We start from the raw sequence: 57671 nt of genomic DNA on the forward strand, positions 1-57671 counted from the left end.
GCCGGGCGCTGACTGCCGGGTCGCGTTCGGTGCGCGGACCGATGACCTTCAGCTCGATTCCAGCCGTGGCCAGCGCCTCCAGGATGGAGAGGTCCAGGCGTTCGTTGAGCTGGCCCAGCAGCACTGCTGTTTTGCGGCGGGGGCCGTCCGGCGGGGCTGGAAGCGGCACGCACCCGTTGGGCAGGTGGAGTACCCGCAGCCCGGGCTGCAACTGCTGCAACCGTTCTGCCAGGTCCGGGGTGACCGCCGCTACCAGGTCCGCATCGCGGAGGTTCCGACGCATGCAGCGGTCGATCCGGGCGGCGGAGAACCCCATCAGGGGCGCTCCGGCCACCCAGTCATCCGTCACGAAGAAAACCTTCACACCTGGTATGCCCCGGGGAAACCGTGCGAGGGGGCCGGCAACAATGACCGCCGCGGGTGTCCTTCCCTCCCGCAGCCGGGAGTTCAGGGCACGCTGCAGCATCATTTCCGCGACAGGTTTGATCACCGGCCGTGATGCACCCGGAGGAACAGGCACGATGACCCGGGAGATCCGGTGTGCCACCTTCTCCGCGGAAGGCAGCACGCCCCTGGCCCGCCCGCCGAAGACCGGCGCAGGGGGATCCACCCACGCGACTTCGCGGTACTCGGCCAGGGCGCTCGCCAGCTGTTTCTCGGTGCCGGCAATCTCATTCCACGGCGTTCCCGCTATCCACCACAGCGGTCCATTGGCACTCATGAGGGGGTCCTCTCCGCCTGCGGAACCGGACGGCCGCCCGGCTGCCGGGTCGCGGCGCTCCTGCGGCCCGTACGGCCCAGCAGTACATGGCCGCGGAGCGGATCGTGGGCCAGGAGGACCAGGTCGCTCCCCGCGCTCAATTCGCCCAGCAGCTGGTATCCGGCTGCGGTGGTTGTGCCGCGCAGAATGACCAGGGTGCAGCCTGAAAGATACTCCGCGGCTCCCGCTGCCGCCGCTGGGTCCGCCACGTAGGCAACTACCCGTGCCTCTCGGGTGGCCGGCGGTTCACCGCCGCTTCCGGGAATCATGGTCAACCGCGGCAGGGAGGGATTCAGGCTGAGTCCACGGTGCAGCGCCCGCAGCCCGCGGTCCCGGCCGGGTTCACCGTAGAGGACTGCCTGGTCGAGACCTTCACGCCTCACCACGTCCGTGATCGTTCTGGAAAAATCGTCGGTGAGCAGCTTCTGCTTCAGCGGGGAAAGCCTCAGCCGGATCTGCTTGGCGGCTCCCGTGCGCAGCCGCCAGCGGAGCCGGCGGCTTGCCCGCTCCCGGGCGCGGCGCACATCGTGCCGGACGTGGGCCGCCAGCTGGCGCCCGTCGCCCGGCGCAGCCGCGGATGCCCCGGCGGAGGTGCGGGCCGCAGAAGGGAGCTGCCCGCAGGCCTGCAGGTGATGGTTCAGTTCGCGGAGCCAGTCTTCGTCCGAACGGAACGGAACCGGACAGATCGAGGCACGGGCCGGGCCTTCGGCTGTCCCCAGCTCCAGGCTCCGCCGGATGCGGTCCAGCTCGCGGTGCCTCAGGTCCGGGAAGCGCGACGCGGCAGCTGCAGCCTGGTCCCGTTCCCCGCCGCACAGCAGGGCGCGGATGTGGGTCGCCCACAGGACCGGGTCCGGATCAGGGGCGGACCGGTCCGTGAAGGTGTCCACGAGTGCCTGGGTTGTCCAGTCCCTGGCCGCCTGCGCATTGCCGGCTGACAGCTCGCAGAACGCCAACCCGAGCACCGCCTCCGGAATGAAGTAGAAATTCAGGCATTTCAGGAACTCCTGCCGGGCGCCTTCCACGTCGCGGCATTCCAGCAGATGCCAGCCGGTAGCCAGCAGGCCGCGGTCCCGCCCGCCTGCGCGGAACGGGTCCGGGCCCTGGCCGGCCGGTGCCAGGAAGAGGTTTCCGGCCGGTCCGGCCTGCACAATGTGCTCCCCGGGACCGCGCTTCTCCTGCAGGTCCAGCCATTCCCTGATCTGGCTCCGGTGCGCCTGGGTGTGCCTGGAGTGCACCAGGTCGTGGCCGGCCGCAACGACCGCTTCCAGCCGTTCCGGGTCCGCCAGAAGGGCATCCAGTTTGTCCGGGATCCCGGCAGCCTCGCCGAGGACACAGTTTTCCATGTCCATGAATCCAAAGGCCGCGAGCGCGGGGGTGTCCTCCGCCACCAGGCAGGCGCCTGCGGCCGGGATTTCCAAGTGCTTGCGGACCAGGTCGCGGGACATGCTCCCGCACGCGGGCACAAAGACGCTGGCGCTGAGAAGCCGCGCGTACTGCTCGCCGTACACCGTCCGGCCGCCGCCCTTCCCCCATCCGTAGTGCGGCATGGTCATGGTGGCAAAGCTGCGGGAAAGCACGCGCCCGACGGCGTTGCGCCACGGATAGTGGCGCTCCTGGCTGCCGGTAAAGAGAACCGGAATGTTTTTCTCTACGGGATAGCGTCGGAAAATGGCGGGGTCGACGGCGTTTGGCCAGACAAAGAGCCGGTCCGCGATCTCGGGCGTGTACTCGGCCATCGCCACGGAGGTGGTGAAGAACTCCTCCACCCCCCAGCGGTCCATGTCTGAAAGGAAGACAGCGCGGGCAAGATCGTAGGCATCTGAATGCAGGAAACCCAGCTTCGGGATGTCCGGCCGACTGCCGGTGTTCCTGATGTTCCGCTCTCCGGCGTAGACACCGGATTCAAAAATGCTCAGGGCCGGCTGGAAGGAATCGCACTCAGCGGCATAGTCGCAGTCGCGGTCAATGACCTTGACCTCGAAAAAGTGCTGCAGGATCTGGACATGTTCGTCCAGATGCCCTTTAAGGAACGCAGGCAGTCCCGGCTTGGCCCAACGGAAAAAGAGCAGCCGCGGCCGGTCCTGCAAGGGGCTGGTCATACGGTCTCCTTGTGTCGCCGCAGCCCTGCCAGCAGCGGGAGTTCGATTCGGTCGTAGGCGGCCAGCAGGGTGCCTATCCGGCCGCGGGTGATGGCGGGCAGGCTCCGTCGGAGCATTGGTGCGCTCAGGAGCGCGTACGCCGCGCAGCCGGAGAACCCGCCCAGCAGGAGCCGGGACAGGTCGCTGTTCCCGGCCGCCGCTGCGCCCAGCGAGACCATGGCTGCGGCCGCGGCTGCTGCGGCAGGAGCGGCCGCAGCCCGGCCCAGGAGCCGGGCTGCCCCGGGAACCGTGCCGCGGACAGCGCGCAGGTAGAGGGGCATGACGGCGAGCGCGATGACGCCAACATGGACCCAGGCGGCACCCGGCAGCCCGAAGGGCCCCAGGCTCAGTCCGACCGCAGGGATCAGGACTATCAGCCACGCGGCTTGGACGCCGAACACGGAGCCGGCACGTCCCTGCCCCACCAGCAGGTTGGAGAGAAGCAGGGACACGGCGAAGATTCCGCCGTAGAGTGCCAGGACCTGCAGTACCGGTGCGGCAGCGGCCCAGGGCTCCCCGTACAGGACAGCCACCAGCTCACCTGCCAGCGCAATGGTCAGCGCGGTAATCGGGAACGCTATCAGCGCCACCAGCCGGGAGGTCTTGGCCAGGAAACCGTGCAGCTCCGCTGACCCTGCCCGCATCGCGGAGAAGGCGGGCATCGCCACGGAGTTGATTGTGGACTGCATGACTGAGGTGGACCAGGACGCCACCGTGAACGCCAGGGTGTAGATGCCCAACTCCACAGGTCCCAGGAACGCCCCGATAATCGCATAGTCGGCGTTCAGCAGGCTGTAGCCCAGCAGGTTGGCCCCGGCCAGCGGCAGCCCGAAGCGCAGCACCGGACCTGCCTCGGCGCGGCGCAGGCGGGGCCAGTAGGTACGGTCCACGCTGAGCGCCATCACGACGCCGCTGACCAGCTGGCTGACCACGCGCGACCAGGCGAAAGCCATGGCGCCGTCGCCGTTCAGTGCCAGCAGGATCAGCACCAGGTTGGTCGGCACAAACGCCACGGCCGAAGCGAGGAAGACCTTGCCCTGGCGGAACTCACGCACCAGCAGGGCTCCGGGAACCGTGAAGACTCCGCCCAGGACGACGGCGATCGCCAGGACCCGGATGGGCCCGGCGGCTTCCGGAGCGCCGAGCACCGCGGCGAGCGGGTCTGCGGCCAGTGCCATGACCCCTGCCAGGAGCAAGGAGCTGGCCAGGGCCAGCAGGGCCACCGTGGAAGCTACCCTTTCCGGGTCCAGGTCGCGGCGGGCAATGCAGGAGGAGAGACCGAGTTCCCCGAAACTGGAAACAATGGCGTGGACCACCAGCGCCGCGGCGAAGACCCCAAAGTCATGGGGCGTCACCAGCCGGACCACGACCACCATCACGGCGATCCCGGCCAGTTTCATCATGAGCGCATTCGCCCCGCTCCACAGGGCACCGCGGGCAGCCCGCGCGCCGATGTGCTGGAGACCGGAGGAAGCGGCCGGGTCTGTCACCGCAAAGCCTCCGCAAGGGTCGCAGCCACGTACTCCTGCTGGTCCCGTTCCAGGTGCGGGTAGATGGGCAGGGAGATTAATCGTGCGGCGGCGTCTTCGCTGACCGGGAAGTCGCCGGGACCGTAACCGAGGTGCGCATACGCGGCGGTCAGATGGACAGGGACCGGGTAGTGGATGGCGGCAGCGATGCCAGCGCCGGTGAGGGCTTCCAGCACCCGGTTGCGTTCGGCTGCAGGCACCCGGACCGCATAAATGTGCCAGACATCGGTGTTGCCTTCGGCGGTGGCCGGAAGCACCAGCCCAGCTATCCCGGAAAGCAGTTCGCCGTAGTAGGAAGCAGCGGCCCGGCGGCGTTCGTTCCAGGCGTCGAGCCTGGCCAGCTTGGCGCTGAGGACAACCGCCTGCACGGCGTCCAGGCGGGAGTTCATTCCGGGAACCTCGTGCAGGTACTTAACCTTGCTGCCGTGGTCCGACAGGAGACGAACCCGGTCGGCTATGACGGCGCTGGAGGTCAGGACCGCTCCGGCGTCACCGGCTGCGCCCAGGTTCTTGCCCGGATAGAAGCTGGTCCCGGCAGCGTCCCCGAGGGTACCGGCGCGGCGGCCGAACCGCTCGGCGCCCTGGGATTGGGCGGCGTCTTCAATGATTACGGAGCCGAAGCGGCGGGCCGTCGCTTCGAGCTGCTCTACCGGGGCCGTCTGGCCGAACAGGTGCACGGGCATCAGGGCCTGGGTGTTTGGCCCTGCCGCCTGCTGCACGCTCTGCGGATCGATCAAGAGGTGCTTCGGGTCTACGTCGGCCAGCACCGGACGGCCGCCCATGCGGGAAACGACTTCGGCGGTGGCAATGAACGTGTTGGCCGGCAGGATGACTTCCGAGCCCGGTTCCACACCGCAGGCACGCAGTGCCAGTTCCAGGGCGTCGGTGCCGTTGCCGACGCCGATGCAGTGCCGGCTTCCCAGCCACTGTGCGTACGATTCTTCGAATTCGTCGACGTGGGTGCCGCCGATGAAAGCGGTCCGGGCGAAGACGTCCTTCAGGCCGGCCTGGATTTCCTCGTCAACTTCTGCGTGCTGGGCGGCCAGGTCCACAAGCGGTACCCGCATGGCTGGGGTGGTTTTCATTCCGGGTCAGTCCTGTCGTCGTCGGGCAAGCCGGCCATCACTGAGGCGAGGGTGTTCTCTGGGGGCTGCAGTTCCCTGGCCGGAACCCCGGCCCAGGTTTGGCCCGCGGGGAGGTCCTGCAGCACCACAGCGCCCATGCCGACCACGGCACCGGCTCCGATGTGCACACCCTGCCGGACTGTTGCACCCATTCCTACGTAGGCGCCGGTGCCGACCCGAACGCCGCCTCCCAGGCAGATTCCCGCAGTCAGGGTCGCGTAGTCCTCGATGATGTCGTCGTGCGTGAGCGTGCAGTTCGGCATCACCGCAACGTGCCTGCCCACGGACACACTGGCTGTCAGGACCGTTCCGGCCAGCAGGATGCTGCCCCTTCCCACGGTGCAGCTCTCGGGAAGGTGCACTGCGGGATCCACGAAGGTGGCGAACCGTTCCTCACCGATTCCTGCTTTGGCCAGGGTCTCGACGATCTGCCGCCGGGCCGCACCGGAGCCTGCGCAGATGATGAACCGGCAGCGCGGATAGCTGACGGCGTCTTCAATTGCGCCGAGTACCGGAACCCCTTCGACCAGGGTCCCGTGCAGGGCCTGGTTGTCATCCAGGAACCCGAAGATCCGGTAATCCCCGGTCAGCCGCAGCGAGGCCAGGACTTCCCGGGCCAATCCCCCGGCAGCCAGGATCAGCAGCGCGGGCATGTTCATGGCTTCCGGCTGCCGGCAACGGCCTCGATGACCCGTGCCTGCTCTGACTCGGTCATCTCGTGGAACAGCGGCAGGATCAAGGTGCTGGCGCTGAGCCGTTCGGTGACTTCCAGGGAAGCAGCGCCGGTATCGCGGTCCCGGTAGGCCGGTTCCAGGTGGGAGGCCATGATGCCGCGGCGGGCCGAAATGCCCTCACCGGCCAGCGCCTCCAACACGCCGTTGCGGTCTGTGCCGAAATCCGGCAGGACCTCGATCCAGTACGACTGGAAGTTCGATTCTCCCCACGGCGGATCGGTGACAGCGCGCAGTCCCTCGATCTCAGCGAACGCCTTGGCATAACCGGCAGCCAGTTCCCGGCGCCTCCGCACCACTGCGTCGAGCCGGTCCAGCTGGACCAGTCCCACAGCGGCCTGCAGGTCGGTCATGCGGTAGTTGTAGCCAACTTCCGTGTAGGACTCGGCGGGAGCCAGGATGCTGGCGCTGCGTTCGGCAGCGGAGAGGCTCATCGCGTGTTCACGAAGGGTCCGGGCGCGCGCTGCCCACTCAGGCCGCGACGTGGTGACCATGCCGCCCTCGCCGGTAGTGAGGATTTTCCGCGGGTGGAATGACCAGGCCGCGATTTCGGCTCCCGCCCCGGCCGGCGCACCGGCGTAACGGGTTCCGGCGGCGCAGGCAGCGTCTTCCAGGACCGTGATGCCCAGCGGATCGCACAGTGCCCGCAGCGGGACGAGGTCCACCGGCACGCCGCCCTGGTCAACCGCGATGACCGCACGGGTTGCCGGGGTAAGCGCAGCCCGGACTGTTTCCTCGGTCAGGTTGCCGGTCACCGGGTCCACATCGGCAAATACCGGCCGGGCGCCCACATACGTGGGTGCGTTAGCCGTGGCGATGAAGGAAAAGGAAGGCACGACGACGTCGTCCCCGGGTCCAATGTCCGCCACCACCAGGGCCAGGTGCAGCGCCGTCGTGCAGCTGGACGCAGCGACCGCATGGCCCGCCTCCATCCGCGCGGCAAAGGCTGCCTCAAACTGTGCGGTACGCGGTCCCTGCGCGATCCAGCCGGAGGAAATGACCTCGCTCACCGCAGCGATTTCCTCCGGACCGAGCCACGGTTTCATGACGTTTATTCTGTTCATACTCCTGTGCTCCCCCGTCCGGCCGCGATCTCCGAGCGCAGCGGAAGCCACCACTCCACAAGCTCAGCCAGGCCTTTGGCCAGGGGCACTTCCGCTGTGAAGCCCAGCTCGGCCTGCGCAGCCGTTGTGTCAGCCAGCCGCCTGCTGACGCCGTTGACCTCACGTTCAGGGCCGAACTCGACGTCGAGGTCTGAATGCATGACCTCCAGCAGCTGCCGGGCCAGCTGCAGCAAACTGGTTTCCGTTCCGCTGGCAACGTTGTAGATCGCCCCGGGGACTCCCTGTTGTGCGGCCAGCACGTTGGCCCGCGCGATGTCGGTGGTGTAGACGAAGTCCATCGTCTGCGATCCGCTGCCGAAAATCAGCGGCGGCTTCCCGTCTGCGATCCTCTCCATCCACCGCACCAGGACCTCGGTATAGACCCCGTGGACGTCCATGCGCGGCCCGTAGACGTTGAAGTACCGCAACCCCGTGTACCGAAGTCCGTACATGGCGTGGAAGCTGCGCAGCATGCCTTCGTTGAACGCCTTGGCAGCCCCGTAGAAAGTGTCGTTGCTGTGCAGGTGATGGCTCTCGGGGGTGGGAAATTGCTCGGCGAGCCCGTAGACGGAGGCGCTGGAGGCTGCCACGACCCTTCCCACGTTGTGCGCAGCGGCTGCTTCCAGCACGTTGAAGGTTCCATCGGCCAGCACTTCAAGCGCCAGCCGGGGGTCTTCGGCGCACTGGGTAATACGGATTGCCGCCTGGTGGAAGACCAGATCCGCTCCGGCCGTGAGGTCGTGGACCAGGTCACGGTTGCGGATGTCGCCTTCGTAGAGGCTGACCCGCGGATCTTCCAGGGCATCGGCAAGGTTTGCGCGGCGGCCGCGGACCAGGTTGTCCAGAACGCGCACCTCTCCGGCGCCGGCCGCCAGGAGCTGGTCAACGATGGCGGAGCCAATGGTTCCGGCACCGCCGGTAACGAGCGCTGCCGCGCCCTGCAGGGATGGGGACTGTGTCATGAGGCGGATTCCAGTTCGCGAGTGGGGAGGAGCCGGACGGGGGTACCGGTTTTCTGGCTCTGGGTAGCGGCTTCGAGCACCGATAGGACGCGGACGCCGGCTGAACCGCTGGTCAGGGAAGGCCTTCCAGTCCGGATGCTGGCTGCGAATTCGGTGACCATCGCTGCCAGGGCTTCGTGTTCGGGCAAGGCCGGTGACCAGGTGTCGCCCAGCCGGTAGGAGATGTTGGACGCGGAACGTTCGTCCTCCCCCGTGTCGCGGCTCAGGTTTACGCCGCGGTCATAGATGCTCAGCCTCTGCTGGGGGTTGAGGTCGTCCCAGACCAGGGTGCGGCGGCTTCCGCCGATGACCAGCTGCCGGATCTTGGTAGGGCTGAGCCAGTTCACGTGGATGTGTGCCATGGCGCCGGTCTCGAGTTCCAGGACCAGGTGTCCCACGCAGGCCGTACCGGCGCCCACAGGATCGGATCCGTGCGCGGAGACCCGTGCCGGCTTCAGGCCGCCCGGCAGGATGAAGTCCAGAATGGAGAGGTCATGCGGTGCAAGGTCCCAGAAGACGTCGACGTCGGGCTGGATCAGTCCCAGGTTGATGCGCACCGAATCGATGAAGAGGATTTCGCCAAGTTCACCGGCAGCCACGAGTTCCCGGATTTTCAGCACGGCCGGGGTGTAGCAGTATGTGTGGTCCGCCATCAGGATCAGGCCGGCGTCCTCGGCCATCTGCACCATCTGTTCACCCAGGACCAGGGCATCGGCCAGGGGCTTCTCCACCAGGACGTGTTTGCCTGCGGCGAGCGCGGCAGTAGCGATCAAGTGGTGGGTGCGGGCCGGCGTGGCGATGGCCACGGCGTCGAGCTCCGGGTCCAGGAGCAGTTCCTCAACTGAGGAAAGCACCGGCACCCCTCCCGCTGAGGCTGCCAGGCGCCCGGCCCGCTCGGTGTCGAGATCGCAGATGGCCCTCAGACGCCAATCTGTGCTGCCGTGGAAGTTCCGTGCCAGGTTGGGCCCCCAGTAGCCGGCACCGATGACTGCGACGTTCAGGGGGGTTTCGGGCAAGGCCGAAGCAAGGGCGGGTGATGGGTGCACTTTTGAGACCAACTGTTCTGTCCGCAGCCATGGGGGCTGAGCTTGATACTGCGGAACACCCTACGAACAGCGGGCAACGGGTCGGATGAGTACCGTATACCGGTCGTCACCGGTTTCTACCCGGACAGATTCCTTCCCTACCGAGTAGAGACAGTCGGCGCGCTACTCCCCCATCAGCTCGGCGGTCAGCTCGTCACGTTTGCTGATGCCGAGCTTCTCGAAGATCCGGTAGATATGTCCTTCCACGGTCCGGACCGACAAGTACAGCCGCTCCGCCACTTCAGCGTTCCGGTATCCCTTGATGACCAATGCCGCAACGTCCTTCTCGCGGCGGGTGAGAACCGGCGGTCCCGAGGCATTGCGGCGGGCAGCAGAAGCGTCGGTGCCCTTGCCGATGCTCCGTTGGACTCTCTGTACCTGGGTACGGTCACCACTGGTCTTTGCCAGCCTCAGTGCTTCCTGGAGTGCCAGCGGCCGCAGCCCCTCACTGTCGGCGTCGACGGGCTCCGCGGCGATATGCAACAGGGCCGTAACGTCCTGGTCCAGGACAGCCCTGGCGAAGACACTCATGGCACGTCCGCGCGGCCCTTGGACGTCTTCGCTCAACTTCAGGAGGCGGTTCATGCTCGTGGAATCGCCGAGATTCATGCTGAGTGCCCGCAGCTCGAATTCGGCCGCCACGAGTCCTTGCTCTTCGGCCTGCGCTGCCGCTTCGCGGAGCTCCTCGAGAAAGGCAGGATCATTCGTCCGGGCGTATTCCGCGGCGAGGCGGTTACCTGCCGCTATGACGCGCGTCGTCAGGGTCCCGCGGGGTGTCAGCTCTCCGGCGTCGGCCAGGAGTTCGTCTGCCCTTCCGGTATCGCCCTGCCGTGCGGAGATCTGCGCGGCAATCGCGAGGGCCAGGGGAAGGCTTCCCTCAGGATCGTGTGCCCGCAGGCCCTCGATGGCCGCCGCAAGCTTGGGCAGTGCAGCACGCAGCTCACCCCGGCGCAGGTCCATTACGGCGAGGCACAGGTCCACAGAGCCCCCGATCCGGATGAAGCTCCGAGAGGAGGCGACAAGATCCTGGTGCACCGAGTTCTGTGCTTCGTCCCAGTAACCGGCCCAAAGCAGGGCTGAGAGATGGCGGTGCAGGACGAATTGGTAGTAAGCCAGGAAACGGTGGTCGTTTCGCAGCACGATCCCCAGTGCTTCACGGGTGAAGTTGACCGCTGTCTCTGCCCGCCCGGTACAGGTGTGGATGTCACCGAGCAGGGCCGAGGCAACCAGTACCGCTTCCAGGTCGCCTGCTGCACGCGCCTCGGTGAGCAGATCCGTTAGCTTGGCGGCGGTGGTGCGGTAACTCCCCGCTGCGACATCAATGAGGGCCCCGAGCAGCGCTGCGCCACGCCGTGAGGAGGCGATGTCGGACAGCATTTCGGCGTCTGCCGGGCCCTCGGCGGATGCGCTGGACTCAATGCGGTCGATGGCGGCCTCCCAGGCGCGGCGGACACCGTGGACTTCCTCCGCGTTGGATTCCCCGTGCTGTCTTAGCTGCACCTCCAGCAGGGTTCCCAGTTTGGCGGTCGTGAGGTCCGTGGAAGCATCGACCGTGCCGGCGACGAGCTCCCGGGCTGCCCGGTGATTTCCGCTTTGGTAGTGTGCCCGGGCAATCTGGACGCTGGCCGCCGGCAGCAGCTGCGGATCCTGGATCTCCCGGGCCGCTCGCAGGGCGAAGTTGCTGTCGAAGAAATTGTTGGCCATGAAGGCTGCCCGGAGCAGCTGGTCGTCGGGAACCTTTGCGCCGCAGTCCAGGGACCAGGCAACGCTGCGCAGCAGCCCGTCCATGGAATCGGTATGCTCCGGCAGGACCTCGAGCACCCTCTGCCGCAGGCGCGCGCTGCGCGCCGCAGGAACCATGTGCCGCACCAGCTCCCCGTACAGCGGGTGCCTGGGACGCAGCAATCGAGGCCCTTCGTGTTCCACGCTGACCAGGTTCGAGGCCGTCAGGGAGTCCACGGACCGGTGCAGGCCCAGCTGGAACGCCACCCCGACGGGCACCGGTTCCGCCAGCGCAATAATCTCCATGGCTTCCCGCTCTTCGTTCGAAAGCCCGGAGAGCTGGGCTTTCAGGAGGTCCCCAAGGCGCCCCTGGGGCGGGCGGACGTTTTCTCCCAGCAGCCACACGCCGTGGCGGGACACCAGGTTCCCGGTCCGCCGTGTCTCGGCGAGCAGAGCCAGGACAAACATCGGGTTTCCACCGCTCTTCCGGGCCAGCTCGGCACTCGTGGTGCTGAGGACCGGTCCCCCAAGGACCTGGCTGCACAGTTCGTGGACCTGGGCGTCAGTGAGGGGCAGCAGGTGGTGCCGCGAAATCACTCCGCTCCAAACCAGTGCGGGTATCCCGGCCGGGATGTCCGTAATGCTCCGGGTAAGCAGCAGCATCCGCACGGTGCCGGAGACCATGAGCTGCGAGAGCAGGTCGGCACTTGCCTCATCCAGTGCGTGGGCGTCATCCACCACTACCAGCGGCAGCACCCGCCCTTCGCGGTCTGCGGGCCGCAGGCGTTCAAGCAGGGCCCGCATTACGGCAAGGGGTGAATCCGTGTCATGGGCTGAGAGGACGGGAAGCAGGGGCGCCAGTGCCCCGAAAGGGATTCCGGTCAATGCGGAGCTGGCATGAACCCGGTGCACGGGCATTTCCCTGCCCAGCGTCGCAGCCACGACGTTAGCCACGGCGCTCTTGCCCAGCCCTGCTTCGGCCACAATCAAAGCACCATGCAGCTCAGCCGAGCGCAGGCTGGCCAGGACTGCGCCAACCTCCTCATCGCGGCCAACCAACTGCTGCGAAGCAAAACCTTGCATTATTCCCCCACCTCACTCCCGGATCGTTCCTAGCCCAGAATCTCTCTCAACTCGGACCGCCCGGACACACGCAGCTTTTCGAACAGCTTTCCCAGATGCCAGTCCACGGTACGGGCTGACAGATTCAGTTCACCGGCTATTTCGGTCCGTGTCTGGAACCCTCTTGCCAGGTGAACCAGCCGGGCTTCAAAATCGCTGAGCCCTTCCAGCATCCGTTCGAGACTGTGCTCCCGGCGGAGTTTACGATAGGCGTTGTTTTCAACACCAGCGGCACTGCGAAGCACGCTGGGCGCCGGCGTGGCGCCTCCCTGCTTGCGTACCAGTTGGGCTGCCAGGTAAGCCAGGCGGTGATTGCCAAGTGCTGCCGCGCCCTGCGCTGCCTCAAGCAGCAACCGGGGATCCCCGTCGGCCACGCCCTGGCCATACGCTTTCAACGCTTCGGCCCACCGACCGGATGCCGCGGCAGCAACCCCGGCCAACTCGGCCGCCGCCCGCTGGTCCCCCTGAGACACAGCCGCTTCAAGGCAGGCCAGCGCAAAGGAGGTGTTCCCCCGCTGGTTCGCCTCTTCAGCCATCTGGGTGAGCCGCTGTGGGGCCGCCCCGCTTTCCTGGGCAATGGTCCGGAAGTATTCACTGATCTTTTCGACATGCCAGGACGGCTTGTGCCTGAAACGGGGCGCCAGGTCCAGGTACGCGGCAGCCTGAACGGCGTCCCCTCGTTGGGCGTACACGTAGGAGACCAGTGCAGCTGCGAGGGGGAGCAGGTCTGCAGGGTCGCGGAACCTCAGCTGGCACAGTCCCGGCACCAGCACATCCAGTGCTGCGTCGTTTTCGCCGGCGGCGGCGTGGATGAACCCTTTGGCCAGTTCACCGGCAGTTCCCCGGTAGGATTCAGGGATTCCGTCACTCAGCGCCTGAACGAAGCCGGAGGCGCGGTCCAGTTCTCCTGCCGCGTAGAAGGCATAGAAGACGCGGGTCACCAGAGTACTCTGGTCAGCAGCTTCCATCGGAGCCTGCAGCAGTTCCCATGACTGCTCGATCAGCTCTACAGCCTCCTCCGCCCGTCCTGTCATAGCCAGTGATTCTGCCGCCATGGCAGTCGACAGGGCCCTGAACCTCTCGGGAGTATCCCGGCGGTCCCGGATGCCCAGCAGGGGCTCGACGGCCGCGTGATAGTCGCCGCCGGCCATCCACACCTCCGCCTGCACCAAGGTGAGGGCTGCCTCCCTCTCGGCAGGATAGCCAGTCCCCGGCGGTGGACACAGCCCGTCCAGGACCTCCTGCGCGTTGCCTTCTTTTGGCAGGCTGCGCAGCAGGACAGCCTTGAGCAGCATCAGCTCGGTCCATCGTTCCCACCGGGTGGCCCGAAAGCCCTCTTCGGATTGCCTGAGGATGCTCAACGCGCGCTGGTTCTCGCCCAGGGCGTTCAGGGCACGGACTTCCTCAATCAGCAGGTCCTGGTGCGGTCCGTCTCCGGCGACGGACTGGGCGTAGAGCAGTGCGGCGGAAGGCCTGCCCATTCCGTTCGCCAGCTTGGCAGCACGCAGCACGAGGTCCGGGTGCGGCCGGCCCTCGCAGGCCAGCGACCATGAGACATAGGCAGTGACGGTAGCAGGGTCCAGTTCCACTTCGCGCTTGATATGGGGTGTTACCTGCTGCCACAGCTGATGGCTGCGTCCCAGGGGCACGTTTTCGGAGACAACCGTGGCCAGCAGCGGATCGTTCAACCGCATCATCGGAGTCCTGCCGGTGGTAAGTTCGACCACGCCGGATTCCTGCAGTGAGTCCAGAGTTTCGGGCGCTGACAGCTCCAGCATGAGCGGCACCGGCAAACTCTTGGTGAAGGCCAGTATTTCCACTGCCCTGCGCTGCTCCGGCCGGAGCCTGGCCACCTCAGCGGAAAAGAGCTCCGCGATGGAACCTGTATGTACATAGGAGCGGGCCATTACCCAGACGCCGTCCGAAAGAACCAGCCGCTTCGCCTTTACCTGGTCTTTCGTCATCAGGATGGTGTGGTGCGGATTGCCTCGGGTCTGAATCCACATCGCTGTCCCGGCGGGCTCTGATACGGGACGGCCCAGCACGTGTTGCATGAGTGCACGGACGCCGCTTGGCGGCAGGGGCTCAAGATCTGTCCTCTGGAGATAGCCGTGAGACCAGAGTTCAAGGATTTCCGGCTCGGCGTGGAGGACATCCCTGGCCGTGGCTATGACGGTAGCGTTTCCGCCCCGCACCAACTGGGAAAGAACAAGGGCCGAAGGGGCGTCGAGCTGGTCTGCGTCATCCACAACTACCAGGAGCGGTGCTTTGCCGGCTTGCAGCTGCAAAAAACGCTGCACCTCCTGCAGCACCTGTACTGGATGCAGCTGGCCGGCATCGGGAAGTTGGCTCAGCCACCTGGCCATGGCGCCGTAAGGGGTTTTGCGCGAAACCTGTGTCCCGTGCAGTTTGAGAACATAAAAGCCTGACGCGCTCTCGGCAAGGGCTTCTGCCAATGCCGTCTTCCCGCTTCCGGCCGGGCCGACGATCAGGACGCCCCGGCGACCGTCCCGTTCTGATTTGAGCTTGTGGAGAACGGAGTCCCGGCCAACAAGTGCTACGTCTGTCTTGCCGGATGTCATGCCGCGCCAGCCAATTCGCGCGGCACTTCTCGCCGTTCCATGTGTCTCCCCCGCAGTGCCCCATATCGATGTGTGAAGCGCAGCCAGCAGCGCGAGTCACTGGAGTCACAGTACGCTCCATCTACCTCCATAGGAAGGTATAGACGGAGCGTGTTAGATATGGGGATGAAAAGGGACCGGCGCCGGGATGGGGGTGGCCCAGTCTCGGAGGCCTCCCGACGCCGGCCCCGCTCAGGAGCCCGAAGGCTAGGGCCAGTCTAGGCCCGGCCCATGGGGCAAACAATGCCCCAAAGGGGGGCTGGGAACACTGGTTAATTACCCGAAAATTGCCGGGGTCCTACTCGTATGCCGTGACCTGCGGCTATGCCGGAAAACTCAGTTCAGGAGCCGGTATGGAACTTCTGCTGGGCGGCTGTGAGTCCCTCGGAAAGGAGGAGTTCAACGGCATCCGCACCGTCGGAAACCAGGAATGGAAGCTCTTTGGACTCAACGCTGCCGAAGTCCTTCAGCACGTAATCGGCCGTTTCCATCCGGCCGGGAGGGCGCCCCACACCGATGCGCACACGGAGGTAGTCCTTGGTGCCCAGCGCCTTGGAAATGTCGCGGAGTCCGTTGTGTCCGCCTTCTCCCCCGCCAAGCTTCAGCTTGACGGTGTTGAAGGGAATGTCGATCTCGTCGTGGACGGCCACGACATTCTCAGGGTCAATCCCGTAGAAACGGGCCAGGGCAGAAACCGGTCCGCCCGAAAGGTTCATGTACGTCAGGGGTTTGGCCAGGACCACTCGCGGGCCGCCGATGCCGATGCGGCCCTCCAGGACCTGGGCACGTGCCTTGTGCGATTTGAACGTGCCGCCCATCCGGGACGCAAGCTCGTCGAGGACCATCTGGCCGACATTGTGCCGGTTACGGCTGTAGCCGGGCCCGGGGTTCCCGAGCCCGGCTACAAGCCAGGTGCTGCTGTTCAAAGAGGACTATGCCTCGTCAGCGGGAGCAGCCGGAGCTGCGGCTGCTTCAGTCTCAGTGGTTTCGCCGAGGTCCTGGACAGCGGACTCGGAGATGTTGATGACCATGGTCTCGGGATCGAGGAGGAGCTCGACGCCGGCAGGCAGTTCCAGGTCCGAAGCGTGGATGTGCTCGCCGGCCTTGCGGCCTTCGATGCTCACGGTGATGGTTTCCGGCAGGTTGGTGGCGTCAGCGGAGACCAGCACAGTGTTGGCTTCCTGGTTGAACACGTTGGCACCCGGTGCCAGTTCGCCTTCAACGTGGACGTTGACCTCAACCTCGACCTTTTCGCCCTTGCGGACGGTCAGGAGATCGATGTGCTCGATGATCTGCTTGATCGGATCGCGCTGGATATCCTTGGCCAGGGCCAGGTGAGCTTCACCGTCAACGTCGATGTCCAGCAGGGCGTTCGGGGTGCGGACGGCCAGCGTGGTTGCCTTGGCCGGCAGCAGGATGTGCATGACGTCGGCGCCGTGGCCGTAGATTACTGCGGGGATCTTGCCGGCGACGCGTGCCTTACGGGCTGCACCCTTGCCGAATTCGGTGCGGATGGTGGCTGCGAGCTTCTGCTCAGACATTGCTAACTCCTGTTGTGGTTCTTCCGGGATTTCAGTTGCCTATCCGGCGCCGGTATCGGAACGAACCAAGCTGCATCGTCTGCGTCCCTGAAGGGAACGCGTGCAGTTGAGAAGTTGCCAGCCACCGTCGATAACGGAGGTCCTCCGGGAAATTCCGGGGCCTCCCTCGCCTAGGCATCGAAGACCATGTTACCAGCTTCCCGGCGTCGCACTCTCCCGCGTTCCGCGCACCGCCCCCGGCAAAATCCCTCCCCAACCACCGAGAGGCCAGTTACGGCTGGTTTGAGCGCTCAAACCGGCCGTAACTGGCCTCTCGATGAAAAGGGAACGCGGGAGGCTAGGCCTTGCCGTCGAACAGACTCGTGACTGAACCGTCTTCGAAGACCTCACGGATCGCGCGGGCGATCAGCGGGGCGATCGAGAGCACGGTCAGCTGCTCGAAGCGCTTGTTGACCGGGATCGGCAGGGTGTTCGTGACGACGACCTCGCGGGCGCCGGACTCGGCCAGGGTACGTGCAGCCGGATCGGAGAACACAGCGTGGGTGGCCGCGATGATGACGTCCTTTGCACCGGCCTCCTTCAGCACGCGCACGGCGCCGGCGATCGTTCCGCCGGTGTCGATCATGTCATCGATCAGGACGCAGGTGCGGCCTTCAATCTGGCCTACAACCTGCTTGGAGACGGCCTGGTTCGGGACGGTGAGGTCGCGGCTCTTGTGCACGAAGGCCAGCGGGGCGCCGCCGAGGCGCTCGGCCCACTGCTCGGCAACGCGGACCCGGCCGGTGTCCGGGGAAACCACGGTGACGTTGGCGACGTCCACGCGGGTGCGGATGTAGTCAGCCAGCAGCGGGATGGCCATCAGGTGGTCAACGGGGCCGTCGAAGAAGCCCTGGATCTGCGAGGTGTGCAGGTCAACGCTCATGATGCGGTCTGCGCCGGCGGTCTTGTACAGGTCCGCCACCAGGCGGGCGGAGATCGGCTCGCGGCCGCGGCCCTTCTTGTCCTGGCGGGCGTAGGGGTAGAACGGGGAAACCACGGTGATGCGCTGGGCCGAAGCGCGCTTGAGCGCGTCGATCATGATCAGCTGTTCCATCAGCCAGTTGTTCAGCGGTGCCGGGTGGGCCTGGATAACAAAAACATCCTTGCCGCGCACGCTCTCGCCCGGACGCACATAGATCTCGCCGTTGGCGAAGTCATAGGCAGCCAGAGGCAGCAGCTCCGTGTCGAGGCACTTGGCCACTTCCTCCGCCAGCTCAGGGTGTGCCCGTCCTGTGGCTAGGACAAGCCTTTTTTCACCTTGTGCGGTGATTACGCTGCTCATGACTGTTCGCTTTCTCGCGTGGGGATATCAGTACCGGAGAGGGAAGTCTGTGTCTGGGCGCGCTCGGCGGCCTGCGCTGCAGCGGAGCCGGGACGGTTGGCCGGCACCCAGTTCTCGAGGTTGCGCTGGGGCGCCACGTTGATGGCCAGCGAGCCCGCCGGAACGTCCTTGCGGATCACCGTTCCAGCTCCACTGTACGCCCCGTCCCCCACGGTGACGGGCGCCACGTACATGTTGTCGCTGCCCATCCGCACGTGCGATCCGACCGTGGTGTGGTGCTTGTTTACGCCGTCGTAGTTGACGAAGACGGAGGCTGCGCCGATGTTCGAGTGCTCGCCGATGGTGGCGTCCCCCACATAGGAAAGGTGCGGAACCTTGGAACCGGTACCGATGGTCGCGTTCTTGGTTTCCACGAACGTGCCGATCTTGCCCCGCTCCCCCAGCCGGGTTCCCGGGCGCAGGTAGGCGAAGGGCCCGACGTCGGCTCCTGCCCCGATCACGGCGTCAGAGCCGTGGGTGCGGACCACCTTGGCGCCCTCGCCGATGCTGACGTTGGTGAGGGTGGTGTCCGGGCCGACGACGGCGTCGCGAGCCACCGTGGTGGTGCCGTGCAGCTGGGTGCCGGGAAGGATCGTCACGTCCTCGTCCAGGGTGACGGTGGAATCGATCCAGGTGGCTGCCGGGTCCACGACGGTCACGCCGGCACGCATCCAGCGCTCCAGGTTCCGCCGGTTGTGCTCGGCGTTCAGGGCTGCGAGCTGCACGCGGTCGTTCGCGCCCTCGACCTGCCACTGATCCGTGGTGACAACGGCGGCAACCCGGCCGCCTGCCGCCCGGGCAATGGCCAGGACGTCGGTCAGGTACATCTCGCCCTGGGCGTTGTCCGTGCTGACCCCCGCCAGGGCCGAACGCAGCACAGCGGCGTCGAACGCGTAGATGCCGGAGTTAATTTCGTTCACGGCCAACTGCTCGGCAGTGGCGTCCTTCTGCTCCACGATTCCGGTGACGGTTCCGTCTTCGGCCCGCAGTACCCGGCCGTAGCCGGTGGGGTCCTCAACACGGGCAGTGAGGACGGTGACGGCGTTGGAGTCCACGTTGTGCACTGCCACCAGCTCGCGCAGGGTGGCCGCTTCCAGCAGCGGCACGTCGCCGTAAGTCACGACGACGGTTCCTTCCAGCGGGGTGAGGGCGTCAATGGCTTCGACGGCGGCCTGGACTGCCCGGCCGGTTCCCGGGACGTCGTCCTGGTCAACGATCAGGGCTCCCGGCTGCTGCGTGCCAACGTGTTCCGCGACCTGCTCGCGTTCATGGCGAACCACGACGGCGAGGGTGCGCGGGTGCAGCGCCTGGGCCGCGTTCAGTGCGTGGCCGACCATGGAAACGCCGCCTACGGGATGCAGGATCTTCGGGAGGCGTGACTTCATCCGGGTGCCTGCCCCGGCGGCCAGGACAATTACGGCGGCCGGACCGGCTTCGGTCTTCGTTCCGGTACTTTGCGGTTCCTGCATGCTCACGAAAAAGCGCTCCTACACGTTGTCCGGAAGGGGGTCGGGGCGATGCTCCCTGCCCCCTGTTGAGGCTGCCGCCTTTGCGTTCCGCCCATAGGATTCGAACCTATACTCCACGGCTCCAAAGGCCGGGGTGCTGCCGTTACACCAGGGCGGAAAGTATGCAGCGCCGGCTGCACACAAGAGTCAAGTTTGCCACGTCTTCGGGCTCGTCCGCGACTTGGGCCAGCGCCGGCCGCCGGGGGTGCCGGCGCGGGAATGCGTAGACTGGGACAGTGGCGAGAATAACAGCGGCGCGCTCCAGGCCCCGCATGACCGGTATCCAGCGGAGGGCCCAGCTGATCGGCGTCGCCCGTTCCCTCTTCGCCCTGCGCGGACTTGAGGGTGCCACGATCGAGGACATCGCCGCCGGCGCCGGAGTCTCCAAACCCGTGGTCTATGAACACTTCGGCTCCAAGGAAGCCCTGTACACGGAGGTTGTCGACACCGAATTCGACCGGCTCCTTACTGCCATCACCGAGGCACTGGGCGCCGACGCCGGTCCCCGCGTCCTGCTGGAGCGGGCCGCCTATGCACTCCTGGACTACATCGAAAACCACACTGACGGTTTCCGCATCCTGGTCCGCGATGCTCCTCCGTCCCAGCCCGAAGGCACCTTCTCCACGCTGCTCTCGCGCATCGCCGCAGACGTGGAGCACATTCTCTCCAAGGAATTCGGCAGCCGCGGCCTCAGCGCCGAAGTCGGCGGAATGTATGCCCAGATGCTGGTGGGCATGGTCGCGATGACCGGGCAGTGGTGGCTGGATGCGCGCTCTCCGGACAAGGCGACGGTGGCCGCGCATCTGGTGAACCTGTCCTGGAACGGACTCACCGGCCTGCAGAAGGAACCCGCACTGGGCTACATTCCCGGAGCCGGAGCGCCTGTGGTCCTGACCCTTTCGGCAGTCCTGCTGCGGGACAGCGAGGGACGCATCCTGCTGGTCCGCAAACGCGGCACCCGCCGCTTCATGCAGCCCGGCGGCAAGCTTGAACCTGGTGAAGATTTCCGTACTGCCGCTGCGCGCGAGGTTAATGAGGAATTGGGGCTCGACGTTGCGCCGGAGGATTTGTCCGACATTGGCCGCTGGTACGGGCCCGCTGCGAATGAAGCCAATACGTTCATCGATGCCGGCCTCTTTGGGCTGAACGTTCCGGGTCCGTTTGGAAGCGGTGCTGCCAAGGCACCCCAGGCTGCCGCGGAAATCGAGGAAACCCTCTGGCTGACCCCGGCGGAGGCCTTCGCCCGCAACGACATTTCCCCGCTGCTGCGCGATCACGTGCTGCCCCAGCTGCTGGCCCAGGAAAACCCGGCCCCCGGCGTCGACGGCTAACCCCTGCAGCTTTCCCTCTCACCGAGATAGCAGAAACTGCCCGTTTCAGCGCTGATACGGGCAGTTTCTGTCATCTCGATGGAGGTTATTCCAGGATCTCCGAAGCCTCGAGCCACTCCATTTCCAGTTCCTCCTGCTCGGCAGCAACGGCCTTGAGCTTGGCGTTCAGGTCTGCCAGCCGTTCGAAGTCGGGATTGCCGCCGGCAGTTTCGGCATTCATCTGCTCATGGACCTTGTCGGCCTGCGCGGCCAGCTTGTTCAGCTGCCGCTCAATCCGGGTGAGGTCCTTCCGCGCCGTGCGCTTGTCCGCCTCGGAGTACAGGCTGCCTGCCACGGCCGTGGCCGTGGCGCTTCCGTGGGCAGCATCCGGACGGGAGGCACCGGCCTGCGCCGCGCGGGTGGCCTGCGAGGCCCCTCCGCCGCCCGCTCCTCCGGAAGCCAGCGCTGCTTCGCGCAGCTCCAGGTACTGGTCGACGCCGCCGGGCAGGTCCCGGAGCTTGCCGTCACCGAGCAGCGCCATCTGGGTATCCGTGACGCGTTCGAGCAGGTACCGGTCGTGCGAGACCACCACCAGGGTTCCAGGCCAGCCGTCCAGCACGTCTTCGACGGCTGCGAGGGTGTCGGTGTCCAGGTCGTTGGTCGGTTCATCCAGCATCAGCACGTTCGGCTCCCCCACCAGCAGGCGGAGCAGCTGCAGCCGCCGGCGTTCTCCGCCGGAAAGCTCGCGGACCGGTGTCCACTGGCGCTGGGAGCTGAAGCCCAGCTGTTCCACCAGCTGACCGGCGGACAACTCGCGTCCGCCAACGTTGAAGACCCGCTTTTCCTTCTCGATGACCTCGATAACGCGCAGGTCCGCGACTTCATCCAGCTCCCGCACCTCCTGGGTGAGGACAGCCGTCTGCACGGTCTTGCCGCGCTTGAGCCGGCCCGACGTGGGTTCCACCGTTCCGTTGAGCAGGCGCAGCAGGGTGGTTTTGCCGGCGCCGTTCACACCCACGATTCCCAGCCGCTGGCCGGGAGCCAGGCGCAGGGTGATATTGCGGAAGAGTTCGGTGTCCCCCAGGGTCAGTGAGACCGACTCAAGGTCCAGCACGTCCTTGCCCAGCCGCGCCGTGGCCATCTTGTTCAGCGAGAGGGTGTCCCGCGGCTCGGGAACATCGGCGATCAGGGTATTGGCGGCCTCGATCCGGAACTTCGGCTTGGATGTCCGGGCCGGTGCGCCGCGGCGCAGCCAGGCGAGTTCCTTCTTGATCAGCTGCTGCCGTTTGCCCTCAACCACGGCCGCCGTGCGGTCGCGTTCGGCCCGGGCCAGCACATACGCGGCATAACCGCCGTCGAAGGGATCGACGACGGCGTCGTGCACTTCCCAGGTCCGGGTGCAGACTTCGTCAAGGAACCAGCGGTCGTGGGTGACCACCAGCAGTGCGCCGTCGGTGGCGCGCCAGCGCTGCTTCAGGTGCCGGGCCAGCCAGGCGACGCCTTCGACGTCGAGGTGGTTGGTTGGCTCATCCAGCATGACGACGTCGTCGTCCCCCATCAGCAGCTTGGCGAGGGCGACACGCCGCTTCTGCCCGCCGGAAAGCGAGGAAACCTTGGCGTTCCAGTCCACTTCCTGGACCAGGCCGCTCATGACGTCGCGGATCCGCGGGTTGGAAGCCCATTCGTGGTCCGCGGCATCACCGACGATCGCGCGTCCAACGGTGAGTTCGCCGTCGAGCACATCAGATTGGTCCAGGTATCCCACGGTGACGTCGCGGCGGCGGGTGACCCTGCCGCCGTCAGGCGTCTGCCGCTCTGCGAGGAGGCGCATCAAGGTCGATTTGCCGTCGCCGTTGCGTCCCACCATGCCGATCCGGTCGCCCTGGTCCAGTCCCAGCGAGACGCCGTCCAGGATGGTGCGGGTGCCAAAGGCGATGCTGAGGTTTTCAGCGCCAAGCAGGTGTGCCAATCGGAGCTACTTTCGTCGGTGGTTCAGGTGATGTCAGCCGGGGCGGTGACTTCCGCACCGCGGGCCGGGCCGTGCACGGCAAGGGCGTTGTGCCCCTCGGCACGCAGGGCCGATTCGAGGTCCGCAGCTGCCGCCGCGCCGCCGGCCAGGAAAGCAAGGGTGGGGCCGGATCCGGACACGATCCCGGCGAGTGCACCCAGTTCCCGTCCCCGGTCCAGCACAGGTGCCAGCTGGGGCGCCAGTGACAGTGCGGCAGCCTGCAGGTCGTTATGGATAACGCCGGCCAGCGCGGCAGCGTTCCCGGACCGGACTGCTTCCAGGACCCGGGGATCGGCTGCAGCTGGTTCGGGGATGTTTCTGCCCGCACGCAGTTCATCCAGCCGCCGGTACACCCCCGGCGTGGACAGCCCGATCGAGGAAGCGACCAGCACCCAATGCAGGGACGCTTCCGCGTCCAGCGGGGTCAGCTGGTCTCCAACCCCCAGCCCGACGGCGGCTCCCCCGGCAAGGGCGAACGGCACGTCCGCGCCGAGACCGGAAGCAATCGAGGCCAGCTCGGTGTGTGAGAGGCCGGTTCCCCACAAGGAGTTGCACGCCAGGAGGGCAGCGGCCGCATCCGCGGACCCGCCTCCCATGCCGCCGGCAACGGGAACCCGCTTGGTGATCAGCAAATCCACGGCCGGGTCCCGGCGGCCGGTCCGGTGCGCCAGCTCCGCCGCCGCACGGGCCACGAGGTTATCCGGTCCCAGCGGGATGCCGTCCACGGGGATCCGCAGCGGTCCGCCGCCTTCAACGGCAACAGTGATTCCGGACTGCCCCGCAGTGGCCCGGACGTCCTCCAGCAGGCTCACTGCCAGATAAACGCTGGCCACGGAGTGGTAGCCGTCCTTACGGAGCGGCCCCACCTGCAGGAAAACGTTGATCTTTCCGGGCGCGCTGACGCTCGCCGTGTGGATGCCCGGGATGCTCATGCTGCGTGCCGCGCCTCCGCGATCCGGGTGTAGGCATGGATATCCAGCACCTCACCGCGGGCACTGGGGTCGACTCCGGCAGCCCGAAGCGCCCGCTCGGCCTCCGCCGGGCTCCCGGCCCAGCCGGCAAGGGCCGCGCGCAGCGTCTTCCGGCGCTGGGCAAAGGCCGCATCAATGACGGCGAACACTTCCTCCCTGCTGGCGGTCGTGTCCGGCGGCGTGTGCCGCTCAAACCCGACCAGGCCGGAGGCAATCTTCGGGGCAGGCCAGAAGACGTTCATCCCTATTACGCCGGCCTTGCGCATGGTCCCGTACCAGGCTGCCTTGACCGAGGGCACGCCGTACGTCTTGGAGCCCGGCTTCGCCGCCAGCCTGTCGGCAACTTCGTCCTGCACCATGACCAGGCCGTGGCGCAGGCTTGGAAAGTTCTCCAGAAGGTGCAGCACCACGGGAACGGCAACGTTGTAGGGAAGATTCGCGACCAGGGCGGTGGGCTCCGCGGGCAGTTCGGTCACCCGCATGGCATCGGCCAGGACCACATGCAGGTTCTGTGCTTCCGCCGGACGCCAGGTGCGGACGGTCTCGGGGAGCCGTCCAGCCAGTACCGGATCAATCTCGACGGCGACCACCTCGCGGGCCGCATCCAGGAGGCCGAGGGTCAGGGATCCCAGTCCGGGTCCAACCTCCAGGACGGTTTCCTCCGGGTCCAGCGACGCCGCCGCAACAATCCTGCGGATGGTGTTCCCGTCGATGACGAAGTTCTGTCCGAGGGTTTTTGTGGGGCGGACATCGAGTTCCTCGGCCAGCGCCCGGATATCGGTGGCGCCGAGGAGCGGCTTGGGCCGGGAAGCGGGCGTCGAAACGGAATCAGTCACTGCCTAATACTAGCGCCAGAGCCCTGCTTCTCCGGTGTCCAAGGACCTTTCGCCTAGTCGGGCCAGTCCCCAACCCGCGTCCTCGAGCACTGCACCGGATGCATCGGGTACGTGTTCATACGATTCCTCCTCGGTTGTCCCTTTTGCTCTCCCGCGGCTTAACACCCGCCGGTAGCATTCGAGCCTTGGCGGACTTAAGTCTGCCGCACCAAGGCGAACGGCGGATATGGCGATGGGCAAAACCTTTGGCGAAAAGCTTAGGACTGCACGGCGGGATCGCTTCCTCAGCCGTGCCGAACTGGCTGCGCCGATGCTGCGTGAGCGCGACGTTTCACTGCTTGAAGCCGGACGCCGGGAACCGGGACCCGGCGCGATCCAACACTTTGTGCAGCAGCTTGCAGCAGCCCCGGGCGCCCTCCGGCGGCCGGGCGGAACAGCGAGTGCGCTCTACCTCTCGCTGAGCGCCTCCCAGTCGTGGGACGAACGGAGCTACCGGCAGTGCCTGGATCAGGCTCTGGCCGGGGCAGCCGCCGCATTGGCTGAGCAGGACGTGGACGAATGGTGGGACCTGTCCTTCCTCGCCGCACGCTCCCAGCTCAAATTGGAGAACTATGCCGGATGCATCCAGCAGGCGCAGCTGCTGGCACGGCACCCGCTGGCCCTGAGGCGGGACCCGCTTCGCGCCCGTGCCCGGGCACTTCTGGCAACGGCGTATCAGGGCTCGGGCAACCTGGCTCAGGCTGTCAGCCAGGCGAAGGCGGCAGTCGCGGCAGCCGAGGCGGCCCCTGCCAAGGGCGGCGTGGTCCTTCTTGAGGCGTACCAGTGCCTGGCAGCTGCCCTGACCGAAAGCGGGAAGGTGGCGGAAGCCTGGGAGATCTGCCGCGTCCTGCTGCTCCCGCTGCTCGACACCGTGCCTGATGCCACCGCAGCCGGCAAGGGTTTCTGGACGGTCGGAAACGTGGCTTTCCGGCGCGGTGACAGCACAGGCGGCCAGGCGTTCCACCAGCGGGCCGCCTCGCTTCTCAGCCCCCGGCAGGACCTTGAGCTCTGGGCGTCCTTCAACAAGGCATCGGCCAGTATGCGGCTCTCCTCGGGCCTGCACGATGACATGACGCTGGACTGTATGCAAAGAGCGCAGGCGGCCCTCGCCGTCGTCGGTGAATCCTCATCCGACACCCTGGACCTGCTCCACTCACGCGGCCGCTGGCAGCACCTGCGGGGGAACAACGTCGAAGCGGTCATCCTCCTGTCCCAGGCGTACGCCGAGCGGGAGCGGCTGGCGCCGCAGACAGCAGCAGAGGTTGCCCTTCAACTGGGCATCAGCCTGGCGTCACTCGGCGAGAGCCGGCAGGCAGCCGAGCGCCTGCAGGAGAGTGTTGCCCTGTTCCTCAGGGCCGGTGCAACGGACCGTTCCGGACATGCGTCAGCCCTGGCAGAGTCCCTTGTCCAGGACTGCCAGGGCTGATGCGGATTCAGTGGTCCGGCCGGCCGGGCCTAGAGGAGTCCGAGCTTCCGCGCGCAGGAGGGCCAGTGACCCCAGCCGCCGTTCGCGCGGAGGTTCTCCGCGACGGCAATCTGCTGCTCGGGTGTCGCGCCGCTCGCTACGGGGGCGTAGGCGCCGCCTCCGGCTCCGATCCAGCTCTGCGTGCTGAACTGGAGTCCGCCGTAGTAGCCGTTGCCGCTGTTGATGTGCCAGTTTCCGCCGGACTCGCACTGGGCGAGCGCTGCCCAGGTGCCTCCGGCCGGCGCGGTGCCTCCAGCCGGCGCAGCCGGCGCGGGACGCTTCTTGGTCCCTACGGCTACGGTCTCCGCAACCGGTGCCACGTTGAGTGTTTCGCTGGCCAGGCTCCTGCTGACTTCGCGTCCGTCGAGGATGACCATGTTGAAGACGAGCGTGCGTTCGCCCGGGACACCGGCTGCCGTGACGTTCTTTTCGCCTTCGAAGAGTTCCGGGTCCTCGACCGAACGGGTCTCGTAGGGGACAGCTTCGGTGACGGTGTCCTGGGAACCGGTCAGGACGCGGGTGACTTTAAGGACCATGCCGTCAGTGATGTCCGCGCGGACAGGAACCGAGATCCGGTCCGCCGGAGCAAGCTCGGTGCCGGTCTCCTGGAGAAGTTCGCGGACCGTGCCGGCCGTGGTCTCAACCTGAGTGGTTTTGCCGTCTGCTACCACCAGGACTGACTTGGGGGTGGAGATGGAGAGCCCGGTCAGCTTGGTGAGCGAAGTGTCCAGTGAGGCGGAGAGGGATGACTTTGTCGAGACCCGGAGTTCGGAGACCAGGTCGGCGACCGTCGCTCCGGTGGTCTGGATGGTGTGGCCTGTGCCGTCGACGTTCACGTCAACGGTCTTGGCAGTGATGACTTCGATCGTGGTGCCGTCCTGCACCTCGGTGCCGGGAGCGGGAACAACGAGGTCCGCCGCAGCCAGCTGGATGTCGGCCTTTTCCAGGACGTCCTCAACGGTGCCGCCGAAGGTCAGGATGTCGCTGGATTCGCCGTCCACTTTCAGGACGACGGACTTGTTGGTGCCGACAAAGGCCACGAGCCCCAGGATGAGGGCCACCATGACGGCGGCCTGGCCGCCGAGTTTGAGCCCGCGCCTCACGAAAGAAGTTGCCACGCCAATTCCAAACTTTTACAGCTCCCGGGCACGGGGACATGGCACAAGCCGGGCGTACTCCGGGTCTCACGGAGCGCCGGCGGGTGCAGGCAGGGACCGCTTTGCGTCTGCGCACTCCGCCGGGAGGCAGGGGCACACAGCGTTGCAGAAGTGGTATCAGTCCGGCAGCCTTCCCCGACCCCGGCTAATAGGTCCCTACCGTAACCGAACCGTGATCTGCGGGCAAACCGGGCCCTGACCTGTGACTTTCGTTACAGCACCCGGTTCCGGGCCGTCACACCGGCAGGCTGCCCTGGTCCCAGCTGCCGTAGACGCGTTCGGTATTCGCGCTGAGTGAGGCGCAAAAGGAGTCCAGCTCCACGCCGCGGACCTCGGCCATGGCCCGCACGGTGTACGGGATCATGTAGCTGGCGTTGCTCCTGCCGCGGTAGGGGTGCGGGGTCAGGAACGGTGCGTCCGTTTCCACCAGGACCAGTTCCGGCTCAGCGATCGCGAGCGCATCGCGGATACCCTCGGCGTTGCGGAAAGTGACTGTTCCCGCGAAGGACATGTACCAGCCCTTTTCATTGCAGATGCGGGCAAGGCCGGCGTCTCCGGAGAAGCAGTGGAACACGACGGCGTGCGGTTCGGCTTCTTCCGCCAGGACCTTGACGACGTCATCGTGCGCATCGCGGTCGTGGATCTGCAGAGCGGTGCCCGTGCGGCGGGCAATGTCGATATGGCGCCGGAAGGAGTAGTGCTGGGCACCCACGCCCTCAGGCCCGGTGCGGAAATAGTCCAGACCGGTTTCTCCCACCGCCCGGACCCTCGGCAGCTGGGCCAGGGACTCAATCTCGGCAAGGGCATCCTCAAGGGTTCCGGCAGCGGCCAGCTCCGGCGCATCGTTGGGATGGATTGCCACGGCAGCGAGCAGCCTGTGGTCCTCGTGGGCCAGGCGTGCAGCGGCCCGGGAAGACTCCAGATCCGTTCCCACCTGCACGGCACCGCTGACTCCGGCGGCGGCCGCGGCATCCAGCGCAGCGGAGATCCCCACGGCACCGGGTGCACCGTAGTCCAGGTGGGTGTGGTTATCGGGGACGGGCACGGGCAGCGGTTCCGGTGCCGGACCGAATGCCTTCCCCGGGCGGGACCCTTCGGTCCCGTCCCCGGCCGGAGGCTGCGGCTGGTAGGTCTGCGGTATCTGCCCCGGAACATAGCCGCCGTCGATAGTCATGTCTTTAAGCCTAAGTGAGCTTGTACCCTGTACGTACATATGTGCCCAACCGCCAGCCGTGCCCTCGTTAGCGAGTGCCGCGGCTGTGTCCTCCGTAGCCTGGAAGGTTTTCATGGACGCTCGAGACACGTCTGCTGCCACCGCTGGTCTTGATGCGCCGGGCTCCGGGCTTGCTCCGCTGTCCGGAGCCGGAACAGGCACGGCAGAGGACACGTTCCTGGCGGCCAGCACCAGGATCCTGGGTGCCATCAACTCGGTGATCGATGGCAAGGAAGAAGCCTCCCGCCTGGTCCTGACGGTGTTGCTCGCCGAGGGACACGTCCTGCTGGAAGATGTCCCCGGAGTGGGTAAGACGATGCTCGCCAAAACCCTGGCACGCGCAGTGGACTGTTCCGTGACGCGCATCCAGTTCACCCCGGACCTGCTCCCGTCGGATGTCACCGGGGTGTCCATCTATAACCAGGATGCCCACCGCTTCGAGTTTCGACAGGGCCCGGTTTTCGCCAACATCGTCATCGGTGATGAAATCAACCGTGCCTCCGCGAAGACCCAGTCCGCGCTCCTGGAGTGCATGGAAGAGCGCCAGGTAACCGTCGACGGCGGGACGTACCGGCTGGCCGAACCCTTCATGGTCGTGGCCACGCAGAATCCGCTGGAAATGGAGGGCACCTACGCGCTCCCCGAGGCCCAGAGGGACAGGTTCATGGCGCGGATCTCGCTGGGCTACCCGGACACGGCATCGGAAATGGAGATGCTCGAGACCCACCAGTCGGTATCGCCGCTGGATGCGGTTGTTCCGGTGGCCACCGCCCGCGACATCGCTGCCATGACGGCGCGGGTCCGGGATGTCTATGTCTCCGCCGCGGTCAAGGAATACACGGTGGCTATCGGAGCCGCCACCAGGGATCACCCGCAGATCCGCCTCGGGGCAAGCCCGCGGGCCCTGCTGCAGCTCCTGCGGGCTTCCAAGGCCCGCGCAGCCCTGGACGGGCGCGACTTTGTCCTTCCCGACGACGTCGCCCAGCTTGCCGGCGCAGTTCTTCCCCACCGCCTGATCCTGGAACGCAAGGCACTCGGCGCCGGGGAGACTCCCGCGACCGTACTGCAGGCCATCCTGGCGAAGGTGCCGGTCCCCCGGCCTCCCGGCGCCCAGCTTTCCGCCGCCCGGCCGTAACCGCCAGCCCGCCCGAGGAGGGCCATGCAGTCCAAAGTCAGTACGCGTATGCTCACCAGCCGCGGCTGGGCACTGGCCGCGGCCGGCGTCGTTGCACTCCTCAGCGCGCAGGTACTCGGACGCCGCGATCTTCTCCTGCTGGCAGTGTTCCTGATCCTGCTCCCCCTGGCCGCCGCATTGGCCCTTCGGCTCCTTCGTCCGGCCTTGACTGTGGAGCGCACCTTCGCCCCGGCCACGGCGCAGACCGGGACCGCCGTCAACATCTCCCTGTCCGTGACTCCAGTCCGGCCCTTCACGGCATCGGCAAAAATGCAGGAGGAACTGCCTCCCCGATTTGGCGCGAGCCCGCAGTTCCGGTTCCCGGCAAGCCGGACGGACCCCCGGGGAACCAGCAGATATGAATACCGGCTGCGCTCCTCCAGGCGCGGCATGTACCGGATCGGCCCGGTCAGCGCCGGATTCCAGGACCCCTTCGGACTGGCCCTGCTGCGCCACACCATCGGCGGAACGGACCCGCTGATCGTCAAGCCGGCGCCCGCTGAGCTTCCGGCAGGGGTTCTCGAGGGGTTGCGCGGATCAGACGGGCCCGTCGCTGCCCGTTTGCAGGGGGTCGCCAGCCAGGACGACGTGACCACCAGGGAGTACCGGCACGGGGATCCCATGCGGCGGGTGCACTGGTCGGCCACTGCCCGGCACGGCGAGCTGATGGTCCGCCAGGAGGAGCCGGTGACCACCCCGCGGGCGACGCTCATCCTGGACCAGCGTGAATCCTGTTACGACACCGGGTTCCTCTCACCGTTCTGGGCAGAGGCAGCCGATGGTTCCGCCCCGGCAAGCTCCGAGTCCTTCGAATGGGCTGTCTCGGCAGTCATGTCCATTGGCGCGCACCTGATGGAGCACGGTTTTGCCGTGCGTGTCCTTGATGTCCTTGCCCGGCCCGGCCTCGCCCGGTCGCCTTCTGCCGTGGACCCCGGGACGGACACCTTCACCGGTCCCGGCGGAATCGAGGATCTGGGAGAAGGACTGGCGGCCCTGGGCCTCGAAGCGCCGGGCGCAGGCGCGCCGGAGCCGCAGGCAGCGAAACTGCTCCGGCGCCGTACATCCGGCGTCCCGGGAGGGGCCCAGGCCTGGACCGGTCCGCAGCAGGCTCCGGGTGTCCGCGGCCCATTCGGCGACGTCCTCACGGAGGCCCTCCTCAGCCAAACGCAGCGCGGCCCCCTCGTCGTCGTCACCGGGGCCCTGACGGAAGCCGATGCCCGCCGGCTGGCACCGACCGGGGAGCTGGCCCCCGCAGCCGTTGCCCTCCTGGTCTGCGACCGCCCGGCTGCCGCGGCACCAGCACTGGCTGTCCTTCGGGAGGCAGGCTGGAGCGCGGTGGCTGTCGCCCCGTCCCGGCCGCTGGCCTCCGTCTGGTCGGAGACTCCGCCTGCCGGCCAGCGGACGGTTCAGTTGGGAGGCGGACGATGACGGCAACGGCGACCCGGCCCCGGCAGCGGCCGCAGGATCCCGGCACCCGCAGGCCCCGCACCGGCTCAGCCCAGCTGATGACCTCGGCTGCAGCGGCCGCGGCAGTTCTGCTGTGTGCGTTCAGCGTGCAGGGCGTATTGGAAGGCCTGGCCTGGATGTGGCCCCTCGCCTTCATTGTCGTGGCGGTGTCGACGTCGATGGCCTTGGCACGGTACTTGCTGCTGCCCACGGTCCTTGTCCCGGCGGCCGGGCTTGTGGTGCTCGCCATGTCCCTGACACTCGTTTTTTCCTCGGAGGACAGTTTCCTGGGCGTCATCCCTACGGCCGCCACCCTGGCCCGGGCGGAAACCCTGCTGGCAGAGGCGCAGAGTGTAGTGATCACGCAGGTCATTCCCGTGGTCCCGGATGCCGGCGTCGTTTTCATTGCCTGCCTGGCCATCGGCCTGGTCACGGTCCTGGTCGATACCCTGGCAGTAACCCTGCGGATGCCTGCAGCCAGCGGTTTGGGCCTCCTCACGATCCTGCTGGTTCCGGCGATCATCAAGCCCCAGAGTGTGGGCGCGGCCGGTTTCGCTGCTGCAGCGTCCGGCTTCCTGCTGGTCCTGGCCGCCGGGGTGTGGGAGGAGCGTGCAGCAGGCACCGGCCGCACGCTAAACCGAACGAAAGACGGCACGAAAAACCGGCCTTCCAACGCCCATGCAGCGGGAGCCCTGGGGATCGGGGCGGGCGCCGTACTCGCCGCCTTGCTGGTGCCCCTGGCAATACCGGGCTTCAACACGGGTGCTTTTCCGCAGGGCGCACGGATGGATTTCTTCGCCGGGGCAACTGGACTCAACCCCGTGGTCACCCTCGGGAACGACCTGCGCCAACCCACCGCGACCGGCCGCATCACCTACGCCACGGACTCCACCCGCCCGCTGTACCTCCGTTCCACGACGCTTGAGGACTTTTCCGGCAGCCGCTGGGCGCCGGACACGCGCTCGGAGGAGCGGCGCGTCGGAACTGGAGCGATGATCCCCCGGGAACCGGCCGGCCCTGAAATCGAAACCACCGTAACGACGACGCTCATTGCCTCGCAGTCCTACGCCAGCCCCTGGCTGCTGGCGCCGTACTCCCCGTCTTCGATCTCCGGGGCAGCCGGGGCATGGACCTGGGATCCGTCCACGATGACCCTCCTCTCGGCAGATGGCAGCGCCCAGGGTCAGTCCGGGTATGAGGTCCGCAGCTCTGTGCCCACGGTGACCAGCGAAAGGCTGTCGGCAGTGCAGCCGGCCCCGGCGGACGCCGTGGACGGGATTTTCACCGAGCTTCCGGACGATCTCCCGCAGATCATCCGGGATACCGCCCGCGAGGCCGCGTCCGGCAAGGACACTCCCTATGACCAGGCCCTGGCGCTGCAGTCCTTCCTCCGCGGCCCGCAGTTCAGCTATTCCCTCGACGCGCCTGTTGAAGGCGGTTACGACGGCAACGGGATGGACGTTCTTGCCCGGTTCCTGGAACAGCGCTCCGGCTACTGCGTGCACTTCGCTTCGGCAATGGCCGTGATGGCGCGCGAAGTCGGCATTCCCAGCCGGATGGGCCTTGGCTACGCACCCGGGCGTTCCACCAACCAGACGGCTGCGGGACCTGACGGGCAGGAATTGGACGAGTATGCGGTCGATTCCCGCGACGCCCATGCCTGGCCCGAGCTCTACTTCGAAGGTGTTGGCTGGGTGCGTTTTGAGCCGACCCCGTCCCGGGGTGTCGTACCCACTTATGCCATCCCCCGGCAAGCTAACGCAGCGTCCGCGATCCAGGCGGACAATGACCCGCGCGGCCTCGGTGCCGCGATCCCGGCGCCTGCCCCGTCCAGCCCTGCCCCGGGCCCCGAAACTGTTCCTGAAGAACCCGTTGAAACCGGCGGTGCGCCGGTAGCCGGCGTCGGAATCGCAGTGCTCGTGGCCGCAGCAGCCGTACTGGCGCCGTGGGCACTGCGGCGTCGCCGGACCCGGCTGCGCCGCAGCACCCATGGTTCCTCCGGCGGTGCCCGGCTGGCCTGGGCGGAAGCCACGGACCTGGGCCAGGACTACGGATACCACGCCATGACAGCGGACACCCCGCGGTCCTACGCGGACCGGCTGGTGACCGAGGCCGGGCTCACCGGGACCGCGGCAGCGGCGTTGCAACGGCTGCGCCGGGCCTACGAAACCGAGGCCTACGCTGCCCCGGCGCCCAGATCCGGCACCGGCACCGGCACCGGCACCAGCACCGGAGCAGGGTCTGCGCATCGGGTTGCCACAGTCCAGTCCACGTGGTCCGACGTCGAGTCCGTGGCCCGCGCACTGGGGGCTTCAGCGCCGCTGGGGACCCGGCTGCGTGCCATGTTCTTCCCCGCCTCGCTGGGGCGTGCCCGGAGGAAATGACGTCCCGGAAACCGGTCCTTAAAAAGCGGTGTCCCGCCACCTGTTGCTGACAGTGACGGGACACGCCGGCAGGCTACGCCAGGGCTGCTAGGCCGTGGGGTCGGCGATGCCGATGTACTGCGTGTAGAGGTACTCCTCGATGCCCTCGTCGCCGCCCTCGCGGCCCAGGCCGGACTGCTTGACGCCGCCGAACGGTGCCGCGGCATTCGAGACAACGCCCGCGTTCAGGCCCAGCATGCCGGTCTCCAGCTTTTCGCCGATCCGCAGGCCGCGGTTCAGGTCCTCGGTGAAGACGTAGGCGATGAGGCCGTATTCGGAGGCGTTGGCCAGCTTCACGGCTTCCGCTTCGGTGGAGAAGGTGATGACCGGAGCCACCGGGCCGAAGATCTCTTCCTTCAGGATCCGGGCGCCGGCCGGCACGTTCTTGAGCACGGTGGGCGCGTAGAAGTAGCCGGGGCCGTCCACCGGGGCGCCGCCGACAACGGCGGTGGCGCCGTGCTCCAGGGCGTCCTCGACGAGCGAGTGGACCTTGTCACGCGACTTGGCATCGATCAGCGGCCCAATCTTGGACTCGTCCTCGGTACCGCGTGCGGTGGTCAGCGCGCCGACCTTGGCGGCGAACTTCTCGCTGAACTCGTCAGCGATGTCTTCGTGGACGATGAAGCGGTTGGCTGCTGTGCAGGCTTCGCCCATGTTCCGCAGCTTCGCTGCCATGGCACCCTCCACTGCCTTGTCGATGTCGGCATCTTCGAAGACGACGAACGGAGCGTTGCCGCCCAGTTCCATGGAGGTCCGCAGTACCTTCTCAGCGGCGTCGCGGATCAGGCCCTGGCCTACCGGTGTGGAACCGGTGAAGGAGACCTTGCGCAGCCGGTCATCCTTCATGATCGGTCCGGTTACTTCACCGGCTTTCGTCGTGGAGACAACGTTCAGGACACCGGCGGGCAGCCCGGCTTCCATCATCACGGCAGCGAAAAGCTGCGAGGTCAGCGGCGTGAGCTTCGCGGGCTTGAGCACCATGGTGCAGCCGGCGGCCACTGCGGGAGCGATCTTGCGGGTGGCCATGGCCAGCGGGAAGTTCCACGGGGTGATGAGCAGGCAGGGGCCCACCGGCTTCTTGGTGACCATGATGCGGGACTTGCCGTCCGGTGCTGTGCCGTAGCGTCCGGTGACGCGGACAGCTTCCTCGGAGAACCAGCGCAGGAATTCGGCACCGTAGGCAACCTCGCCGCGGGCTTCAGCCAGCGGCTTGCCCATTTCCAGGGTCATGAGCAGCGCGAAGTCCTCTGCCCTGGCCGTAACAAGCTCAAAGGCGCGGCGCAGGATCTCGCCGCGGACACGCGGCGGAGTGGCTGCCCAGGACTCCTGCGCGTCTGCGGCGGCGTCCATGGCCGCTGCGCCGTCTTCGGTGCTGGCGTCAGCGATGCTCAGCAGCACCTTGCCGGTAGCGGGATCCTCGACGTCGAAGGTCTTCCCGCCGGCGGCGTCGCGCCATTCTCCGTTGATCAGCAGGCCGGTGGGAACCTGGGCCAGCAGTTGGGCCTCGCGGTCAGCGGTTACAGCCATGGGTGAGCCTCCATACGTACGTGGGTTTTCCGGATCACATTCGTCCGGTGCTGCCTTTACCGTAAAACGGGGACTGCCGGGTGTAAATGCGTACCTGCACAACACTCGGGGCAGATCACTGTGCACTTGGCCCGGGCGCGGCGCCGGCGGCTGTCGCTAGGGCTGAGTCCCCCGGGCGGCGAGCACGGCTTCGTAGAGTTCGCGTTTGCTGATCCTGGCATCGGAAGCGATCGTTGCAACCGCGTCCTTCAGCCGCGAGCCCTGGGCGATCAAGGCGTTGACCGCCTCCACATGGTCCTCGGGCGCCTCGGGTGCGGCGTCGCCTGCCCCGCCCACGACGACGGCGATCTCGCCTCGGATCTCGCTGGTTTCGGCCCATTCGAGCAGTTCGCGGAGCGGGCCCCGCAGAACCTGTTCGTGAAGCTTGGTCAGCTCGCGTGCCACCGCTGCCGGGCGGTCGCCTCCGAACGCGGCATCGAGGGCCCGCAGCATCACCTCAAGGCGGTGCGGGGCCTCGAAGAACACCATGGTCCGGCGTTCAGCGGAAAGCTCGTCGAGCCGCGCCGCCCGCTCCCCTGCCTTCCGCGGCAGGAAACCCTCAAAACAGAACCGGTCGGTCGGCAGGCCGGAGAGCGCCAGCGCCGTCAGCACGGCGGACGGTCCCGGAGCCGCCGTTACCGGAATGCCTTCGGCTGCTGCGGCTTCTACGAGCCGGTAGCCGGGATCCGACACGGAGGGCATTCCTGCGTCGGTGACCATGAGCAGGACCGCACCGCTGCGGACCAGGTCCAGCAGTTCGGGAGTCCGGGACTGTTCGTTGTGCTCGTGGTAGCTCAGGATGCGTCCGGTCGGGGTGATCTTCAGGGCGCTGACCAGGCGGTGCAGCCGCCGGGTATCCTCGGCGGCAATCACGTCGGCGCTCTGGAGCAGGTCGATCAGCCGGACAGTGGCGTCTCCCATGTTTCCGATCGGCGTAGCTGCCAGCACGATCTGGCCGGGTCCTACGGCACTCTCTGTGCCGGCGCCAACACTGCTGCCGGCAATATCGGGCTGCCGGGGTCCGTCCATGCTTGAGTCCACCCTCCAACCCTACGCGACACACTATAGAGTTGAGCGCGTGACCCTGCCCCTGACCCCCGCCCCGCCACGGGCTGAGGCAGCCCGGGTCCTGCCCCCGGGGAGTGCTTTCACACCGGAGGCCTTGCGCGAGAGGCTGCTGGGCGCGGCGCTCCCGTCCCGGCCCTGGATGTGGGCGGCCGCCCTGGGAGCGGCCCTGCTGGCCGGCGTGCTCCGCTTTGTCAGGCTGGGCGAAGTGGACACCCTGATCTTCGACGAAACCTACTACGTCAAAGATGCCTACTCCTATCTGGTCTCAGGCTATGAGCGTGCCTGGCCTGAGGACGCCAACGATTCCTTCACCTCCGGGAAGCCCGATGTCCTGCTTGAAGGTCCGGAATATGTAGTGCACCCGCCGGTTGGCAAGTGGATGATCGCCTTCGGCATGGCCCTTTTTGGGGCGGAGAGCAGTTTCGGCTGGCGCTTCTCCGCAGCCCTCACGGGCACCCTGACGGTGCTGCTGCTCGCCCTGATCGCCGGCAGGCTGTTCAAGTCCCCGCTGCTGGGCGCGGCAGCGGGTGTTCTCCTGGCCGTGGACGGCCACCATTTGGTCCATTCGCGGACCTCCCTGCTGGATGTTTTCCTCGCCTTCTGGGTCCTGGCCGCCTTCGGGGCGCTGCTCCTGGACCGTGACGACGGCCGCAGGCGCCTGGCCCGAAAACTCGGCGCACCGCCCGGAGCCTTTCCTTCGACGGCGTCACTGAGGACCGGTCCGTGGCTGCTGTGGCGTCCCTGGCGGCTCGCAGCAGCAGTGTGCCTGGGACTGGCAGTGGGCACCAAATGGTCTGCCCTGGGCTTCGTCGCCGTCTTCGGGGTGATGATCGTCCTCTGGGACATCTCTGCCAGGCGCGTCGCCGGCATCCGCTACTGGCCCGCAGGACTTGCGAAGGACGGTGTTCCGGCCTTCTTCACCGTCATTCCCGTGGCCCTGGCCACCTACACGGCGACCTGGACCGGATGGCTCCTCTCTTCGGATGCCTACGGCAGGCGGTGGGCCGAAACGAATCCGTCGGCGGCCTTCGGCTGGCTTCCCGACTCCATCCGCTCCCTCGCGGAGTACCACCGAAGCGCCGTCACCTTCCATAACGGCCTCAGCTCAGAGCACCCGTACGAGGCCAGTGCCTGGTCCTGGCTGTTCCTGGGCCGGCCGACCTCGTTCTTCTACGAGACACCTGCACCCGAGAGCCCCGGCTGCGGCTTCGAAAGCTGTGCCTCAGCGATCTCGTCAGTGGGCAACCCGCTGATCTGGTGGGCCGCCCTGCTCAGCCTGGGAGTGGCCCTGGCATACTGGATCGGCAGGCGGGACTGGAGGGCAGGCGCCATGCTCGCCGGAATTGCCGGCGGCTACCTGCCCTGGTTCGCTTTTCCGGACCGGACCATGTTTTACTTCTACGCCGTCGCTTTCGAGCCGTTCCTCATTCTTGCCCTGACTTTCACGCTTGGGCTGGTGCTTGGCCGGCCGGCTGACACGGCCCTGCGGCGCCGGCGAGGTGCGGTCATCGCAGCATGTTTCGTGGCTGCTGCTATTCTCGTCTCTGCGTTTTTTTATCCGGTCTGGACGGCCGAGAACATCCCTTACTCCGATTGGCGGCTCCGAATCTGGATGCCGAGCTGGATCTAGGTCTCACCGCAATTGTGCTTGCACAGAAAGGGAGTCGCAGTGCGCGAATCCTCCACCGACTTGTTCGTCGAGCTCCCGGACGACTCCAACATCACTGATCTCCTGCTGGCGACAGTCTCCCGGGCTCCCGAACGTCCCCTGTACGCCCGCAAGAAGGAATCCGGCTGGCAGGACGTCAGCGGTGCCTCGTTCCTCGCCCAGGTCACAGCCGTCGCCAAGGGGCTCATGTCCCAGGGCGTGCAGCCCGGAGACGCCGTAGCGGTCATGTCCGGAACCCGCTACGAATGGACGGTCGCTGACCTGGCGATCTGGTTCGCGGGAGCCGTGACGGTCCCCGTCTATGAAACGTCCTCCCCCAGCCAGGTCCAGTGGATCCTGCAGGACTCCGGTGCCCGCCTCGCGTTTGCCGGAGATGAAAACAAAGCACGCATTATTGCCTCCGGTGCGGCGGCGGCCGGACTGGACGTCCAGGTCTGGAAACTTACCGACGACGACGGCACGGACACGCTGTCCGGGCTCGCTTCCCTGGGCTCGGGTGTGCAGGACGCCGAACTGGAAGCTGTCCGTTCCTCCCGCGGCCTGGCCGACGCCGCCTCCCTGGTCTACACCTCGGGCACCACCGGGCGTCCCAAGGGCTGCGAAATCACCCACGGCAATTTCGCCCTGTTTGCCGTCAACGTCATCGAACTGCTTCCGGAGATGCTCAAGCAGCCCGGCGCCCGGACGCTGATGTTCCTTCCGCTGGCGCACGTGCTGGCCCGTGCCGTCCAGGTCGGCTGCCTCGCCGCCGGAGTGACGCTGGGCCACAGTGCCACTGCCGCCGAACTGGTCGACGATATGCAGTCCCTTAAGCCCACGTTCCTGCTTGCAGTTCCCCGTATCTTCGAAAAGATCTATGCCGGCGCAGAGGCAAAGGCCCAGGCGGCAGGCAAAGGCCGGCTGTTCGAAACTGCGGCGGCCACCGCCGTCGCCTATTCCGAGGCTGCGGACCGCGCGGCCCGGGGCGGCAAAGGACCATCCCCGGCGCTGCGGACCAGGCATGCCCTGTTTGACCGCCTCCTCTATCCGAAGGTCCGCAACGCCTTCGGCGGCCAGCTCAAGATCGCCATTTCCGGCGCCAGCCCGCTGAGCCCCCAGCTGTGCCACTTTTTCCGCGGTGCCGGGATCACGGTGCTGGAGGGGTACGGGCTGACCGAGACCACAGCGCCGGCGTCGGTCAATACGGTTCCGCTGACCAGGGTTGGCTCCGTGGGGCTGCCCATGCCGGGAAACGCGGTCCGGATTGCCGGCGACGGTGAGGTACTGGTCCGCGGCGTGGGCGTTTTCAACGGCTATCACCGCAATCCTGAGGCCACGGCCGAGGCATTCAGCGACGGCTGGTTCCATACCGGCGACATCGGTTCCCTGGACGAGGACGGTTTCCTCTCCATCACCGGACGAAAAAAGGACCTTCTGGTGACGGCGGGCGGCAAGAACGTTGCCCCGGGGCCGCTGGAGGAAAAGATCCGCGAGCACCGGCTGGTTTCGCAGGTCGTGGTGGTCGGGGAAGGCCGGCCGTTCGTTGGCGCACTCATTACCCTCGACGACGAAGCGCTCCACGCGTGGGCCGCGGAAAACGGCCTCGGGCTGAACAGCCTGCAGGCCGCGGAGCATCCCCAGGTCCTGGCACAGGTCCAGTTGGCGGTGGACGCCGCGAACTCCAGCGTTTCCCGCGCCGAACAGATCCGCCGCTTCACCGTTTTGCCCCGGGATTTCTCCCTGGACACCGGCCATGTCACCGCCACGCTGAAACTGCGGCGCCAGGCTGTCATTCAGGACTTCTCCGCCGAGGTGGAGAAGATGTACGCCAAGCAGCCTTAGCCCTGGTTCCGCAACGAGAAGGGCCCGCCCCCGGAGTCTGAACTGCTCAGTTCCGGGGACGGGCCTTCTGCGTTGCGGTCCGGCGCGCCTAGAGTGCCTCGAGGGAGTCGAGGTAGCGCTGCCGTGCCTCGTCGCGGGCAGCACGTGAACGTTCACGCCGCCGCTTGGTGGGCCAGGTAAAGACCATCACGAGAATGCAGGCCAGCAGGACTATTGCGGCAACGGTGCCTCCCGCGTCCATCCAGAACTGCGAGGGGAAGAGCCGGATCAAGGTGTCGTCCATCCGGAAGGTCCAGTTGCCCTGTGAGAAGAAAATGTTGTGCACCAAGGTGAAGAACTCTTCCCAGGCCACCACGGCGGCTGCCAGCAGCGCTGCAATCACGGCAAGCGTCACCACGGCTCCGGCAAACAGTGCGCGCCTGATCCCCCCGGGGCACCGGCGGGCCAGGTAGACGGCTCCCGCAATGCTCAGGAGCGCCATGCCGGCCGCGGTGAGGAAGGCCACCATCAGGACCGCCTTGACGTCGGCCATGTGGGACACTTCCGTGGCGAGGTACAGGGGTTCTCCCCGAGGCGTCACCAGCTCTCCCAGGTAGCGCGGGGAGGAAAAGTTCAACAGGTAGTCCACCGCGTAGGAGCCGTAGGTCATCCGGTCCTCGGTGGTAAACCCGAAGCTGTCGGCCGGGAAGCCCGGCCGGTGGTACTCGACCCAGAGAAAGACGGGCGTGGCGACGGCCCGGATTGCGGCGGCAAGCAGCATCACCGGGAAGAAAGCCGCGATGGCGACCTGGATGATGCGCGCCAGCACAGGCTTCGCGGCAGCAGCACGCTCACGCTCGGTGTGGCGGCGGCGGGCCTCTTCCTCCGAAATGCCCGGAACATCGGCTGGCTGATCCTGCGCTGCGGGGCCCGTGGAAACGGGTTCCCCGTCCGCCGGCCCGTACCAGGGGCCGCCCTCTGCTTCGGTATCCTGCGGGCGGTTCCGGACCGGGCCGGAGGCAGCCTCCGCATCGGGAAGGCCGGACCCCTGTTCCGCCGGGTCTGCCGTGCCCTCGCCGGTGGATGCCTGCTCGTAACGGCTGAGGTTGGGCATGGTGCTCGCAGCCCGCATGGGCAGCTTGCTGCGCTGGGCCACCGAAGGATGACCGCCGGGAACCTCGTCCCGGGCGGCCGGCGCAGCCGCGGTGACGGGTTCAGCCGGCGCCGGTGACGCCGGCTGCCCGGACTCGTCCGAGCCTGGCGCCGGGGTGGAAGCTGGGGTTGGAGCCCGGCCAGCTTCTTCAGCCGGGGCTGCGGCTTCAGGCGGAGTTGCGGATTCAGCCGGGGTTGGGGCTGCAGCCGGGGTTGGAGCTTCAGCGGGATCCGCGGCAGGAGTCCTGCCGTCCGCGTCCTGACTGCCTCTGGAACTCTCCGCTCCCGTCAGCCCGGCAAATTCCGCGTCCCACGCATCGTGCTCGGCAGGCACATAATCCGCTGCACGCCGGCGCTCAGCGGTACCCTCGGCGTGGCTGCCGCTGACGATCGTCTCGCTCGCGTCGCTGGGGCCGGCGTCGTTCCCGTTAGTGGGCGCACCTAAGGGTGCGCGTTCCGTCGTGGGGTCTTGGTCCTGGCTTGCCACTGCTTCGTCTCTCATCCCAATCCTGTATGAAGTCACCGGTGGTGGGGGCTCCGGCTTCGTCCTCTTTAGACCCTACCGGGGACGGCACCCGGTTTACGGGTGCCACCCCGAACCATGCCGGGTCACTGGACCGGCTGCCGGTTTCAGGCGGCCCGGACCGATGCTTCCCCTGCATCGCGTGCCAGCAGGTCGCCCCGGTAACCTGCCTGGCAGGCACGTTTGCCCAGGATGAGGGTGTAGGCCCAGTAGGCAGCGAAAACGGCTGCACCAATGCCGATCCGCAGCCAGGCGGGCAGGCCGCTGGGCGTGACGAACCCTTCCACGAGTCCGGAAATGAACAGGACCACTACCAGGCCCAGCGCCACGGTCATCAGCGAACGGCCTTCCTGGGCCAGCGCCGTCATCCGGGTCCTGGGTCCCGGCGAGACCAGCGCCCAGAAGATCTGGAGACCCGCTGCCGCTGCCACGAAGATGGCCGTCAGTTCCATAAACCCGTGGGGAAGGATGTAGGTAAAGAACACGTCGAGCTGTCCAAAGGAGGCCATCATCCCGCCGGCCGTCCCCACCCCGATGGCGTTTTGGTACAGGATGTACGGTCCCCAGATTCCGGTAACGCCGAAAGCAACGGCCTGCAGCGCAATCCAGGCGTTGTTGGTCCAGACCATGCCGGCGAAGGATGCAGCGGGATTCTCCGAGTAATAGTTCACGAAGTCCGACTCCACGTACCGGCGCAGCTCGGCATCGGTGCCCATCGCCGCCAGCACGCCCGGGGTGTTCACTACCCAGGCTCCCGCCAGCCACGCCACTGCCGTGAACAGCACTCCGACGGCGACCGTGAGCCAGCGGACCCGGTAGAACGCGGCGGGCAGGGAGTAGACGAAGAACCCGGCGAGGTCTTCGAAGAAGTTGGAACGGGCACCGGTAAACCGTGTCCGGGCCCGTGAGAGCCGCATGGACAGGGAAGCAGAAAGTGCGCCTTCGGGGGCGACGGAACGGATGACGGACAGATGCGTCGACGCGCGCTGGTAGAGCTGCAGCAGTTCATCCGCTTCGGCTCCGGTCAACCGGCGGCGGGAGGTCAGTTCGTCAAGCCGCTCCCAGTCATCCCGGTGCACTGCGGCGAAGGCATCCATATCCACCTCTTCACCCTAGCGCTACGCCCGGCCGCCCGGCCTCCGCGCCGCGGCAGGACCCGCCGCGGCAGGACCGGGCGGAGGGACGCAGCAGGACCGGGCGGAGGGACGCGGCAGGACCGGGCACCGGGACCTTCCGCAGAATGCCCGGGAGAGTCGGTAAAGTAGGTCCGGACCAAGCAGCCGGCAGCGCCGGGCGCAGTCCCGGATGGAGCGAACCGAACGTGAGGCAGGCATGAGCACGGTAGTGACCGGTGAGGCCGTAGTCCTTGAGCTCCGCCCCGCCTCGTTCGCAGCCCGGGCGCTGGGCACCATCATCGACGTCACCGCGCAGCTGCTGCTGCTGGTGCTTCTGTTTTTCCTGGTCGGAAACGCGCTGGACGGAACACTGGATGACGCCCTGACCCGCACCCTCCTGCTGGTCTCCGTTGTGCTCATCTTCCTGATCCTGCCCGTCACCGTTGAGACGCTATCGCGTGGCAAGTCCCTGGGAAAGCTGATCATGGGCCTGCGGATCGTGCGTGATGACGGCGGCGCGGTGCGGTTCCGCCAGGCCTTTACCCGCGGCATCCTCGCGGTGCTGGAAATCTACATGCTTGCGGGATCCCTGGCCTTCGTGACAGCCGTTTTCAACGAAAAGTCAAAGCGGCTCGGCGACATGCTTGCCGGAACTTACGCGTTGCGCGAGAGGGTCAAGGCAGAAATCCCGCCCGTCGTGGTGATGCCCCCGGAACTGGCGCCGTGGGCACAGCTGGCGGACATTGGCCGGCTGCCTGATCCCCTCTCCCGCAGGGTGTCCCGCTTCCTCGCACAGTCGCTGCGGATGACTCCCCATGCCCGCGCTTCCCTCGGTGAATCACTGGCAACCGAGGTATCTGCCTACGTCTCTCCCCCGCCCCCGGCGGGCACGCTGCCGGAAAACTATCTGCGCGCTGTGATGGTGCAGCGCCGCGAACGTGACTTCGCACGGCTAAGCGCGCAGCGCGAACGGACCGGCACGCTGGGCTCCCGGCTGCACCGGCTGCCGTTCGAAGACCGGTAGTACCCGGGCAGACAAAACGCCGGAGGCGCCGCGGAAAACCGCAGCGCCTCCAATAATGTGTTTGCCTTCGGACCGTAGCGGTCCGTTAGTTAGTAGCGGTAGTGATCCGGCTTGTAGGGTCCGGCTACGTCCACGCCAAGGTACTCTGCCTGGCTCTTGGAAAGCTCACTCAGTTCCACGCCCAGGGCATCAAGGTGCAGGCGGGCGACCTTCTCGTCCAGGATCTTGGGCAGCACATACACCTGGTTGGCGTACTCCGGGGTTCCGTCTTCCTTTGCCTGGCCGAACTTGGTGAACAGTTCAATCTGCGCGATGGTCTGGTTCGCGAAAGAGTTGGACATCACGAAGGACGGGTGCCCGGTGGCGTTGCCCAGGTTCAGCAGGCGTCCCTCGGAGAGCACGATGATGCTCCGCTGGGTGTCAGTGCCCTCGTCGAAGATCCATTCGTGGACCTGCGGCTTGATTTCGACCTTGCGGATGCCGGGGACCCGGGCCAGGCCGGCCATGTCGATTTCGTTGTCGAAGTGGCCAACGTTGCCCACGATCGCCTGGTGCTTCATCTGCGCCATGTGGGAGGCCATGATGATGTCCTTGTTGCCCGTGGTGGTGATGAAAATGTCCCCCTGGCCCACCACGGACTCCAGGCGTGCCACCTGGTACCCGTCCATGGCTGCCTGGAGTGCGCAGATCGGGTCGATTTCCGTAACAATCACGCGGGCGCCCTGGCCGCGCAGCGCTTCTGCGGCACCCTTGCCGACGTCGCCGTAGCCGCAGACGACGGCGACCTTGCCGCCGATCAGTGTGTCGGTGGCACGGTTCAGGCCGTCCGGGAGTGAGTGGCGGATGCCGTACTTGTTGTCGAACTTGGACTTGGTGACCGAGTCATTGACGTTGATGGCCGGGAAAAGAAGCTGGCCGTCAGCGGCCAGCTGGTAGAGCCGCAGCACGCCGGTCGTGGTTTCTTCGGTGACGCCGCGGATGCCCTTGGCGATTTCCGTCCACTTTCCGGGAGCCTCGGCCAGGGACCGGCGGAGGGTGTCCAGGATGACGGTGTACTCGTAGGAGTAGTCAGGGTCGTCTTCGGCCGGGTTGGCAGGCACAGCACCCGCAGCTTCGAACTCGACGCCTTTGTGGAGCAGGAGGGTGGCGTCGCCGCCGTCGTCCAGGATCATGTTCGGGCCGCCGGAACCTTCCGGCCAGGTGAGGATCTGCTCGGCCGTCCACCAATAGTCCTCGAGGGTTTCGTTCTTCCAGGCGAAGACGGGCACGCCCTGCGGGTCCTCGGGCGTGCCGTTGCCAACGACGACGGCTGCGGCTGCTTCGTCCTGGGTGGAAAAGATGTTGCAGGAGGCCCAGCGGACCTCGGCGCCGAGCGCCGTCAGGGTCTCGATCAGGACGGCCGTCTGAACGGTCATGTGCAGGGAACCGGCAATGCGGGCCCCTGCGAGCGGCTGGCTGGGTCCGAACTCGCGCCGCAGCGCCATCAGGCCGGGCATCTCGTGCTCGGCCAGGCGGATCTGGTGGCGGCCCGCTTCAGCGAGGGACAGGTCGGCGACCTTGTAATCGATGCTCACGGGTGCAGCTCCTCAGTTCCGGTGGTGTTGTCAGCGGAGGCTTTCGCAGCGTGGGGCAGCAGGACGGGAATGCCCTCCTCGATGCCGTAGCGCACGGGTTTGCCGTCGGGTCCGGGAGCGGTGGACACCAGCTCGTCACCGGAGCGCTGCAGGGGGGAATGGGTCTGCGGGCACCGCAGGACATTCAGGAGGTCGGCGGTCAGGTTAGCCATGAATACAGCACTTCCTTGCGAAACGGTTGGTTGCACCGGCCGCGTAACGTCACCGGCAGATGGGTCCCAGCCTATCGCGTGAAGGTTCCCGAAACCGAAGTCAGCTCTGTTCGGTGACTTGTTCGCGCAGCACACGCAGGTGGGAACGGCGTGTTCCCAGCTCTGCCGGGGGTTCAAGCGCGTGTTTTCCACTGCGCCTGGTCTGTTCGGGCTCAGGAGCCGGTTCTTCGGCTTCCGCCTCGCGCACGGCATCCACCAGCGCGGAAAGCTCATCCGGGCCGGGGGTGCGGGGCTGGCTGCCGTATTCCAGCCGGAGTACTTCCCATCCCCGGGGCGCGGTAAGCCGCTGTGCATGCAGCTCGCACAGGTCATAGCAGTGGGGTTCGGCATACGTTGCCAACGGACCCAGTACGGCCGTCGAATCGGCGTACACGTACGTCAATGTTGCGACGGCGGCCTGCCGGCACGCTGATCGTGAACAAAGACGTAAGGATCCCACGGAGGAATACTCTACCCCGGCAGGACCTGCGCGGGCGCAGCCACGCCGCGGCGGGCAGGCACTTTCCCTCCCCGCCGGACAGTCTCTCCCCCGGCGCGGTGCGCCGGGCTAGAGTGGTTCCATGCCTGAAGGATCGTCCTGCCGGATACGGCTGGAGAGCGGATCCGGTGCTGGGTCTCCGGATCCGGTTTATCCGCGCCCGTTCCGCAGCCGCCGCCGCAACCGCCATGGACGCGGCCTGCGCGGCGAGCTCCTGCCCGCCCACCTGGCGGGTTCGCGCACCCGCGCGGAACGCTTTGACGAGTGGGTGATGGAATCTGCACAGCGCCTTGAGCGGCTGTGGGGCGAGGACATCCAGTCCTACCAGTTCGTGGTCCAGGAAATACCGGAGGGGCTTGAAGAACTGCTCCGCCGGGGCGGCTCCATTCCGCTGGCGGCAGCTGCCCCCGGAAACGGTCCCAAGCCGCCCGTGATCACCATCTACCGCCGGCCGGTCGAGTCGACTGCGCGCGGGCTGGTACCGGTCAGCGAACTGATCCACGACGTCGTGGTGGAACAGCTCGCGTCGCTGATGAACATGGACCCGGAAACCATCGATCCGACCTACGGCCGTTTCCGGCCGCTCTAGGCGGCCCGAACAGGCAGCGGTTCCCAGTACCGGAGACTAGTACCCGAGGCCAACCTGCGCGGTCCGGCTGCCGGCGCTTCCGGCAGGCAGCGGCAGGACGGAGATGCCGGGACCTTCGCCGGTAACCAGCTGGGCTCCGTAGACTGCCTCGCCCACGGCACTGACCAGCACACCGGAGAGCTCTCCGGAACCGATGTCCTTTGCTGTGAGGCTCAGCGTGCGTCCTGCCGGAACGGCCACCGCTTTTTCCTGCTGGAGCACCCCGTCTTTTCCGACCGCCCGCACCCGGATTTCGGCGGGTCCGTCCGGAGCGGTGAAGACCAGTGCCGAGCCGCCGCCGGGAGCGGCGACGACCAGGTGTTCGCTTCCCAGCCGTGTGTCCGCCGGAGCGACAGCCAGGTCAATGCGTTCGTCCGGCTCGGTGCCGCGGCTGAAGACCGCTGCGGCGGCAACTGCCACATCGGCGGTCAGATCCAGCGAGTACGTTCCCGCGGGCAGGTCTGCCAGCGGGATCCGGCCTGCCGTTCCGGCCGGCACGCTGAAGACGCCCCCGCCCGGGATCTGCACTTCGCCCTTCGGTCCAAAGACCCGCAAATGGACCGCGGCGTCCGTGGTTCCCGGGACGGCCACAGTCAGGAACGGCCGTACTGACCCGTGCCCGTCCTGTTCCGCCAGCTCCTTGATGGTGTCCGGGGACTGGAGATCGACGCCGGTGATGACCTGCCGCGGCGCCGGCGCCGCGGTGGGCTCGATAATCTCCACGCCGCCGGGCGTCAGTCCGCGCAGGATGCTCTGTTCGACAACGGCGGTCACCGGGCCGCCCGAGCTGCGGACGCGGACAGCGAGGGACTCCTCGTTGGCAGCGAAGCCGGCCAGCACAAGGGAGCGGCTTTCACCGGGCGCGACGACGATGCCGCGGCTGCCGGCGGCTTCGATCCGGCCTTTGGCGCCATGCAGCTCCAGGTCGACCGTGGAGGGTGTCACCGACGGATTGGTCAGGCGCAGGACTGCGGTTGCACCGACGGTTGTGCGGGCTCCGACCAGCCACATGTCATTTTCCGCCACTTGGCAGTTGGCTGCCGCCAGGCCGGCCAGGTCGCCGTCGTTCGCCGTGTACCCGAGTACGGCGTTTGCCGCGGCCTGCTCCTTGCCGCTGGGTTCTGCCTTCAGCACCGTGGCTTCGGCGGCCGGCGCGTTGGAGATGACTCCGCCAAACCGTGAACCGGTCAGCGGAACCTCGCTTCCGGCGTCGATCCCGGCCACTCGTTCGCCCTCAGCCAGCGTGCCCAGCTGCGCTGCCGGCAGCGTCGACCCGGTTCCTCCCAGGACGACGGCGTTGACCGTTGTGGTTGCCGACTCCGACACCGGGTTGTAGTCCGCATCGGTGCCGCCGGCGTTGCCCGCCAGGAGGCGCAGCGGTTCGGGGCAGACGGCAGTCAGCGCTCCGGCCGGAACTTCCGTGGCCGGCGGCTGCACCGTCAGGCTTGATCCCGGCGGCGCGGCTATCGCTGCAGCGGTCACCAGTGCACCGGCAGCTCCCAGCAGGACGACGCCGGAAACGACGGTGTAGGCCGTGGTGCGGCGGGCCTGTCGGCGGCTGCGTGCTGCGGACCGCGAGGCTTCTCCGGAGATCGGCATCAGCGGACTCCTTCTGTGGAACTCTTCGATGGGGCGCTCTCGGAAGCCTTGTCCGGACTGTCCGTCCTGGACTGCGCGGCAGGCTGCTTCGGCTTTTCGGGCCGGAGCCTGCGAACCCGGCTGCGTTTCTTCTCCGGTCTCGGCTTGGCCACGCTGCGGCGGCCGGGCTGGCCCGGCGGTACGGGTTCGCCGGCAGTGCCGGGTTCATCCGCCGAAGCACCGGTGTCCTCCGCCTCCGCGTTGTTGTGGCTGCTTGGCACCCGCACAGGTCCTTGCTTGCCGGGCAGCCGCACCACCCCGGACCGCGCCGGGGTGGGGACGGCCAGGAGCAGAGTCAGGCCGAAGACGGCGATCTGGAGGATCTCCGTCCAGGGTTCCCAGGCGCTGCGGTAATCAACGCTGAGCCTGCCGCCGTCCGCGGGAAGCATGAAGGCCTGTGCCCACGAGTTGGTGGAAGCCGTCAGATTCCGGCCGTCAAGGTTTGCGTGCCATCCGGGATCAGCGCGTTCAGCCAGGACAAGCATCCGGCCCTCATCCCCTGCCGGAATGTCCGTGCTGACCGCAGCCGGCCCCGAGGGGACCAATGCGACCGTCCGGCCGGAGGCATCCAGGATGCGGGCCCTGGCTGTCTGTCCGGCTGCAGCCTCGGTTCCTTCGGCGTCCAGTGCTCCCGTCACGCGCCATAGCCAGCCGGAGTCCGTTTCCCCTACAGCAGTCAGGCCGGGAACGGCGTCCATGCGGTCCGCCAGGAGTTGGGCCGCAGTATCGGAGGTCTGCAGGACGATGAAACCGACGCCCAGCCGGGCCAGCTCAGGCCTGGGATCCACGCCAGTGCCGGCCGTAATGACGGCGACAGCCCTGCGGAGCTCCGAGGTCGCCTCGTCGTCGGCCGCCAGCGACTCGCGCCCGGGCTCACCTTGGACTCCCCTTGCCGCATAGGCAGCGTTCAATCCGTCCAGGGTGCTCCCCCCGGAGCGCATGAGTGTTGCCGTGACGTCACCGCCCTCCCCGGTTCTCAGCACCAGCGAGCGGGTTTGGTCGGGGCTGTTGCCGCGGTCGGCAGCGGTGGCGGGAAGGGTCCGCGGTTCGGTCGCCCGGATGGCCGGCCTGGTGCCGGGCTGGGCTCCGCCGGTCCCGGCATCCGCGGCGGTTCCCGTTGTCTGCGGGATAACCCAGGCGGCAAGGCTTGCCGCCGGTCCGGCAGCGAGGAGCACGCCGGCGGCGACTGCCAGGGCAGTGACGGGCCGGCTCACGCTCCCGCTCGGGGACGTGCGTGCAGCAAGCAAGGCGTCCATGGCCACCAGCGCGGCGCAGAGCTGCGCGAAGAGGGCTGCCGAAATGAGCGGGGCGGGATAGGGCGTCACCAGCGCAGTGGCGGAGCTGCCCGTGGCAAGGTAGGCGCTGGCTCCGGCCAGGGCCAGGGCCGCGAGGCTGAGCACCCAGGCCAGGCGTACGACGCCGGTGCGGTGCCTGGTGAACAGGCCCGCCGCGGCGACTATGATCACCGGCGCACCGATGATCAGCGCCAGGACCAGGGCCCATGGCCCCGGAGGAAGGAAGTCCAGTGCGGGCACGGGATCCGCCGCGTCGAACGCGGCCGGGTAGCCCAGTACCTGCTGCCACAGGGCCGCAGGCGTGAAAGCCAGCGGAACACCGGGATCAGCGGCGGCAGCGCGCAGGTTTCCTGCCGCAGAAAGCACGACCGGAAGCAGCAGCGCAGCCGGCGGCAGCAGCGACCACCACAGGGTGCGCGCCCGGGACCGCAGGCGCACCGAAAGAATCAGCACGGTCAGTGCGCCGAGAACCAGGAGCAGCGGAGCGCTGGCCGTCAGCACGGCAAGGAGAAGCCCTGCGGCGGCAGCGGCTGTCCAGGACGGAGTTCCATGGACACCCGGTTTGCGCGGCGAAGCACCCTCGTGGGCCATGGTCGGCTCGCTCGTGCCCGCGCCGACCGCCCGGGCCATGGCCAGGACCGTCACCGGAAGCACAATGTGGGCGATCACGGACCCGAGGCGGCCTTCACCCAGCGCAGCCTGCAGCGCAGGCACTGTCCCCCAGAACAACGCAGCCCAGAACCGCAGTCCGCTGCGGCGGGTCAGGACACCGGATGCGAACCACGCGCTGAGCCCGGCAAGGGGCATCGCCAGGAAGACCAGCACCACCACGGCAGCGTTGGGATTTCCCAGTCCGGCCGCGCCCAGGAGCCACAGCACGTAGTCGAAGGGATCACCGTGACCGGGATAGCCCGCACCAACTTCGGCCCACCAGCCGCTGGCGTTGGTCCAGATTCCGCCCAGTGTTCCCGAGAGCGGGAGCAGCGCACCGCCGGTGAGCGCCGGCGCCCCCAGGAACCGGTACAGCCCGGCCATGGAAAGGGCGCCGAGCAGGACGACGGCGGCAAGTGCCCCGGCACCAACCCAGCTGCGTCCGGCGGCGAGGGATGTGAAGTCATCGTGCGCATCGCCGCTCGGTTCGTACGTTTCCGTGGGGGTGCGGTGCAGGGAATTGGCCTTGGCGGCTGCATCGGCCTCATGGACTGACCGGCGGTGCTCCCGGACTTCCCGGGGCCCGGTAACCAGGGCGCGGACCGCACTCCGGGGCCGTTTCCGCGTTGCAGCGGCTTTCCGCCGTCCCCGGTACAGGTCGACGGGGCGCAGGACGCCGGCAATGCTGGAGAGCAGGGAATTGGCGGCGTAGCCGGGATCCTTGGCGAGCATGCCGAGGAAGAACCTTCCAAAGCCGCCCAGGACAGCTCCCACTGCCAGGAAGGGGATCTGCCATCCCGGTGCATGCTTGAGGCGCAGGTAAATTTCCGCCTTGCGCGCAGCGCGGGCGGTGGCAGCAGTGTTGGGCCGGTTTCCGGCATGCCGGACCCTTGCCGACGGGACGACCACCACGCGGTTGCCGGCAAGCCGGTTCCGCCAGCAGAGATCAATGTCGTCGCCGGTTCCCGGCAGTCCTGGATCGAAGCCGCCCAGCGCGTCCCAGACATCGCGGCGGATCAGCATTCCGGCGGAGTTCACGGCGAAGATGTCGCTGCGCGAGTCGTACTGGCCCTGGTCCAGCTCGTCGACATCCACCATGGTCACGCGCTCAGCCCAGCGGCTGACGGAAACGCCAACGTCGATGAGTTTGCGGGGATTCTCCCAGTCAACCTGCTTGGTGCCCGCAATCGTCACCGATGGGGCCAGCTCGACGGCACGGAGGAGTTCCGCGAGGGCCGTGGCATCGGGGGCGGAGTCATCATGCAGGAGCCAGAGCCACTCCACGCTGTCATCGGCCGGGCCGGAGCGGGCGGGCAGCTGGGCCAGCCCCGTCTTGACCGCGGCACCGAATCCGGCACGCGCAGGCGCGCCCGTGACTGGGCTCCCTACGGGAAGCCCCAGCTGGAGCAGGGAGGCCGATGCGTCAGTGGACCCGACGTCGACACCAATACAGGCATCTGCCGGCCGGGTCTGGGCCTTGAGGGCGGAAAGAGTTTCGGGGAGGTACTCGGCTCCGTTGTGGGCAACCACAACGGCGCATACTCGGACGTGCGAAAGAATTAGACTGCCTGCTTTCGAAGGCGCCGGCGTTCCCGCTCGGACAAACCGCCCCAAATTCCAAAGCGCTCGTCATTGGAGAGTGCGTATTCCAGGCACTGGGAACGGACGTTGCATGCGGCGCAGACTTTTTTGGCATCGCGGGTGGAACCGCCCTTTTCAGGGAAGAACGCTTCCGGGTCCGTCTGGGCGCACAGCGCATCAGCCTGCCAGCCCAGGTCGCCTTCGTCGGCGTAGGAATCCCCAAAGCCGGGAAGCCCAATCCAGATCTTGCGTTCCTCGGTCTCTGCCGGTGCCGGGAAAAGCGAGATGGGCGGATCAAGGAGATCAGCGGGATCGGGCGCTTCCTCTCCCCCGGCCAAAGCCTCGTGGGCGGCGAGGAAGGCCGTTGCGGCGTCCTCAAGGCTGGCAGCACCTTCCCGGTAGCGGTCGGCTGCTTCCGGATCCGCGGGGTCGACATACCAGTCGACGGGTACGCCCCGAGAGCCGTAGCTGGCCGAAGCCTGCGCGGCGATGTCCGTCCGGTCCTGCATTTTGTCTGCTTGCCCCATGGAGTCCTCCCGGTGTAAATGCCCCAGCAGCGGATATCTGGATTCACACAGGCGACAATCAGCCTGCTGTGAACGCATGTCGGTCATGGTTTGCTGGAACAAATCCGTTCCCTAATTACACGCGTGTAATACGTCCCCGTCAAGCTGTTTCGGCATCCTATAGAGTCGGAGGCGTCCGGCGTCGGCGCGCCACGCCGTAAATTTGCGCAGGACTGTCCCTCTGAAGTCCGCCGGAATCCACCAGCACGCCTCACCGAAAGCCAAAGCCATGACGGAAAACCCGGTCCCATCCATACTGTCCACGCTCCGGACTGAGCAGGCTACCTCACCTGCGCTGATCTGGTACGGACCTAACCACGAACGGATTGAGCTCTCCGGGAAGGTCCTGGACAACTGGGTTGCCAAGACCTCGAACTTCCTGGTGGAGGAACTGGACGCTGAACCGGGGACCACTGTCCAGCTTGAACTGCCCGTGCATTGGAAGACCCTTGTATGGGCTCTCTCCGCCTGGCAGACCGGCTGCTCAATTGCCCTATCGGCAGTCGACGGTGCACAGGTAAGGGTTACGTCGGAGGAACCTGCTTCGCGTTCGGCAGGCGAAGTTGTGGTTGCGGCGGCTCTCCCGGCCCTGGCCATGTCCTGGCCGGGGCAGCTCCCGGCCGGAACGGTCGATTACGCGGCCGAAGTCCGCGCCTACGCTGACACTTACGCCGGTGAGGAATACCGGGACTCCCCCGCGGTGGCTGTGGCTGCCGGGGCCGAACCGGGCACGGCGTTCACTGATCTTTTGGCCCGGCATGCCCCCGAGGGTGCCGGCTCCGGCCACCAGGTGCTCCTGGCTCCCGCAGAAGCCGGCATGTCCGGCGTCCTGGCTGCCGCGCTGGGCGTGTGGGCCTCGGGAGGCACCCTGGTGCTGCTGGGCGAGGGGGTGCAGTCCACTGAACGCCTGATGGCCGCTGAAAGGGTTACTGCTCGGCTTGGGGCTTGAGCGGCTTGCCCGGCTCTGCGACTGACTGGGAGCGCGGCCTGGCCTGCTCCGGTACCGACTCGGCGGGCTGCCGCTCCGGATGGAGGGTCAGCTCCATGGCGTCCTCCACCGCTTTGTCCGCCGGGACGGCGTTGAAGACCCAGTAGCGGTAGGCCAGGAACCTGACGATTGTCGCTACGCCGATTCCGACAACGCCGGCCATGAACAGGGTTCCGTTGTCCGTGATGCCCATCGGGTAGCGGGCAATCCAGGTGAACCCGGTGGAAATAAAGATGCCCACACCGTTGATCAGGATGAATTGGGTGAACTCCTTCGCCACATTCGTCTGCCGGCGGTGGCGGAAGGTCCACCAGCGGTTCGCCACCCAGGAAAAGAGGGTCGCGATAGTGGCACCGGCGAACCGCGCCTTGGCGGGACTGCCTTCCATGATGGAGTGCATGAAGAACCACGTCAGGCCGTTATCGACCACGAACGCGACCGCGCCCACGGTGCCGAATTTCGCCACTTCACGCCAGAAGGCGGACGCGAGCGACCTGAGCCAGGAAATAAAACGTGTGATCATGACCCTCCGCGGCCAGTAGTGCCCGAAGAATGATTCCTGTCCGGGCGGGGCTATCCCCGTGCGCTGGCACGGCGGAAAGACCATAGTTTACCCGCTGATGATGGGAACTGGCCGGGAGGGGTGCCCGGAACCGCTGACACGGAGCGGGAATGGGCCCCGCTTTCGGTAACCTGTAGAGGTGAGATTTCCAATAATCGGCGTTGTCGGCGGCGGCCAGCTAGCCCGGATGATGGCCCCGGCGGCCACTGAGCTCGGGTTTGAACTGCGTGTCCTGGCCGAAGCACCAGACGTTTCCGCTGTTCCCGCAGTCTCCCGCTCCGTCGTCGGCGACTACACCGACTACGCCCAGCTGCTCGAGTTCGCCAAGGACGTCGACGTCCTGACGTTTGACCACGAGCACGTTCCCGGAGAGCACCTGCGGGCGCTGCTGGCGGAGGGCGTCAACGTCCAGCCCGGCCCTGACGCCCTGCTCCATGCCCAGGACAAACTGGTGATGCGTGCTGCAGTGGACCGGCTGGGCCTGCCCAACCCGCGCTGGGCCGCCGTATCAAGCGTCGCGGACCTGGTTGACTTCGGTAAGGCCGCTGGCTGGCCCGTAGTACTGAAGACCCCGCGCGGCGGTTATGACGGCAAGGGCGTCCGGATCATCGACGATGCCGCGGCAGCCGCCGAAGCCGCAGACTGGTTCACCGGCCCGCCCCTGCTGGCTGAAGAGAAGGTCCCGTTCACCCGCGAGCTGTCCGCCCTGATCGCCCGCACACCGGGCGGCCAAAGTGCTGCCTGGCCCGTGGTGCATTCCATCCAGGTAGACGGCGTCTGCGACGAGGTCATTGCACCGGCTCAGGACCTGGATCCGGACACTGCAGCTGCAGCGGCCGCCGCAGCGCTGCGGATCGCGGACGAACTTGGTGTCACCGGCGTGATGGCAGCAGAACTGTTTGAAACGCCCGGCCGCGGCGTCGGGTTCCTGTTCAATGAACTGGCGATGCGGCCGCATAACTCCGGCCACTGGACTATGGACGGATCCGTCACGGGCCAGTTCGAACAGCATCTGCGCGCAGTCCTTGACCTCCCGCTGGGCAGCACCGGGCTCCTTGGCGAAGTCGTGGTCATGAAGAACTTCCTGGGCGGAGACAACCCGGATCTGTTCAAGGGCACGCGGGCAGCGATGGCCGCCGTTCCTGCCGCGAAGGTCCATAATTACGGGAAGTCCGTCCGTCCCGGCCGGAAGATCGGACACGTCAACGTGGTCGGCGCGGAGGTCTCGGATCTTCCATCCGTGCGCAGCAGCGCAGAACTGGCAGCCGCCATTATCCGGGACGGCCGGGAACCTATCGAGGAGAAGGCATGAGCACCGCCAAAACGCCGCTGGTCGGCCTGGTCATGGGGTCTGATTCAGACTGGCCGGTCATGGACGCTGCCGCAGCGGCACTGGCGGAATTCGGCATTCCGTATGAGGCCGACGTCGTCTCCGCGCACCGGATGCCGGAGGAAATGATCGCGTACGGCAAGGAAGCACACCGCCGCGGCCTGCGCGTGATCATCGCAGGTGCCGGCGGCGCCGCCCACCTGCCCGGAATGCTTGCTGCCGTGACGCCGCTGCCCGTCATCGGCGTCCCCGTTCCGCTCAAATACCTCGACGGCATGGACTCCCTGCTGTCCATCGTCCAGATGCCCGCGGGCGTCCCGGTAGCCACCGTGTCGATCGGCGGGGCCCGCAACGCAGGGCTTCTGGCCGTCCGCATACTGGCGGCGGGTACCGATCCCCTGGCCGCAAGGTTGCAGGAGCAGCTGATCGATTTCGCCGGCGAGCTTCGCCAGGCCGCGATGGCCAAGGGTGCCCGCCTGCGGACCTCTGTCCCGGAAAACGCGTAGGCAGCGCGGATGGCCAGGACAGGCACCGGAGCTCCCGGACTCCTTTACACGGATCCGGTGCGCTACCCGCAATCCGCCTCTCCCCAGGTACGCACCAAGCGCGCGTTCCTGCTGCTGTTCCTGACCCTGGTTCTGCCTGGTTCGGCTCAGATCGTGGCCGGCGACCGCCGGCTGGGACGGCGTGCGCTGCAGGTGACCTTCATGGTCTGGGCCGCGGTGATCGCGGTCCTGGTCCTGGCCCTGACCAACCGCATCCTGCTGGTGAACATCTTCACCAACGGATGGGCGTCTTTCCTGATCATGGCCGTCCTGGCGCTGCTCGCCGCCGGTTGGGCCTTCCTCTTCCTGAACACTTTCCGGATCATCCGCCCTCCCCTGCTCCAGCGGAACGTCCGTCCGGCAGTAGCGGGTGCGCTGGCGGTGCTGATGGTCGTCACCAGCGGCGGACTCGCGTACGGCGCCTGGCTGCTCAACGTCAGCCGCCAGACGTTCGGCACTATCTTCGCTTCGGGCCCGGCACTGGATCCCGTGGACGGCCGCTACAACTTCCTGCTGATGGGCGGAGACGCCGGGGCGGACCGTACCGGCCTCCGGCCGGACAGTATGTCCGTTTTCAGTGTCGACGCCGACACCGGCCAGATCGTCACTTTCGGCCTGCCCCGCAACTTTCAGAACGCCCTGTTCACGGAGGACTCCCCGCTTTGGCAGGTGTACCCGGAGGGGTACAACTGCGGCGACGAATGCATCCTGAACAGCCTGTACCAGGTCGTCACGGACAACTACTCCGATCTCTACCCCGGCTCCGCCGATCCCGGTGCCGAAGCCATGATGGACGCAGCCGGAGGCATCCTCGGCCTTGAAGTGCAGTCCTACGTCATTGTGGACATGGAAGGGTTCTCCACCCTGATCGATGCCATGGGCGGCGTGAAGATCAACGCCGGCGGCTGGGTTCCGATCACGGCGGCGGAAATCCCCGGCACCAACCTGCACTACCCGCCGGACGGCTGGATCGCGCCGGGCGTCCAGACCATGGACGGCTACACGGCTCTCTGGTACGCCCGGTCCCGCGAATTCGTGACGGACTATCACCGGATCGCCCGCCAGCAGTGCGTCCAGCAGGCCATGGTTGCCCAGCTCGACCCCACCACGCTGCTTACCAGGTTCCAGGCCATCGCCTCTGCCGGCGAGCAGGTCGTTCACACCGACATCCCGCAGGACGCCCTGGGCAGCTTCGTCGATCTGGCGCTGAAGTCCAAAAACCACGAAGTCCAGCGCATGACCATTGGCCCGCCCGATTTCGGCACGGCCGCCGAGAATTTCGTGACCTATCCGGACTTTAACCTCATTCACGCACGGGTGCAGGAAATGCTCGCAGCGACGGACGCGGCGGCAGAAGCCGCTGAGGTTGAAGCGACCAACGGGTCCGACGCCGAGGAAGCACCGGCAGAGGAAGCACCGGCGGTCCCGGAACAGGACACAGCCATCGGCGCAGAGACTCCTGCAGAAGCTCCAGCCGCTGAAGCGGGCCCCGAGGTCACCGAGGAGTACCTGCAGGAGCTTGCCCGGATCGGCGACACTGCCACGCTGGGTATGCTGCTGGACAACAACGGCGTGTGCAGCGCAGGCTGACTTCGAGAATCACCGTGCCGGGCTGCACCGGCCATCCGACAGCGTCCTGAGGAAGAACCATGTACCTGCTTGCCGGAACCCTCCGCCCGTATGCCTGGGGATCCCGAACCGCCATGGCCGAGCTGTTCGGCCGCGATCCCAGCGGCGAACCGGAAGCGGAACTCTGGTTTGGTGACCATCCGGGCGCTCCGTCACTCCTGGTGGAGTCCCCCGGCGGCTTTTCCACTCTGGACGAGCTGATCAGCAGCGACCCGGAAGCAGCCCTGGGCCGCGAGAGCGTCGCACAGCATGGACCGGAACTGCCTTTCCTGGCGAAAGTCCTTGCTGCAGGGTCGCCGCTCTCCCTGCAGGTCCATCCCACGCAGGAACAGGCCCGGGCAGGCTTTGAAGCCGAAGACGCTGCCGGGGTCGACCGGTCTGCAGCGAACCGCAACTACAAGGATCCCAACCACAAACCCGAGATGATCTTCGCCCTGAGCGACTTTGAGGCGCTGTGCGGCTTCCGTTCCCCGGAAGATGCGGCACAGCTGTTCCGCGCCCTGGCGGCTCTCGTGGAGGCCTCCGGCCGCCCGGCCCCTGCCCTGCTGGTGGAAGCGGCGTCCGATCTTGAATCCGGCCGCCCCGAGGCGGAACGGCTGGAGAAGGTGTTCCGCCGCCTGATCGCCGGGG

At 66.9% G+C, this 57671-nt stretch carries 44 protein-coding genes and 1 tRNA gene (2 of these 45 running past the window's edge); 14 read left to right on the top strand and 31 right to left on the bottom strand.

The window, feature by feature from the left end; translation table 11 throughout:
- The 15 genes from LOC59_RS10880 to LOC59_RS10950 all read right to left on the bottom strand — a co-directional run.
- A protein-coding gene (locus tag LOC59_RS10880) for a glycosyltransferase (RefSeq protein WP_229971938.1) crosses the window boundary here: on the bottom strand, positions 1-721 show its beginning. The gene continues 1277 nt to the left of window position 1, outside the view; only the first 721 of its 1998 coding nucleotides appear in the window; it begins with the start codon at positions 719-721; the stop codon falls past the left edge of the window.
- Positions 718-2859: a glycosyltransferase family protein gene (locus tag LOC59_RS10885; protein WP_227916452.1), complete on the bottom strand. Its 2142-nt coding sequence runs from the start codon at positions 2857-2859 to the stop codon at positions 718-720. Before LOC59_RS10885 ends, LOC59_RS10880 begins: the two co-directional genes overlap by 4 nt.
- Complete coding sequence (locus LOC59_RS10890; protein WP_227916451.1) at positions 2856-4388, bottom strand: oligosaccharide flippase family protein; 1533 nt, start codon at positions 4386-4388, stop codon at positions 2856-2858. The genes LOC59_RS10885 and LOC59_RS10890 overlap by 4 nt, the downstream gene beginning before the upstream one ends.
- Positions 4385-5512: a DegT/DnrJ/EryC1/StrS family aminotransferase gene (locus tag LOC59_RS10895; RefSeq protein WP_227916450.1), complete on the bottom strand. Its 1128-nt coding sequence runs from the start codon at positions 5510-5512 to the stop codon at positions 4385-4387. Before LOC59_RS10895 ends, LOC59_RS10890 begins: the two co-directional genes overlap by 4 nt.
- A complete protein-coding gene (locus tag LOC59_RS10900; RefSeq protein ID WP_331460443.1) occupies positions 5509-6210 on the bottom strand; it encodes an acetyltransferase in 702 nt (233 codons plus the stop codon). The genes LOC59_RS10895 and LOC59_RS10900 overlap by 4 nt, the downstream gene beginning before the upstream one ends.
- Positions 6207-7328 (bottom strand): DegT/DnrJ/EryC1/StrS family aminotransferase, encoded by a 1122-nt coding sequence (locus tag LOC59_RS10905; RefSeq protein WP_229971940.1) that lies wholly within the window; start codon positions 7326-7328, stop codon positions 6207-6209. Before LOC59_RS10905 ends, LOC59_RS10900 begins: the two co-directional genes overlap by 4 nt.
- Positions 7329-7342: 14 nt before the next feature.
- The gene (locus tag LOC59_RS10910) at positions 7343-8347 is read right to left on the bottom strand and encodes an NAD-dependent epimerase/dehydratase family protein (protein WP_227895085.1); all 1005 of its coding nucleotides are present in this window, start codon (positions 8345-8347) and stop codon (positions 7343-7345) included.
- Entirely contained in the window at positions 8344-9402 is a 1059-nt protein-coding gene (locus tag LOC59_RS10915) for a Gfo/Idh/MocA family protein (RefSeq protein WP_227895087.1), read from the bottom strand. Before LOC59_RS10915 ends, LOC59_RS10910 begins: the two co-directional genes overlap by 4 nt.
- Before the next feature lie 192 nt (positions 9403-9594).
- A complete protein-coding gene (locus LOC59_RS10920) occupies positions 9595-12276 on the bottom strand; it encodes a LuxR C-terminal-related transcriptional regulator (RefSeq protein WP_227916448.1) in 2682 nt (893 codons plus the stop codon).
- A 29-nt stretch (positions 12277-12305) separates the two neighbouring features.
- Positions 12306-14897: an AAA family ATPase gene (locus LOC59_RS10925; RefSeq protein WP_229971942.1), complete on the bottom strand. Its 2592-nt coding sequence runs from the start codon at positions 14895-14897 to the stop codon at positions 12306-12308.
- A 380-nt stretch (positions 14898-15277) separates the two neighbouring features.
- A complete protein-coding gene (gene pth / locus LOC59_RS10930) occupies positions 15278-15862 on the bottom strand; it encodes an aminoacyl-tRNA hydrolase (RefSeq protein WP_227895092.1) in 585 nt (194 codons plus the stop codon).
- A 6-nt stretch (positions 15863-15868) separates the two neighbouring features.
- Entirely contained in the window at positions 15869-16477 is a 609-nt protein-coding gene (locus LOC59_RS10935) for a 50S ribosomal protein L25/general stress protein Ctc (RefSeq protein WP_227895094.1), read from the bottom strand.
- A gap of 337 nt (positions 16478-16814) precedes the next feature.
- Positions 16815-17798: a ribose-phosphate diphosphokinase gene (locus LOC59_RS10940; protein WP_227895096.1), complete on the bottom strand. Its 984-nt coding sequence runs from the start codon at positions 17796-17798 to the stop codon at positions 16815-16817.
- Positions 17795-19306, bottom strand: coding sequence for a bifunctional UDP-N-acetylglucosamine diphosphorylase/glucosamine-1-phosphate N-acetyltransferase GlmU (gene glmU / locus LOC59_RS10945; RefSeq protein WP_227895335.1), 1512 nt, complete (start codon positions 19304-19306; stop codon positions 17795-17797). Before glmU ends, LOC59_RS10940 begins: the two co-directional genes overlap by 4 nt.
- 85 nt (positions 19307-19391) lie before the next feature.
- Positions 19392-19463: transfer RNA gene (locus LOC59_RS10950), tRNA-Gln, on the bottom strand.
- Between the two features lie 118 nt (positions 19464-19581).
- Here LOC59_RS10950 and LOC59_RS16780 point away from each other — a divergent pair.
- On the top strand, positions 19582-20676 hold the full coding sequence (locus LOC59_RS16780) for a TetR family transcriptional regulator (RefSeq protein ID WP_331460444.1): 1095 nt from the start codon (positions 19582-19584) through the stop codon (positions 20674-20676).
- An 85-nt stretch (positions 20677-20761) separates the two neighbouring features.
- Here the strand turns inward: LOC59_RS16780 and LOC59_RS10965 are convergent, their stop codons facing one another.
- The 3 genes from LOC59_RS10965 to rsmA are packed head-to-tail and all read right to left on the bottom strand — an operon-like array spanning position 20762 to position 24470.
- A complete protein-coding gene (locus LOC59_RS10965) occupies positions 20762-22624 on the bottom strand; it encodes an ABC-F family ATP-binding cassette domain-containing protein (protein ID WP_227895098.1) in 1863 nt (620 codons plus the stop codon).
- Positions 22625-22647: 23 nt separating this feature from the next.
- Positions 22648-23595, bottom strand: coding sequence for a 4-(cytidine 5'-diphospho)-2-C-methyl-D-erythritol kinase (locus LOC59_RS10970; protein ID WP_229971944.1), 948 nt, complete (start codon positions 23593-23595; stop codon positions 22648-22650).
- Complete coding sequence (gene rsmA, locus LOC59_RS10975) at positions 23592-24470, bottom strand: 16S rRNA (adenine(1518)-N(6)/adenine(1519)-N(6))-dimethyltransferase RsmA (protein ID WP_227895102.1); 879 nt, start codon at positions 24468-24470, stop codon at positions 23592-23594. The genes LOC59_RS10970 and rsmA overlap by 4 nt, the downstream gene beginning before the upstream one ends.
- A 226-nt stretch (positions 24471-24696) precedes the next feature.
- Here rsmA and LOC59_RS10980 point away from each other — a divergent pair, with 226 nt between their 5' ends.
- A complete protein-coding gene (locus LOC59_RS10980) occupies positions 24697-25935 on the top strand; it encodes a helix-turn-helix domain-containing protein (protein ID WP_229971946.1) in 1239 nt (412 codons plus the stop codon).
- Between the two features lie 29 nt (positions 25936-25964).
- Here the strand turns inward: LOC59_RS10980 and LOC59_RS10990 are convergent, their stop codons facing one another.
- Together LOC59_RS10990 and LOC59_RS10995 are read right to left on the bottom strand one after the other, a co-directional pair.
- Positions 25965-27092 carry a transglycosylase family protein gene (locus LOC59_RS10990; protein WP_331460445.1) on the bottom strand — a complete coding sequence of 376 codons (1128 nt, stop codon included), beginning with the start codon at positions 27090-27092 and terminating at the stop codon, positions 25965-25967.
- Between the two features lie 274 nt (positions 27093-27366).
- A complete protein-coding gene (locus LOC59_RS10995; protein WP_229971948.1) occupies positions 27367-28305 on the bottom strand; it encodes a TatD family hydrolase in 939 nt (312 codons plus the stop codon).
- A gap of 112 nt (positions 28306-28417) precedes the next feature.
- Here LOC59_RS10995 and LOC59_RS11000 point away from each other — a divergent pair, with 112 nt between their 5' ends.
- Genes LOC59_RS11000 through LOC59_RS11010 form a run of 3 tightly spaced genes read left to right on the top strand, consistent with a single transcriptional unit; the run spans position 28418 to position 33348 of the window.
- A complete protein-coding gene (locus LOC59_RS11000) occupies positions 28418-29479 on the top strand; it encodes an AAA family ATPase (protein ID WP_227895108.1) in 1062 nt (353 codons plus the stop codon).
- 24 nt (positions 29480-29503) lie between these two features.
- Positions 29504-30946, top strand: coding sequence for a DUF58 domain-containing protein (locus LOC59_RS11005; protein ID WP_229971951.1), 1443 nt, complete (start codon positions 29504-29506; stop codon positions 30944-30946).
- Complete coding sequence (locus tag LOC59_RS11010; protein WP_229971953.1) at positions 30943-33348, top strand: transglutaminase family protein; 2406 nt, start codon at positions 30943-30945, stop codon at positions 33346-33348. Before LOC59_RS11005 ends, LOC59_RS11010 begins: the two co-directional genes overlap by 4 nt.
- Positions 33349-33435: 87 nt before the next feature.
- On the opposite strand, the gene LOC59_RS11015 is transcribed toward LOC59_RS11010, so the two are convergent.
- Both LOC59_RS11015 and rsmI read right to left on the bottom strand, forming a co-directional pair.
- Positions 33436-34914 (bottom strand): NAD-dependent succinate-semialdehyde dehydrogenase, encoded by a 1479-nt coding sequence (locus tag LOC59_RS11015; protein ID WP_227895113.1) that lies wholly within the window; start codon positions 34912-34914, stop codon positions 33436-33438.
- A 156-nt stretch (positions 34915-35070) separates the two neighbouring features.
- Positions 35071-35874, bottom strand: coding sequence for a 16S rRNA (cytidine(1402)-2'-O)-methyltransferase (gene rsmI, locus LOC59_RS11020; RefSeq protein WP_229972164.1), 804 nt, complete (start codon positions 35872-35874; stop codon positions 35071-35073).
- Positions 35875-35980: 106 nt separating this feature from the next.
- Here rsmI and LOC59_RS11025 point away from each other — a divergent pair, with 106 nt between their 5' ends.
- Both LOC59_RS11025 and LOC59_RS11030 read left to right on the top strand, forming a co-directional pair.
- The gene (locus tag LOC59_RS11025) at positions 35981-37651 is read left to right on the top strand and encodes a dolichyl-phosphate-mannose--protein mannosyltransferase (RefSeq protein WP_442860587.1); all 1671 of its coding nucleotides are present in this window, start codon (positions 35981-35983) and stop codon (positions 37649-37651) included.
- Between the two features lie 39 nt (positions 37652-37690).
- The gene (locus tag LOC59_RS11030) at positions 37691-39511 is read left to right on the top strand and encodes an AMP-dependent synthetase/ligase (RefSeq protein ID WP_229971955.1); all 1821 of its coding nucleotides are present in this window, start codon (positions 37691-37693) and stop codon (positions 39509-39511) included.
- A gap of 88 nt (positions 39512-39599) precedes the next feature.
- Here LOC59_RS11030 and LOC59_RS11035 read toward each other — a convergent pair whose 3' ends face one another.
- The gene (locus tag LOC59_RS11035) at positions 39600-41144 is read right to left on the bottom strand and encodes a DUF1461 domain-containing protein (RefSeq protein WP_229971957.1); all 1545 of its coding nucleotides are present in this window, start codon (positions 41142-41144) and stop codon (positions 39600-39602) included.
- Between the two features lie 128 nt (positions 41145-41272).
- Complete coding sequence (locus LOC59_RS11040; protein ID WP_229971959.1) at positions 41273-42268, bottom strand: stage II sporulation protein M; 996 nt, start codon at positions 42266-42268, stop codon at positions 41273-41275.
- Positions 42269-42497: 229 nt separating this feature from the next.
- Between LOC59_RS11040 and LOC59_RS11045 the strand changes: the two genes are divergently transcribed.
- The gene (locus LOC59_RS11045; RefSeq protein ID WP_227895120.1) at positions 42498-43304 is read left to right on the top strand and encodes an RDD family protein; all 807 of its coding nucleotides are present in this window, start codon (positions 42498-42500) and stop codon (positions 43302-43304) included.
- Positions 43305-43393: 89 nt separating this feature from the next.
- On the opposite strand, the gene ahcY is transcribed toward LOC59_RS11045, so the two are convergent.
- From ahcY to LOC59_RS11060, 3 genes are all read right to left on the bottom strand, one after another.
- Positions 43394-44878 carry an adenosylhomocysteinase gene (gene ahcY, locus LOC59_RS11050; RefSeq protein ID WP_229971961.1) on the bottom strand — a complete coding sequence of 495 codons (1485 nt, stop codon included), beginning with the start codon at positions 44876-44878 and terminating at the stop codon, positions 43394-43396.
- Entirely contained in the window at positions 44875-45090 is a 216-nt protein-coding gene (locus LOC59_RS11055; protein ID WP_227895123.1) for a Trm112 family protein, read from the bottom strand. Before LOC59_RS11055 ends, ahcY begins: the two co-directional genes overlap by 4 nt.
- 100 nt (positions 45091-45190) lie before the next feature.
- Positions 45191-45589, bottom strand: a complete 399-nt coding sequence (locus LOC59_RS11060) for a DUF3499 domain-containing protein (RefSeq protein WP_227916440.1) — start codon at positions 45587-45589, stop codon at positions 45191-45193.
- Positions 45590-45710: 121 nt separating this feature from the next.
- Between LOC59_RS11060 and LOC59_RS11065 the strand changes: the two genes are divergently transcribed.
- On the top strand, positions 45711-46217 hold the full coding sequence (locus tag LOC59_RS11065; RefSeq protein ID WP_227895126.1) for a metallopeptidase family protein: 507 nt from the start codon (positions 45711-45713) through the stop codon (positions 46215-46217).
- A 36-nt stretch (positions 46218-46253) separates the two neighbouring features.
- Here the strand turns inward: LOC59_RS11065 and LOC59_RS11070 are convergent, their stop codons facing one another.
- The 3 genes from LOC59_RS11070 to LOC59_RS11080 are packed head-to-tail and all read right to left on the bottom strand — an operon-like array spanning position 46254 to position 51948.
- On the bottom strand, positions 46254-47855 hold the full coding sequence (locus tag LOC59_RS11070; protein ID WP_227916439.1) for a DUF5719 family protein: 1602 nt from the start codon (positions 47853-47855) through the stop codon (positions 46254-46256).
- A complete protein-coding gene (locus tag LOC59_RS11075) occupies positions 47855-51370 on the bottom strand; it encodes a glycosyltransferase (RefSeq protein WP_229971963.1) in 3516 nt (1171 codons plus the stop codon). Before LOC59_RS11075 ends, LOC59_RS11070 begins: the two co-directional genes overlap by 1 nt.
- Positions 51371-51399: 29 nt before the next feature.
- Complete coding sequence (locus LOC59_RS11080; protein WP_229971964.1) at positions 51400-51948, bottom strand: WhiB family transcriptional regulator; 549 nt, start codon at positions 51946-51948, stop codon at positions 51400-51402.
- A gap of 268 nt (positions 51949-52216) precedes the next feature.
- On the opposite strand from LOC59_RS11080, the gene LOC59_RS11085 reads away from it, so the two are divergent.
- Entirely contained in the window at positions 52217-52936 is a 720-nt protein-coding gene (locus LOC59_RS11085) for a TIGR03089 family protein (protein ID WP_227916437.1), read from the top strand.
- On the opposite strand, the gene LOC59_RS11090 is transcribed toward LOC59_RS11085, so the two are convergent.
- Positions 52914-53498 carry a GtrA family protein gene (locus tag LOC59_RS11090; protein ID WP_227916436.1) on the bottom strand — a complete coding sequence of 195 codons (585 nt, stop codon included), beginning with the start codon at positions 53496-53498 and terminating at the stop codon, positions 52914-52916. The genes LOC59_RS11085 and LOC59_RS11090 overlap by 23 nt on opposite strands.
- A gap of 178 nt (positions 53499-53676) precedes the next feature.
- On the opposite strand from LOC59_RS11090, the gene LOC59_RS11095 reads away from it, so the two are divergent.
- The 4 genes in view from LOC59_RS11095 to manA are tightly spaced (at most 59 nt apart) and all read left to right on the top strand, a layout consistent with a single transcriptional unit that may run on beyond the window.
- Entirely contained in the window at positions 53677-54849 is a 1173-nt protein-coding gene (locus tag LOC59_RS11095) for a 5-(carboxyamino)imidazole ribonucleotide synthase (RefSeq protein WP_227916435.1), read from the top strand.
- Entirely contained in the window at positions 54846-55373 is a 528-nt protein-coding gene (purE, locus tag LOC59_RS11100; protein ID WP_227916434.1) for a 5-(carboxyamino)imidazole ribonucleotide mutase, read from the top strand. The genes LOC59_RS11095 and purE overlap by 4 nt, the downstream gene beginning before the upstream one ends.
- A 9-nt stretch (positions 55374-55382) precedes the next feature.
- Positions 55383-57002 carry an LCP family protein gene (locus tag LOC59_RS11105; RefSeq protein WP_227916433.1) on the top strand — a complete coding sequence of 540 codons (1620 nt, stop codon included), beginning with the start codon at positions 55383-55385 and terminating at the stop codon, positions 57000-57002.
- A gap of 59 nt (positions 57003-57061) precedes the next feature.
- Positions 57062-57671, top strand: partial view of a mannose-6-phosphate isomerase, class I gene (manA, locus tag LOC59_RS11110; protein ID WP_229971966.1) — the 5' portion only. The gene runs 719 nt beyond the window's last position; the window shows 610 of its 1329 coding nt (coding positions 1-610); it begins with the start codon at positions 57062-57064; the stop codon falls past the right edge of the window.

It is taken from the genome of Arthrobacter sp. zg-Y916 (assembly GCF_020907385.1).
Taxonomy (GTDB): Bacteria; Actinomycetota; Actinomycetes; order Actinomycetales; family Micrococcaceae; genus Arthrobacter_B; species Arthrobacter_B caoxuetaonis.

Excerpts from the sequence above, each read along its gene's own strand:
- LOC59_RS11045 (WP_227895120.1), top strand. The coding sequence starts at position 42,498 with ATGAGCACGGTAGTGACCGGTGAGGCCGTAGTCCTTGAGCTCCGCCCC.
- LOC59_RS10885 (WP_227916452.1), bottom strand. The coding sequence starts at position 2,859 with ATGACCAGCCCCTTGCAGGACCGGCCGCGGCTGCTCTTTTTCCGTTGG.
- LOC59_RS10900 (WP_331460443.1), bottom strand. The coding sequence starts at position 6,210 with ATGAACATGCCCGCGCTGCTGATCCTGGCTGCCGGGGGATTGGCCCGG.
- LOC59_RS10910 (WP_227895085.1), bottom strand. The coding sequence starts at position 8,347 with ATGACACAGTCCCCATCCCTGCAGGGCGCGGCAGCGCTCGTTACCGGC.
- LOC59_RS11005 (WP_229971951.1), top strand. The coding sequence starts at position 29,504 with ATGCAGTCCAAAGTCAGTACGCGTATGCTCACCAGCCGCGGCTGGGCA.
- LOC59_RS11035 (WP_229971957.1), bottom strand. The coding sequence starts at position 41,144 with ATGAGAGACGAAGCAGTGGCAAGCCAGGACCAAGACCCCACGACGGAA.
- LOC59_RS11065 (WP_227895126.1), top strand. The coding sequence starts at position 45,711 with ATGCCTGAAGGATCGTCCTGCCGGATACGGCTGGAGAGCGGATCCGGT.
- LOC59_RS11080 (WP_229971964.1), bottom strand. The coding sequence starts at position 51,948 with ATGGGGCAAGCAGACAAAATGCAGGACCGGACGGACATCGCCGCGCAG.
- LOC59_RS11055 (WP_227895123.1), bottom strand. The coding sequence starts at position 45,090 with ATGGCTAACCTGACCGCCGACCTCCTGAATGTCCTGCGGTGCCCGCAG.
- LOC59_RS11090 (WP_227916436.1), bottom strand. The coding sequence starts at position 53,498 with ATGATCACACGTTTTATTTCCTGGCTCAGGTCGCTCGCGTCCGCCTTC.
- purE (WP_227916434.1), top strand. The coding sequence starts at position 54,846 with ATGAGCACCGCCAAAACGCCGCTGGTCGGCCTGGTCATGGGGTCTGAT.
- LOC59_RS11105 (WP_227916433.1), top strand. The coding sequence starts at position 55,383 with ATGGCCAGGACAGGCACCGGAGCTCCCGGACTCCTTTACACGGATCCG.
- LOC59_RS10970 (WP_229971944.1), bottom strand. The coding sequence starts at position 23,595 with ATGAGCATCCCGGGCATCCACACGGCGAGCGTCAGCGCGCCCGGAAAG.
- LOC59_RS11070 (WP_227916439.1), bottom strand. The coding sequence starts at position 47,855 with ATGCCGATCTCCGGAGAAGCCTCGCGGTCCGCAGCACGCAGCCGCCGA.
- LOC59_RS10905 (WP_229971940.1), bottom strand. The coding sequence starts at position 7,328 with ATGAAACCGTGGCTCGGTCCGGAGGAAATCGCTGCGGTGAGCGAGGTC.
- LOC59_RS10920 (WP_227916448.1), bottom strand. The coding sequence starts at position 12,276 with ATGCAAGGTTTTGCTTCGCAGCAGTTGGTTGGCCGCGATGAGGAGGTT.
- LOC59_RS10980 (WP_229971946.1), top strand. The coding sequence starts at position 24,697 with ATGGCGATGGGCAAAACCTTTGGCGAAAAGCTTAGGACTGCACGGCGG.
- LOC59_RS11085 (WP_227916437.1), top strand. The coding sequence starts at position 52,217 with ATGACGGAAAACCCGGTCCCATCCATACTGTCCACGCTCCGGACTGAG.
- LOC59_RS11000 (WP_227895108.1), top strand. The coding sequence starts at position 28,418 with ATGGACGCTCGAGACACGTCTGCTGCCACCGCTGGTCTTGATGCGCCG.
- LOC59_RS10895 (WP_227916450.1), bottom strand. The coding sequence starts at position 5,512 with ATGAAAACCACCCCAGCCATGCGGGTACCGCTTGTGGACCTGGCCGCC.
- rsmI (WP_229972164.1), bottom strand. The coding sequence starts at position 35,874 with ATGGGAGACGCCACTGTCCGGCTGATCGACCTGCTCCAGAGCGCCGAC.
- LOC59_RS11025 (WP_442860587.1), top strand. The coding sequence starts at position 35,981 with ATGCTTGAGTCCACCCTCCAACCCTACGCGACACACTATAGAGTTGAG.
- LOC59_RS11010 (WP_229971953.1), top strand. The coding sequence starts at position 30,943 with ATGACGGCAACGGCGACCCGGCCCCGGCAGCGGCCGCAGGATCCCGGC.
- LOC59_RS10940 (WP_227895096.1), bottom strand. The coding sequence starts at position 17,798 with ATGAGCAGCGTAATCACCGCACAAGGTGAAAAAAGGCTTGTCCTAGCC.
- LOC59_RS10925 (WP_229971942.1), bottom strand. The coding sequence starts at position 14,897 with ATGACATCCGGCAAGACAGACGTAGCACTTGTTGGCCGGGACTCCGTT.
- LOC59_RS10935 (WP_227895094.1), bottom strand. The coding sequence starts at position 16,477 with ATGTCTGAGCAGAAGCTCGCAGCCACCATCCGCACCGAATTCGGCAAG.
- LOC59_RS11015 (WP_227895113.1), bottom strand. The coding sequence starts at position 34,914 with ATGGCTGTAACCGCTGACCGCGAGGCCCAACTGCTGGCCCAGGTTCCC.
- glmU (WP_227895335.1), bottom strand. The coding sequence starts at position 19,306 with ATGCAGGAACCGCAAAGTACCGGAACGAAGACCGAAGCCGGTCCGGCC.
- LOC59_RS10995 (WP_229971948.1), bottom strand. The coding sequence starts at position 28,305 with ATGACTATCGACGGCGGCTATGTTCCGGGGCAGATACCGCAGACCTAC.